This is a genomic window from Pseudomonas sp. QS1027 (assembly GCF_002814235.1).
Taxonomy (GTDB): Bacteria; Pseudomonadota; Gammaproteobacteria; order Pseudomonadales; family Pseudomonadaceae; genus Aquipseudomonas.
The window spans coordinates 56866-98626 of sequence record NZ_PHSU01000040.1 but is presented as its reverse complement, the minus strand read 5'-3'; the positions used below and the strand labels follow the sequence as shown (position 1 = coordinate 98626).

The following is a 41761-nucleotide window of genomic DNA, read 5'->3' as shown; positions in this document are numbered from 1 at the left end:
CGGGGCCTGATGGGCGACCGCAGTTGATGACGACGATGAGTACTCATGCAAAATGGGGTGCTATCAAACCGAAACGCTAACCCACCATCACCTACTGATCAAAGGACGTCTTGGCATCATGTGCGGCACCGATGCAATGAAAAAATTGACACCGGCACGGGCCCTCATCGCCGAGCTGGTTCGTCGCTACTGGGTTCTAGGGATGGAATGCAGCCTGCTTGAAATCCAAAAGCTGGTTTGGTTTCTCGAGCGCGCCATCGAAAAACTCCCAGGCACGGAGAATCCTTTAAATCTGCAGTTCGTCGCCCACAAATATGGACCTTATACCAACCGCTTGGATCACCTGCTCGACAATCTCGACGGTAGCTACCTGCACTGCGATAAACGCATCAGTGATGCGGGCATCAACGATGTGATCTGGTTCGATCAGGAACGAAAGTCCTTTTTGCAGGCCTACCTGAAGACTGAAGCCAAAGAGTTCACAGACGTCTTGGAAAGCACCACACAGCTGATTGATGGTTTCGAATCGCCATTTGGTATGGAACTGTTGGCCACGGTGGACTGGTTGTTGTATCGCGAAAACGTGGAGCCGACTATTCCTGCGGTGCGCAAGGCTTTACAAGATTGGGAAGGTGGAGCAAATGCGGCCGCTCGTAAAGACAAGCTGTTCGACGATCAATCGCTTGAAATTGCTTTGAAACGATTGGCCGCCAGTAACCTGCACTGAATCCAAGGCCTCTGTCAGGCGACCTTATCCACAAATGAATGATAGCGGTGAGTGCATAACCGGACAGAGCTGTTAGCTGAGTGGAAAAATGACATCCATGAAACGCCCTCGCCTGCAGGCTGTGCAGGCACACCCGGATTTCACGCTGAAGCTGACCTTTGTGAACGGGCAAGTTTTCGACCTGGATCTGAACGACGATATCAAGCACTACCCGGGCTTGAAGTCATTGCACGATTCCAAGGCATTCGCTGGCGCTGCCATTGGCGACGATGGCTGGACCGTTGAATGGACGGAACTGGATATTCAGATCGGGGCTGACACGCTGTACCTGGACGCCTTGGGGCGGCAAACCACCTAGCCACTTTGGTGGTGACTGACGCAGGCACGTATCAGAAAATCAGTCGTCCTCCCGCTCCTCCTTCACTCGAGTGGTCAGGAGTATGTCCAGCACCTTCATCACCGCCAGCACAGTGCTCAAATCCGGATCGCCCCTGTCGCCAAATGAACGAGCAAGATGCTCCACGGACAATCCCGATTCACGGGCCATCTTGTCCACACCATAAGCGCGAATCACGACACCGAAGGCTTCAGCCGCATCGTCAATGCTGCCACCCTCCAATGAACCCGATAGAAAAAGGGAAATATGCTCCTGATCTCGAAACTCTATCGGGGACGCATCACCATTCAACAAATCACACATTCTTCAGCCACCAAAACAGGTTTACCTTTTCAGCTCAACCGCCAGCCAGCGCCGGCCGGCGTCAGTCAGGCGATACCGTTGCAGGCGACTCTTCGGATGGTCGGCTAATGTCATTTCCAGATAGCCCGCAGTGAGAGCAGGCAAAACATAGGCTTTGCGGAAGTGATCGGCGTTCTTCAATCCCATTGAAGCCTGTAGTTCCTGACGGCTCATTTCGCCCGCAACAACCTTGAGCAGCTCTGCGACTTCCATGGTGACTTCCATGGTGACTTCCATGGTGACTTCCATGGTCGTCGCGTCAGGGGCCTTTGCACGTGGATGCACCGGCAACCGCACAAGATAGGAAAGCCGCTCGTCATCCGTTTCAAATAACGGAGCAGGCGAGCCATTGGCAGCCATCACCTTGAGTATTTTCGGGATGCCCGTCGAACGACCTTCAGTCAGGTCCAGCTCCTTAAGAAACTCGCCAATGCGTCGATTACGATAGCGGCGGCTCACCACCCGACCGGCCTGAAAGTCTTCCAGGCGGATGGAGCGATCAGGTCCCGGAAAGCTCAAAATCACTAATTCTTCGCGGCTGATACGAACCTCAATCGGTTCCCGCTCTTCATAAGATCGGTGATACACCGCATTGACCAGGGCTTCTTCAACCGCTGCGAAAGGAAAGTTCCAGAACCGCGTGGCCTCGGCACGATCCGGGTGCTTGATCACCGTCTCTTGCAAGTAATTACGCTGAATAAAGCCCAGCGCGTCGCGGATCATACTGGCCAACGGGCCTTTGAAGATTTTCTCGTCGAAGCGATCCCCGCCCGGCCCATCAGGAAACCACAGCACATCAATCTGAGTACCTGGGAAAAAGCGCTCGGGCGACTCATTGAAAAACAGCAAACCAATATTCTTCGGCCAAGGCGACTCCACTGGACCGCCGACCACATTCATCTGCCGCCCCAGCTCCTCGACAGACAAGCTTCCAGCTTCATCTGCCAACGCACTGCCCACTTCCTGCAAGAACTCCTGCATCAACGGCTTCGACAGTTCGGTGACACGCGCTCTCTGATGAAAGCGATCATCAAACGGCACCTTGGCAGTGAGGCTCAATAGTTCCTGCTCGACCTCACCCTTGGCCTCCACCGTGCTACTAAAACGGCGGATGTAGTAATGCCAGACTTTCTGCTTGGCGGTCACAGAGGCTGGTGCCTTGTAAGGCCGGTTCTGCCCGCCGGGTGCCCATAAAACGATCAGGTTACGACCTTCGACCCGTTCCACACTGAGCACCGGAAAGTACGCGGGTTGAATCAACTGGCAGGCCGCCAGTAATTCCTGCTGGATTTTATCCAGTTGATTATCGGCCAGGCCCATAGGAGGAAACAGCGGCTGACCGTCTGTATCACAATCCTGCCCGATGACCATATAGCCGCCACCCAGGTTTTCAAAGTCATTGGCGAAAGCGCAGAGCGTGCGCAGGATAGCGTCAGGATTCCAGCCCGTTTTGTACTCGATGCGCTCGCCTTCAACCGTGCGTTGGCGCAACAGGTCATCGAGATTAATGGGCAGTTTATTAGGCATGGTAGGCGCGGCTTCCAATAGATCGACCTGGGTCGGGACTTTACCGATTATGGGAGGAGCCGGCCCAGCGACGTATGCTGACTTGCCCCTCTTTACCTTAGCCGCGCATCGTTAACCATCACACCGAGACTGTCTGTCGCCCAACATCCTCGTCGAGCATCAGCATTTGGGACCAGATAAGAGCGAAATTTCCGACGTGTCGCTAAAACTCGATTTCAGCGACACGTTCCTCCCTCATGTCGCCGTCAGCGACATATCCTCATCACGTGTCGTCAAAACCGCAAAACAGCGACACGTTAGGCCAGGACCTGGGCATTCTCAGGGATAACTAAACCGCCTCGCCAACGTCAGTTCCCCCGGTGCCCGCATCGGCACAATGAACGACTCCATCTTCTCGTTCACCGTCCCCTCCTCCGTAATCACCGTGACCTTCGCCGTGGTCAGTGGCTGCACGGCATTTTCCTGTCCGCCGCTCTCATCATCGTCACTGCGATAACCGCCACCGAAGTAGTTCACATAGATCAGGTACTGACCCTTGATCGGTGCGGGCATGGAGAAAATCTCCGGGCCGTAACCCGTGGTCACATCCACATCCAACGCCGCGCCATTGGGAGCGACCCGATCGCCGTACCAGATATGCGCACCATCCGGCGTCACCACATGCAAATCCAGGTCGGTGCCGTCCGTATCCCACGACAACAGAATCCGCAACTTGGCCGGCGTAGCACCACCGCCCACATTCAGAAACTGCACGCGCTTGCGCTGCTGCCCATCCGGGCTGCGCACTTCAACGCTGTTACTCCCAGTGGGAAACGAAAACGGCCGGTCGAAATTCCCCGCCTCATCAATCTTCAACGGCATGCTCACACCATTGATGATCAGGTTCCCCGGCACTCTGGCGGTCTTCGGGGCGCCCTTGATCATACCCATGATCCGCGCCGTATCCGCCTGGCCCGCCGGGGTGTTGACCGACGAGGCCGGGTAGTTGACGGTCTGGCGGAAGTGTTCACCGTCCGGGGAGCCGGCGTGCCAGCCGCCCTTGGGGGTGTCGAGCTGGATGCCGCTGTCGGCATGGACCGCGTTCAGCACAACCAGGGCGCTGAGGAACAGGACTACGGTGGAGATGCGCAATTTCATGGCCTATTCCAGTAACAGGTGACGGGCAAGCCCTTCGACGTAATCTTCGTCCTGGCCATTCGGATGGGCCTCGAACGCCAGGTGCAGGTATTCATGGGTCAGGTCGAGGCGATCCTGTTGGGTCAGTACGCCGCGCACATAGATGCGCTGGCGTTCACGGTCGACATAAGGCCGGCCGTAGGACACCCGGCAGACCGCAAACTGGCTCAATTCGTTATAGCCGACTTCCTGATCCAGGCGCTGACGCCACACGCGACGCTGTTTGAGCAACCATTCCTGCGCTGCCGGCAAGGGCTCGCACGAAGCCACCGGGTTGTCCCAGCGGCTCAAACTCGCACGTGGGTAAGCGTGCTGGAGAATCTGGTCATAGCGCTCGCCGCCGTTGGCCTGTTCCACCGCCTGTTGCCAGGACAGCTTGTCCGGGCCGGCTTGATCCGAGTGGTAGGTCACAGGACTGCCCGCCAACACCAGGTCGCTGGTCCAGGCCGCGATATCTCGAGCTTCGGCAGTAGCCGGACGTGGAGCAACACGCTGACGACCACTGCTGTCGTCAATGCTCAGACAATCGCCACTACGGCCAGCGTTCTGCAACAGGTAGGTGCGGATCGCCACGGCCAGGGCCTTGGCGGCTTCGATGGGTTCGGTCCTGGCTTCGCGTTGCAGGACGCGGGCGACATATTCCTCGCGATCCAGCCGGGCTACCAATTGCGGCTGGCCGGCGTTCTGCAACAGGAAGAGTTCGCCCGCGCTTTCGATCTCCAACTGGTTGCCGTTGGCAAAATCGACCCGGTAGTGACCTTGCAAGACTCCATTGGGAGCGGCTTGGCCATCGGCGCGAGTGACACCCTTGAGTGGATAGCGGGAGAACAAGTCGACCTGCACGCAACGCCCCGCATCTTCCGCCGACTGCGATGGCAGGAAGCTACCCAACACATCCGAGTAATGCCGCAGCACCATCTGACTGGTGCCACGACCGCCCACCCAAAGCGGCGTACCGTCCTCCAACCAACCGGCAAAACCGCCTTGGCGTGACTGCGAGTCATGGTCGCCGAGCCAGCTCCAGGTCTTGACCCGCACGCGACCGCCCAACAGCCCGACCGCCTGACCATCGGCGGCATTGAGCACCACGTCCAGCAGCAGTTTGCGCGCAGTCCCCTGAGCCGGAAGCGTGCGTAGCGCTTCCAGCAATTGCACCACGGGTACACGGGTTTGCGGTTGCAGTTGGTTGAAGCTCAGCAGCCAGCTAGGCGCCTGGCGTACTTGCCAGTAGTCGCGCCATTGGCCGTCATCGATCTTCAAACGCTTGGGATCAAAGTACAAACCACAGGAGCGGACCAACGCAGCATCCCGGGCAATGCTGCCGCCCGGAGTACAACAATAGACTTCCTCGTGATCCTGACCGTGACAGTCGTAGGCCGGCTCTTGCTGGTTGGTGTCCACCAACCAAGCATAGACGAAGAGTTTCCACAGGCTGCCCAACGGCGTTTGCAGATCCGCCGGCAACGGCTCGCGGTTGAGCACCTGGGTGGTGTTCAACTGCACCAGCTCATAACCGTCGGCGGTTTTCCAGGCCAGGCGCAAGGGCGCTTCCTCTGCCGTCGCCAGCAGAGGAACGATGCACAACAGTAGCCAGGCCAGTGGGCGGGTCATGTCATTCGACCGTGATCTGCCCAAGGGCCGGCTTCTGTTCCTGGGCCTGATGCTCTGGCGCATAGATCTGGCTGAAACGCGCTGGCGGCAGCTTGAACTGGCCCTTCTGCGAGAAGCGGATCAGGTGGCGTAGACGCACTTCGCCGTTGAGGCTGTTGACCGGCACACCGTAGGCCATCTGCCCAGGTTCGAAGTGCGCCTTCTCCAGCGGCGTCGCTTCAGCACCGGCCAACCCGGCAAGGTTGACACCCCAGGTGGTGCGTTCAACGTCCGCACCCGGCGGCAACGGCACTTCCAGCATGCCGTAGCGCAGCGGTTTGGGGCTCTTGGTGGTGAGGATCACTTCGTCCAGATAGAGACTGTCGCTGGACAATGGTTTGTCGCCCACGGCCTTGAGGCTGAAGGTGTAGGCGTCATCGCCCGGCACCAGTTCCAGCAAGCGACGCTTGATCTGCACCGGCAGGTCGTCCGGGACTTTCTGCTGGCTGAGGTAGCTCAGTTTGGCCCGCAATGGACGTTCCTGTGCACCGCTCACGGTCAGCACGCTCGGTACGCCCGTGCCCTCCCACTGCCAGTAATTCTCACCGGTTCCGCCTTCGCGTGCTTTCCAGCCTTCGCCCGGGGTCAGGTTGACCATTTTCGGAGTCTGCTCGACGCTGCGCTGCAGCCAGGTCAGGGCCAGGGCGCGTTCCAGGGTGGATTGCTGCGGCAGCAGGCGCTGCAACAGATCCTGGGCCAGGTCGGCGTTGAACGGTTTGATCGACAGGTTCAAGGCACTGGCGAACGGTTGCGAGCTGGCACCGAGACGCTGTTCCGCCGCGGGCAGTTGTTTGCTGAAGGCATCCGGCAAGGCGACTTTGCTCTGGCGGGCCAGGGCGGCGGTCAGCACCCGCGCACTGGCCAGGCCCAGGGCCGAATCCGGTGCACTCATGATCAGGCTGTCCTGGCCATCGTCCATCAGGTTGGCGTCGGCGCCCTCGCCGGCTTTCGCCAGCTCTTCCATCAGGCCGCTCAGCAGGGTGTTCACCGGCAGTTGCATTTCCTTGGCGAACGACAGCACCAGCGCCCGTTGCAGCAACGGCGTGACCGAAGCCTGTTTGCCGTAGACATCCAGCACCCGCTGCCAGTGATCCGGCGGCAGGCTGATGCCCAGTGCCTTGCTGGCATGCCAGTCTGCGTAATAGGCGTAACCGGTGAGGAAAGCATCCGGAGTGACATCTTCGCCCCACCAGGTGAACCAGGCATCCGGCCCGGCCATCGAAACCAGGCGCAGGCGACTGTTCTGCATGATCAGGCGCAGACGGTCGCGAACCTGGGCGTTGGCCGACAGCGCCGGGTAGGCAATGCTCAACGGCAGCAGTTGGCTGGCGGTCTGCTCAACACCGCCGTAGGGGTAGCTGAGCAGATCATCGAGGTTGGCGCGGAACAGCGCTTGCGGGCTGTCGTCGAGGCGCAGGCGAATATCGCTGGCGTCTGCCGGCAGGCTCAGCGGTGTGTCGCCGCTGGCCACGCTGAGGCTCTGGCTTTGTGTCACTTGCCAGCCGTCACCCACTGCACTCAGGTGCACGGCCAGGGCGTCCTGGGGTTTGCCGTCCTGTTGCAGCTCGGCACTCCAGTCGCCACTGCTCAACGGGGTCGCCGGCAGCGGGATGTAGTTGATGCCTTTGTTCAAGGACAACGGCAGACGCTGTTCCTGGCCGGCATATCGAATCACCAGTTCGGTCTTGACCGGTTTGTCGGCCTGGCTGAAAGCGAACAGGCCAAGCTTCGGCTGGTCGCCGCTGCGGAAGTGGGTCGGGCCGCTCCATTTCAGGTACAGCGGTTTGTCGGAACGGATGAACTGGTTCTTCTGCCCCACTTGCCCGGCATCGGCGATGGCCCGGGCGGTGATGCGCCAGCGGGTCAGGGAATCCGGCATGCGGAAGGTGAAGCGCACCTTGCCGTTGGCGTCGGTCACCAGCTCCGGCTGCCAGGCGGCGGTATCGACATCTTCGCGACGCGGCCGCTCCAGCACTTTCACGCCGCGCTCGCTGCGGTTGGCCTTACCCGGCGCGCCAGGGCTGCCCGGCAATGCCACGTCGTAGCTGATAAACGACAGGCTGGCGCTGGTGCGCACGTTGTTGCGCCGTGGGTGGTAGAAGAACTGGTCGATGCTCGGCGCCACTTCCGGTTGCAGCGCGTAGATCATTTCATCCACCACGCTGACGGTCAGGTGCGCCGGGATCGGCTTGCCGGCGAACTGGGTGGTCAGGTCCACCGAGACGGTGTCGCCCGGCTGGTAGCTGTCCTTGTCCGTGGCGATGGCCACATCGATCTGCGGCGTGGTGACCTTGAGGCCGGCGTTCTGGAAGCTGTATTCGCCGCCCTTGGTGTAGAGCACCGAGAAGGTCAGATTGGGGGCGTAGTTGTCCTTCACCGGAATCCGCGCACGGTATTGGGTGTCGCTGATTTTTTCCAGGCGCAGCCAGTCGCCGCCCTTGGACAGCAACGCGGTGGCCTCGACCTTGTCGCGTTCCAGAGACAGCAGCGCGTCGGTGACGGGCTCCGGGAAGGTGATCAGCGCCAGGGCTTCGTCGCCGGTCTGGTACTCGGGTTTGTCGAGAAGGATTTCCACGGTGCCGGGCACGGCTTTCACGCCATCGCCGGTCACCGAATGGCCGGTGGCGCCGAGGATGCGTTCGTGGTCATCCTTGAGCGACAGGTTGTAGGTGCCGGGACGGTCGAAGGTGACGCTGAAGCCTTTGTCGCCGGCAGCGAGTTTGCCGTTACCGGTGGACTGGTCTTCCAGGCGGACCCAGTTGTAGGTGCTCGGCGTGCCAGCGTTTGGCTGAGCGACGGTGGATTCGCTGGCGTAGCTGAACGCGACCTTCTCGCCGGTCGCACTGAAACGCTGCGGCGCCGACAGGCGATAGCGAGCCGCACCGCGCTCGATGAGGATTTCCTTGGTGGTCTTGACCCGATACGCCGCGCCGTCGCTGGCGAACACAGTGAGCATGTAGCGGCTCGGTTTCTCCGCCGCCGGCAGGTCGAGTACGGCCTGGCCCTTGTCGTCGGTGGTCAGTTCGGTGCTGGTCAATTCCACCGGGAATTGCCCGAGGTATTGCAACTCGTTGTCGACCATCGACAGTTGCTGGGCACGCAGGCTCAGTTGCACACGGGCGTCGGCCACCGGTTTGCCGTCCGGGTAGAGCAGCAGCAATTTTCCCTTGATCGGCTCGCCGGTGCGGAAATCCTGCTTGGCCAGGTCCATGGAGATTTCAAAGTGCGGCTTGATGTGCTCGGCAACGCGGAAGGCGCTGCTGTAGGTCTGGTCGCGGTAGTTGAAACGCAACTCGTAACCACCGGCCACGGCGTTGTCCGGTAGCTGGAAACGGCCCTGGGTACCGGACTTGGCGTCCAGGTTCAAGTCCAGGGTCTGCAGTGTGGTGCCAGTGGCATCCAGCACGCTGACGCGTACCGGGGCGGTGGTCGGGTTGACCGAGTCGCGGGCGTTCTTGAATTCGCGACCGACGATCTTCATCGACACCCAATCCCCCGGCCGGTACAGCGGCCGGTCAGTGAAGGCGTAGAGTTTGGTGTCGTAGATTTCGCTGTCGTAGTAGAAGTTCTCGGAGACGAACACACCGCCCTCGTCGTCTTCGCCGATCATGAACGAGCGCTCCGGGCTGACGTGCTTGAGGCGCAACAGGCCATCGGCATCGGTCTCGCCACTGCTCATCACGCCCAGGCCGTCGGTCCACAGCACTTTGACCTTGGGCACCGAGCTGCCTTCATGTTTGCGTGCCGCCCACACCACCAACTCGTCGCCAGCGATCTTGCTCACGGCCACGGTGTTGGAGACGAACACCACGGTGGTCGCACGGTATTTGCCGATCAGCGCTTCCACCAGGTACAGCCCCGGCTTGAGTTTGCCCAGCGGGATATAGACGTTGCCGGGCGCGACGCTGATGAACTGGCTGGAAGAGCCGGCCAGGTCGACGCCCTTCGGTGGCTGGATCGGCTTGGCGTCCCACAGCGGGTAGCGGAACTGGCTGACCAGCGGCAGGCCGGGCAGCGGCGCGTATTGCGGGTGGTTGTCATACGGGGTCGGCGCGGCGATGGCCTGGCCCATTTTCAGTTCCGGCACTTCCTCGGTCACTTGTTTACGCGACTCGTAGGAGAACGCCCGCTGCATCACGCGGCGGGATTTGCGGTACCAGTTGTCCCACAGGTAGGCCAGGGTGTTGGACAGCCCCTCGCCCTTGAACTGGCCGTCGCTGACCACCCGGTGCAGGTTCTTCTGGCGCTTGAGGAATTCCAGCGGCTGGTCGATGCGGTACACGCGGATATCCGCGCCGCCGTAGGGCTCCATGCGGAAACGCCGATAGTCGCGGCCCGGTGCTTCGAGGCGGACCAAGGCCTGCTCGTCGCTGGCGAAGCTGCTGTCGGCCAACAGGAAGAAACTCTCGCCGGCCACCGGCGTGTAGTTGCTCGGCGGCACCGAGTCATCGGCGGCGCCGACGACAACCGGCAGCAGCACGGCCAGGGCGAAAACCATTCGGGAAAACAGACGCTTCATGGGAGACCCGTTCATCGAGAGAGGAAGTTCAGCCGGTAGACGCCGATGAAGTTGGGGTTCGTTGCATCGGGTATCCATCGGGTGTCCTTCCATGTCATGAGTTGCTGCACGCTGGCGGAGCGCATGCCGTTATCGGTGGGGGTGGTGGTGCCGGTGTGATAGGCGATGTTGCGGCCCATCCAGATCATCAGGTGCTGGTCGTCGCCCTGGTCGAAGAACAACAGGTCACCGGGCCGCGCCTGGTTGAGGTCGCGGCTGACCAGTTGGCTGTTGAACTGGATCAGCTTGATCGCATTGACGTAGGGCCCGACCTTGCCGCCGCCCTGCTGCCATTGCTGGGCCAGGTTGCGCTGGCCCTCGCTCAGGACCAGTTCGGGCGGCAGGTAGCGGTTGGACAGGCCATTGGCCCGCAACCATTTGTCGTCATGGGTTTTCAACGCTTCGTTGGCGGCGAAGCGCACCAGGCCGGCGCAGTCCTGCTGGTACCAGCGCGGGCTCGGGCCCTGGGTCAGTTGCTCCTGGGCGATGCGCACGAACCAGGCGCGGAACACCTGGGACTGCTCGACATCCAGGGGCGGTGTTTCGAGGGCGAACACGGGCGCACTGAACGCGGTGTTCAGTAGCAGCGCCAGCAAGCCCAACCTCTTGAACAGAGGAATCACATTGCACGCCATTGCAAAGGCAGCCACTGCCAGTGGCCGTCCGGCTCGCTGCCTTCCGGCAGGGTCAGGGCGTATTTGCCGAAACCGGCGAGCTTTTGCAGTTTGGGAATCAGGTGGGTCTGGGCGGCGTTGCGGAACACCGGCTCCATGTCCTGGGGCAGGCTGTCGAGGGTTTCCTGCTGCATCAGTTGCGCCAGGGAGTCCGGGCCGAGGTAGACCGGCATCAGCACGTCCTTGGGCAGCACGTCGGCCAGCGGCGGGAAGTGCTTGTCGAGTGTGCCGAGGGCCTTGTCCACCAGCTTGTCGTCCAGGGAGAACAACAGGGTCGAACCGTGTCGCGCCAGGCTTACGCGAAAGAAGCCCTTGCCGGTGATGGCGTCGGGGTTCTCGGCTTCCTTGGCGGCGTACTGGCCGAAGCTCGAGCTGACCTGGCGTTTCCACTCATGGACGCCGTCTTTCTGTTGCTCAGCAATAGGAAACAGGCCGCCGTCGACGGCGCTTTCCTTGCTCCCGACCATGGAGCCGAAGAGTTTGCCCAGGTCGGCGTCGAGGCTGTCGTTGTCCTTGGTCAGGTTGGCCACCAGCAACGGTGTATAAAGGCGCGAGTCGGCGTACCAGCAGAGTCCGGCGGCACCGCTCATGTGTTCGGTGAGTTTCTTCGCGGTGGCCTCGTCGGCGCCGAGTTTGACCAACAGTGGTTGTTGCTGCTCGGCGGCCAGTGGCAGGGCAACGCAGGCGCTGGCGCCTACCGGCATGGCTTGCCAGATCGGCTTGAAGTCGAAGTCGGCGGCTTTGTCCTGCTCATCCAGGGCGAGGAAGCTGTGCCAGCCCTTGTCGTCCATGTCCAGGCGCAGGCCGGCGAAATTGGGGATAAAACGCTGATAACCCATGGCCAGGACGCTGGACGCAATCGAGATGCGTTGCTTCACGACGGTTTCGCGGGGCTTGAGGCCGAAGGCTTCGGGGAACAGTTTGTCGCCATTGAGCAATGCTGCCAGGGCCTGGGTCGAAACCTCGCCCGGCGCCACTTCGCTGTCGTCGCTGGTTTGCTCGTAGAGCCTGTCCGGGTTGGACAGCACCACCAGCTTGTCGCCACGGGAGGCGAACAACAGGGCTTTGCTGGCGTTGTAGGCCAGGCGATAGAGCGGCACGCTGTCGCCGCCGACCTTCACTTCGCCGACCTTGGTCAACTGGGTGTCGTCCAGGGCGACATGGGCCAGGGGCTCGAGCAGTTTGGCCAGGCCACCGCGGTCCATCACCAGCAGGAAGTCCTTGAGCCGACCGTCGGCACCGCGCCACAGGGCGATATCCGCCGGCTGGTCGAAGAGTTGCTCGATCAGGTTGTCCTGCAGCTTGAGGTCATGCTCGTAGATGATCCGCCGCAAGCTGCCGATCAGGCCCAGGCGGTCGCCGTGGGTTTCGTAGTAGAAAACGAAATCTTCGGTCAGGGTGTCGCGCAGGAACGGCACGCTGAGCAGGTCCTTGGGCAACTGGCTCAGCGACGCGGTTTCCAGCAGCGCGTCCGGGCGACTGACGCCGAGCTTTTCCAGGGCCAGTTCCGGCGCCGGGGCGGCCGGCTTGTGGTGGAAAAACCAGCCCAGGCCGCCCGCCACCGTACCGGCCACGCAAAGCCCGAGCACAAGGCCCAGCCAACGGCGCGAGCCGGCAGGTTGAGGGGCAGCCGGTACAGCGGCGTCCGGGGAAGCTGTGTTATCGCTCATGTTCGCAAAGCCCATTCATCCGTGGAGCGGGATGTTCAATAGTTGAAGGTCTTGACCAGCAGCAGGTCGCCGATGGCTCGCAGGGGCACAGTGAAGCTCTCGCGCTTTTCATCGACGGTGTTTTCGTTGAGCACCAGGTTGATCTGCGAGGTGATGACCTCGTTCTGATTGGCGCGCTCGGTAAAGTTATAGCCGTCGCTGGCGCTGTAGTTGCCCCAGTAGTTCACATAAATCAGGTAGGTGCCGTGCAGCGGCGCGGTCATGGTGAACATTTCCGGGCCGGGACCGTCGACACCGTCCGGGTCGAGGCCGCCGCCGTTGGTCAACGCGGGATGCGCGTAGAAGGCGTGCTGGCCGTCGGGGGTGATGATGTGCAGGTCGAGTTCGGCCTTGGGGTCGTCCCAGCCGAGGACCACGCGGATACGCGCCGGGGTGATCTGCTTGTTGGCTTCGTAGAACTGCACGCGCTTGAGGGACTTGCCCGTCGAGCTGCGCACTTCGACGCTGTTGGAGCCGGCGCCGAAGGCATAGGGGCGCACGAAGCGACCGGCGTCGTCGGTGTAGAGATTCAGGGGGTTGCCGTTGACCGACAGGATATGGGGCTCACGCGGACCGGAGGGCGGATTGATCCGGCCTTCGATGGGCGTGCGGCTGCGCTGGATACCGCGGTCGATGGGCGGCGTGGGATAGGCCACCTGCGGCGCATCTTTGCGGTCGAGGAGACCTGCGTAACGCCAGCCGCCGGTCGGCTCCTGAAGCTCGGCCGAGGGCTCGGCCCAGGCGGTCGTGGCCCAAAGGGCGATCAGGATGGGAAAAAACCGGCGCATCAACAGCCTCCTTGCCATGCTTTATAAAACCCTGCGCAAGATCCACAGCGCACTCCCGACACGGTATCGGTCAGAGAAGACCTGTCGATGACAGGTAGGGGAAGCCGCAGAGGTTAGCGATTCGAATGTTGTTAGACAATGGAGACAAAGCGGTATTTGTGAGGTGGCTCATCAAATGAGCCTGGATCGTCGTTCTGGAGCCGAAAAGAGCCGAAAAACAAGGCAAAAGGCCACTATTCAGGCAAGATTCTCTGATCGCTTCACAGCTTTTATAGCGACAAGAAACAGGTAGGCGATGCCTCCGATAACTCTGTCAGGGTGGACGGTCTATAGCGGATACCCAGCAGCGTTTTCAGAGTCATGCCGTTTGAAGATCACGCAACGCTTCCGGGTGCTGGCTCGCAACGCGCAGCAGCGTTTGCGCCGCACCCGTGGGCTGTCGGCGCCCCTGCTCCCAGTCCTGCAAAGTCCGCAGGCTGACGCCCAGAAGCTTGGCGAAATCACTCTGGGACAAACCGACCTTTGTCCGAGCCTCGGCAGCTGCGGTCAATGTCACCCGGGTGACCCGCGCCGCTTTACCCGCCTTCATTTGCCGGACTGAGGCCAGCAAGTCCTTCTGGAATTGTTCCAGTTCATCACTCATCGCTGAGTTCCTCCTTCAATTGCTTCAGAAACGCGGCAGGCAAGTTGTCAAATTTGGCCTTCGTATAGGCAATCAACAGCCAGATACAACCGTCGGCAAGCCTGTTGTAGTAGATAACCCGCGTACCGCCTTGCTTGCCCGTGCCCGTACGAGACCAGCGAATCTTGCGCAATCCTCCACTGCCGGGAACAACATCACCTGCCAGCGGGTTGCCCGCGATCCAGGTAATGAACTCATGGCGTTCGCCGTCATTCCAGATGGCCTCTGCGCAACGTTTGAATACTTCAGTTTCAATGATCGTATGCATGGGCGAAAAAATACGGCAATGCCGTACCTTCAGACAATCATACACCTGTGTCGTGTTATTACAATCGCGACTGCATCAGCCCATGTCGGCACTCAAATTGGACGCGGGCGCCGAACGACTTCAGGACGCCGCGTCAGCCGCCTGAAGGCGCTCCCGTCGACGGGCATGGCGCGAGGTGAAGAACACCACCAGCAGCGCCAGCCCGAAAAACGTCGCCGAACTGGTGGCACCCACGGACAGCGCATGGCTCAGGGCAAACCGCGCCTGGGCGTCAGCATCCAGCCCCGCCGGAGCCGGCGACAAGCGCGCAGCCATACCGACAATCGCCACGATCACCGCCGTACCCAGGGAACCACCGACCTGGTGCGCGACATTGACCAAGCCCGACGCGGCCCCGGCATTCTGTGGTTCCACCCCGGCGATCCCGGCGCTGGTCAGCGGCACGAACGCCGCGCCGCAACCGATCCCGAGAATGATCAGCGGCAGCATCAGATGCGGAAAGTACGCCACGTCCGAGCCCAACCCGGTCAGCAATGCCATCCCCACCAACGCCGTCGCCAGCCCGCAGAACAGCATCACCGCTGAACTCATGTGGCGCGCCAGCCACTTCACGCCGTACACCGACATGGCGAACTGGGTCAGGGTCAGCGCCAGAAACGCCTCACCGGCCTTGAGCGCGGTGTAGCCCAGCACTTCCTGCACATACTGGATCAGGAAGAAGTAGGTGCCGACCATCCCGCCCACCAACAGCATGCGGCTGACATAGGCGCCGGAGCGCTCGGCACTCGCGAACAGGTGCAGCGGCATGATCGGCTGCTCCGCGCGCCGCTCGATCCAGACGAACAGGCTCAGCAACACCAGGGCGCAGGCCAGTGCGCCGAGGGTCAGGGCGTCATCCCACCCCTGGGCACCGGCCCGGACGAAGCAATAGACCAGCGCGCTCATGCCGAAGGTGACGGTCAAGGCTCCCGCCAGGTCGAAGTGGCCGGTATGTCGCTCGGTCTCCTTCAGGTAACGCCAGGCCAGGGCCAGCAGGGCAATGCCCACCGGCAGGTTGATAAACATCACCCAGCGCCAGGACAACAGATCGGTCAACACCCCACCGAGCACCAGCCCCAGCGCACCGCCACCACCGGACACGGCGGTGTAGAAGCTGATGGCCCGCAGCCGCTGCGGGCCCGGAGGGAAGTGGGTCATCATCAGCGCCAGGGTCGAAGGCGCGAGGAATGCCGCGGCAATGCCCTGCACGCCCCGGGCGATCAACAGTTCATGGGCTGATTGGGCCAAGCCACCCAGCAACGAAGCCAGGGTGAACACCGTTACCGCCACCAGGAACACCCGGCGCCGGCCCAGCAGGTCACCGGCCCGGGCGCCGAGCAGCATCATGCCGCCGAAGGCCAGGGTGTAGGCGTTCTGCACCCAGGTGAGGTCGGGAAGCGACAGGTCCAGGGCCTTTTGAATATGCGGCAAGGCGGTATAGAGCACGGTGACGTCGAGCACGATCATCAACTGGCAAGCCAGGATGATCAGCAGCAGTACGCCGGAACCGGGAATACGAGCGGAAGAAGACGCCATGGATGACAGCCTTATGGGTAGAAGCGCAGGGGAATATCGGGGGCGACGAGAGGGAGGTCCATGTCGATCATTCATCCTTGATCGATGGGCTACTATAAAGAGACGACTTTGTGCCGACTAGCGGGATAAACCGGGATGCCCCTCGCCATAAACCGGGACAATCGCCCAGGCGATAGCGATTCAGAACACGCTGCAAAACCTGTAGGAGCCGGCTTGCTGGCGATGAGGCCCTTGAGTCATGCGGCGTCCGTACGGACGTCATCGCCAGCAAGCCGGCTCCTACAGTGGACGCGTGCCCCCGGGATGACGGGTTCTACACCCGGATGTTTTGTTGACGGCGTCCTACATCAGCCCCTTGACTGCCAATCCCTCGCATTTGCCCCTAAACCCGCTGTCTGCTAGTGTCGCGCCCGTTCAACGCCTACCGAGATCGCCGCCATGGCCCGCAAAAAAGCTTCCCTGGACTTCGAGCAATCCCTTGCCGACCTGCAAACCCTGGTCGAACGCCTGGAGAACGGCGAATTGTCGTTGGAAGACTCGCTGACCGCCTTCGAACAAGGCATCCGCCTGACCCGTGACTGCCAGGGCGCCCTGGCCCAGGCCGAGCAGAAAGTACAGATCCTCCTGGAGCGCGACGGCGAACTGGCCGAAGAGCCCTTCGACGCGGAACAAGCAGAATGATCAAAGCCTATCAGGCCAGCAGCCAGGCCCGGGTCAACGCCGCACTCGACACCCTGTTCAACGCCCCCGGCCCCGAACTCGCCCGCCTCTATGAGGCCATGCGCTACAGCGTGATGAACGGCGGCAAACGCGTGCGCCCGCTGCTCGCCTACGCCGCCTGCGAAGCCCTCGGCGGCAAGCCGGAACAGGCCAACGGCGCGGCCTGCGCAGTGGAGCTGATCCACGCCTACTCGCTGGTCCACGACGATTTGCCGGCCATGGACGACGACGACCTGCGTCGCGGCCAGCCGACCACCCACAAGGCATTCGACGAAGCCTGTGCGATCCTCGCCGGCGACGGCCTGCAGAGCCTGGCCTTCAGCGCCCTGCTCGATCCGGGCCTGAGCGACCTGAGCGCCGATATCCGCCTGACCATGGTCACCACCCTGGCCCAGGCCGCCGGCCCGGCCGGCATGGTCGGCGGCCAGGCCATCGACCTCGGTTCGGTGGGCCTCAAGCTCGACCAGAAAGCCCTGGAAACCATGCACCGGCACAAGACCGGCGCGCTGATCGAAGCCAGCGTCAAGCTCGGCGCCCTGGCCAGCGGCCAGGCGCAGAAAGACGAATTGCGCTCGCTGCAGACCTACGCCCAGGCCATCGGCCTGGCTTTCCAGGTGCAGGACGATATTCTCGACGTGGAAAGCGACACCGCCACCCTCGGCAAACGCCAGGGCGCCGATATCGCCCGCGACAAACCGACCTACCCGGCCCTGCTCGGCCTGGACGCGGCCAAGGCCTACGCCCTGGAACTGCGCGACCAGGCGCTGCATGCCCTGCGACCGTTTGACGCGTGCGCCGAACCGTTGCGCGAGCTGGCCCGTTATATCGTCGAACGTCGCAGCTGATCCAAACGCCGCGCTCAAGACCGCATATCGGCCAACTTCGACGCTCTGCGTGGGCAGCGTGCGATGCATCAGGTAAACTGCCGCCTCTTCTATACCTATAACGATTCGCCTGATGCCCACGACGTTCCATGAGATTCCCCGCAAGCGCCCGACCACGCCCCTGCTGGACCGTGCTGAAACGCCGGCCGGCCTGCGCCGGTTAGGTGAAGCCGAGCTGGAAACCCTGGCCGATGAACTGCGCCTGGAATTGCTCTATTCGGTCGGCCAGACCGGCGGGCACTTTGGTGCCGGCCTCGGCGTGATCGAACTGACCATCGCGTTGCACTACGTCTTCGACACCCCGGACGACCGGCTGGTGTGGGACGTGGGTCATCAGGCGTATCCGCACAAGATCCTCACCGGTCGGCGCGAGCGCATGCACACCCTGCGTCAGAAAGACGGCCTGGCCGCTTTCCCACGGCGTTCGGAGAGCGAGTACGACACCTTTGGCGTCGGTCACTCCAGCACCTCCATCAGCGCCGCCCTGGGCATGGCCATCGCCGCTCGCCTGCAGAACAGCGATCGCAAGGCCATCGCCGTGATCGGTGATGGCGCGCTGACCGCCGGCATGGCCTTCGAGGCGCTGAACCACGCGCCGGAAGTCGACGCCAACATGCTGGTGATCCTCAACGACAACGACATGTCGATTTCGCGCAATGTCGGCGGTCTGTCGAACTACCTGGCGAAGATTCTCTCCAGTCGCACCTACGCGAGCATGCGCGAAGGCAGCAAGAAAGTGCTGTCGCGCCTGCCCGGGGCCTGGGAAATCGCCCGTCGTACCGAAGAATACGCCAAGGGCATGCTGGTTCCCGGCACCCTGTTCGAAGAACTGGGCTGGAACTACATCGGCCCGATCGACGGCCATGACCTGCCGACGCTGATCGCCACCCTGCGCAATATGCGCGACCTCAAGGGCCCGCAGTTCCTGCATGTGGTGACCAAGAAGGGCAAGGGTTTCGCCCCGGCGGAAGTCGACCCGATCGGTTACCACGCGATCACCAAGCTCGAACCCCTGGACGCCCCGGCCGCCGCGCCGAAGAAAGCCAGCGGACCGAAATACTCCGGCGTGTTCGGCGAATGGCTGTGCGACATGGCCGCCGCCGACCCGCGCCTGGTGGGCATTACCCCCGCGATGAAGGAAGGCTCCGATCTGGTGGCCTTCAGCGAGCGTTTCCCGCTGCGCTACTTCGACGTGGCGATTGCCGAGCAGCACGCGGTGACCTTTGCTGCTGGCATGGCCTGCGAAGGCGCCAAGCCGGTGGTGGCGATCTACTCCACCTTCCTGCAACGCGGTTACGACCAGTTGGTGCATGACGTCGCGGTGCAGAACCTCGACGTGCTGTTCGCCATCGACCGCGCCGGCCTGGTGGGCGAAGACGGCCCGACCCACGCCGGCAGTTTCGACCTGTCGTACCTGCGCTGCATCCCCGGCATGCTGGTGATGACGCCGAGCGACGAGAACGAACTGCGCAAGATGCTGACCACCGGCCACCTGTACCCAGGCCCGGCGGCGGTACGTTACCCACGCGGTACCGGGCCGAATGCGACCATCGAGAAGGATCTGGAACCGATCGAGATCGGCAAGGGTGTGGTTCGCCGTCGGGGCAGCAAGGTTGCCCTGCTGGTGTTTGGCGTGCAATTGACCGAAGCGCTGATCGTCGCCGAGAAGCTCGACGCGACCGTGGTCGACATGCGTTTCGTCAAACCGCTGGATGAAGCCCTGGTACGCGAGATCGCCGGCAGCCATGAGTTGCTGGTGACCATCGAAGAAAACGCCATCATGGGTGGTGCCGGTGCGGCAGTCAGCGAGTTCCTGGCGCGTGACAACCTGCTCAAGTCGGTGCTGCACCTGGGCTTGCCGGATGTGTACGTCGAACACGCGAAGCCCGCGCAGATGCTGGCGGAATGCGGGTTGGATGTAGCGGGGATCGAAGCATCGGTCACCGAGCGGATGAAACTGCTGGGGCTGTAAGCCTTCCGTTCAGGCAGGGAATGCGGCATTGAAAACGCCGCATTCCCTGTCTGAAAGCAACTCATCGTCCCCATGAGCCTTTTCGCATCAGCCGTGATCACGACGCTAAGCGTCAGGCCTCAAGCCGTCTCAGTCATTGCGTTTCATCACTGCGTCCGAGTCGAGATAGCCTGCGCGAACGGCATCCGCGCAGCTGGAAAACCCATAGGCGTTGACGAAGCCCGCTGACGTGAAGCCGACATAGAGCGCCGCACGCTTACCGCTTTCATTTTGCAGATCGTAGTCAAAGCATTGCGCGGTGCCCCCGCGAATCGCCGTGATCTGGGAAGGCTTCTGTATGGCGAGCATGTCCTGCCTGCTGACGGTACTCCCCTGGGCCGCCTTGCTCACAACGGGATGACTGCCGAAATCGAGCAACGTCGATATCCCACCCAGACAACCACTGAGTGCAACCGCCACTGCCGCCCCTGCCATAATGAGTCGCATGGTCTTTCCTCTTGATCAAAGCGAAGACTGCCTGCATGAACAGGGAGCGTTCGCACAGACAGCGCTCAAGACTTGAGCAAGAGGACTTTAAGGAAACCGCATCGAGGTGTATCGGCAGAACCGTCTTACTAGCAGGTAGGATTTGCGCTAAAAACTGGAAAGATTCATCGTCATCCAGCGATGCATCAGCCCAGTTGACGCGGAATGCGATAGAGGTAGAACAGCACCACGCTGGACAACACCAGCAGCATCAACGGCACTGCTTCCAAGCCGACGAACACCGCCAGGGTGCCGATCCAGGTCGGCAACGCCGCCGCCACCAGGGCTTTGCGCCGCACGTTGGCCAGTTCGATCCAGGCCGCCGGTTCTTCCGGTGTATCCAGCGCCGCCTGTGTGGTGATCAACGAGCGCTTGTAAGCCCCGAAAAACCGCAGGCTGACAAACATCGACGCCACGCCGGCAATGAAAAACGGCATCGCCAGCACCGGCAGCAAGGCATCCGTCTGACCGAAAAGCCAGTTGGCAACAAACAACGGCAGCACACTCAGCACCAGCTGTTTCCACCAGCCCACCGACAGCCGACGCTTCACCTGACCACGGGTCACGCCGGGTCGGCCTCGCTCTGGTGCTCGTTGCCCATCATATGGCCGAGCTTGCCAGCCTTGGTCGCCAGGTAGAGTTTGTTGTGGGGGTTCTGTCCGGTTTGCAGCGGCACACGCTCGGCCACGGTGATGCCCATCTCGGTCAAGGCCTTGACCTTGCGCGGGTTGTTGGTCATCAGGCGCAGGGACTGGATGCCCAGGTGTTCGAGCATCGGCCGGCAGATGGAATAGTCACGCTGGTCGGCGGCAAAGCCCAGGCGCTCGTTGGCCTCGACCGTGTCGGCGCCACCGTCCTGCAACTCATAGGCACGGATCTTGTTCATCAGGCCGATGCCGCGCCCTTCCTGGCGCAGGTACAGCAAAATGCCACGACCTTCGAGGGCAATGGCCCGCAGGGCCGCCTCCAGCTGGGAGCCGCAATCGCAGCGCTGGCTGAACAAGGCATCGCCGGTCAGGCATTCGGAATGCACACGGCCAAGAACCGGTGCGCCATCCGCCACGTCCCCCAGGGTCAGCACGACGTGTTCACGACCGGTGGCTTCTTCGAGAAAGCCATTCATGGTGAAGGTCGCAAAGGGGGTTGGCAGTTTGGAAGCAGCGACGAAAACGACGGGCACCGTGTGCTCCTGATCAGTATGAGGACTGGAAATTCGCAGAGGTCGCATTGTAACAGTAGGTTCCTACAGACGCTTAGGCTGAATTATCCATGATAACTATCAATAAGTTTGATTCGTCGTCACCGGCAGCGGCATGGCGTCGAACGGATACGGCTGCTTCCAGTGCTCGAAAATGCTCCGCAACTCACCACTTTTGACCAGTTCTTCCATACGCTGGTCATACAGGGCCATCAGTGAGCGCCCTCGCGCATTGTCGGCGAACCCCAGGTACAGCGGCAGGTCGAGCAAATGGCTACGCAGGAACATTTCGGGGTGCGCGGCATGCCCCAGTACCTCGTTGACCTCGGACAACGCATCGATGTAATAGTCGGCACGACTGTGGGCCAGCATCGACAAGACACCGTCGCGCCGCACGATTTCGTTGTAGTGACGGACGTTGGGCAGGTAATCCTGGTATTTGTAGCCACGCATCCACGCCAGGCGATAAACACCCAGGGTTTCCAGGGTCGGCTGTGGATTGCTCGCCAGTCCCAGGGCATAGAGGTGATCGACGTCGAAATGCCAGCGCGGATAAAGAGCGCCCTTCACCTCGCGCCGATAAGCCGCGACCCAGGCGTCCGCCTCCCCACGCTGCACCAGTCCGATGGCCCGAACGTAGGGCTCGGTACTGATCAGCACCTTGACGCCCTTGGGCTCGAAGATCTCGCGCATAAGATCCCAGGCCAGGCCACGGCCGTCGGCACCGGTGTAGTCGACCCACTCCTCGCTGGCGAGGTGGATCAGCCCAGGCGAGGACGTTTCTTCCCGCGCCTGAACGACATTGCCTACAACGCCACCCGCCCACAGACAGAGCAACACGAGCCACAACCGACAGCCAGACATGCCTGAATCCTCAGGTAAAGAGGTGCACCAGCCCTTGCATGGCCAGCCAGGCGAAAACCCCGGCCAGTACGTCGTCGAGCATGATGCCGACGCCGCCATGGACATGCCGGTCGATCCAGCGGATCGGCCAGGGCTTGAGGATATCGAAGAAGCGGAACAGCAAGAAACCCGCCAGCAACCAGTACCAACCGTCCGGCACCAGCCAGAGGGTGATCCACATCCCGACCATCTCGTCCCAGACGATGCCTTCGTGGTCGTGTACCCGCAGATCGTTGGCGACCTTGCCGCACAGCCAGAAGCCGAACAGCATGGTGACGCCAAGCATCAGCCAGTAGCCCCAGTCGGGCAACATCTGCCATAACGGTATAAAGGGTAGCGCAACCAGCGAACCCCAGGTGCCCGGCGCCTTGGGCAAGGTGCCGGAACCGAAGCCGAAGGCCAGGAAATGCCAGGGATTGCGCCACACCGACGGCGGCACGAACTCGGCCGGGACCTGCTTGGGATGATCTGTCACGGTGTCTCCGGAAAATGTTGGTAACCACGGCGCACCGGCGTGATATCGCGGCCGGCGCTGTCCACCAGGACCACGCCCTGCCCGGCCAGCACCTGCCCGATCACCCGGACCGATGGGTGCGCCGCCAGCAACCCGGGCAACTCGGCGGGCGGCAGGGTGAAGGCCAGGACATAGTCATCACCACCGCTGAGGGCCGCCTCGCGGGCGCCGTCCTGGCCGAGAAAACCAAGCAGCGCCGAAGACAAGGGCAACGCGTCGCGCTTCACCTGCAATCTGACGGAGGATGCCGCCGCGATATGTCCGCAATCGGCCAATAACCCGTCGGAGATATCCAGTGCCGAGGTCGCCTTGTTGCGCAAGAACTGACCCAGGGCCAGTTGCGGCTTGGGCGACCAGTAGTGGTCCAACAGCGGCTCGGCAATTGCCGGCTCCGCCGTACGCTGCCCCAGCACCAGCGGCAAGGCTCCGGCTGCATTGCCCAACTCGCCGCCGACACACAGCAGGTCGCCGACTTGCGCGCCGCTGCGGGTCAGTGCCTGGCCCGTCGGCACACGGCCGAACACCGTCAGCGTCAGGCACAGCGGCCCACGGGTGGTGTCGCCGCCCACCAGGCGCAAGTCGCAGTGTTGCGCCATCAGGTTCAAACCACGGGCGAAAGCCTGCAACCAGCCGGCATCGTTATGCGGCAAGGTCAGGGCCAGGGTAAAGGCCAGGGGCGTGGCGCCCATGGCAGCCAGGTCACTGGCGGCAACAGCCAGCGCGCGCTGGCCGAGCAGGAAAGGATCGCAGGGGTCGGCGAAGTGCACACCGGCCACCAGGGTGTCGGTGGAAATCGCCAGTTGTTCCCCGGCGGGGACGCTCAGCAGGGCGCAGTCGTCGCCGATGCCCAGGGCAACGCCCTCGCCGGCCTGCGCACAGGGCGCGGCGGCGAAGAAATTGCGGATCAGCTCGAACTCGCCCATGCAAAGGTCAAGCGCGGATCAGCGCTTGAACGCCTTCACTTCAGCTTCACGCAGGCGCGGCGCCAGTTTGTCGAGCACGCCGTTGACGAACTTGTGACCGTCGGTGGAACCGTAGACCTTGGCCAGTTCGATCCCTTCGTTGATCACCACGCGGTACGGCACGTCGACGCGCTTGAGCAGTTCCCAGGTGGACAGGCGCAACACCGCCAGTTCAACCGGGTCCAGCTCTTCGATCTCGATGTCCAGGCACGGCTTGAGAACGGTGTCGATCTCGCTCTTGAACTGCGGAACGCCGTGGAGGATTTCACGGAAGTAGGCGCCATCGACATCGCTGAAATCGTTGTCGACCCGGAACTGCGCTTCGATCTCGTTCAGCGACTGCTTGGCCATGTGCCACTGGTACAGGGCCTGGGTCGCGAGCTGACGGGCTTCGCGACGCTTGACGCTTTTGGAGGGCTTGCCGGAGCCTTCAGGCTTCGGATCGCGCGGGTTGAAACGATCGCTTTCGTCGCTAATCACACAGCCTCCAATTGCGCCAGCAAGCTGACCATTTCCAGGGCGGAAAGGGCGGCTTCGGCGCCTTTGTTGCCGGCTTTGGTGCCGGAACGTTCGATGGCTTGTTCGATGGAATCAACGGTCAGCACGCCGAAGGCCACCGGTACGCCGAATTCCATGGAGACCTGGGCCAGGCCCTTGGTGCATTCGCCAGCCACGTATTCGAAGTGCGGAGTACCGCCACGAATGACCGCGCCAAGGGCGATGATCGCCGAGAAATCACCTTTCTGGGCGACTTTCTGCGCCACCAGCGGGATTTCGAAGGCACCCGGTGCGCGGATGATAGTGATGTCGCTTTCGCTGACACCGTGGCGAACCAGGGCGTCAACCGCGCCGCTCACCAGGCTTTCGACAACGAAGCTGTTGAAGCGGCCGACCACCAGGGCGTAGCGGCCTTTGGGGGCGATGAAGGTACCTTCGATGGTCTTCAGGGTCATTCGACAATTCTCTTAAAGAGCCGGGGCGCGCCTAGTACGCGCCCCTCAGGGATATTTGAACCGCGAATCAAGGGCCGCGAACAGCCAGTCTTTATTCGGAGGGCACGTATTCTACTACTTCCAGGTCGAAACCGGATATCGCATTGAACTTCATCGGCGCACTCATCAGGCGCATTTTTCGTACGCCCAGGTCCCGCAGGATCTGCGAACCGGCCCCGACGATGCTGTAGGTGGTCGGTTTTTTCGCCGGCACCTGCTCGGCGGTCTCGCGGATATGCGCCAGCAGGACGTCGCCGTCCAGCGGGTGACCGAGCAACAGCACCACGCCGCTGCCGGCCTCGGCCACCGCGGCCATGGCGGCGCGCAGGCTCCAGCGCCCGGGTTGCTTGACCATCAGCAGGTCGCGCAGCGGGTCCATGTTGTGCACCCGCACCAGGGTCGGCTCTTCGGCGCAGAAGCTGCCCAGGGTCAGGGCCATGTGCACATCGCCTTCCACCGAATCACGATAGGTCACCAGGTTGAAATGACCCAGTTCGCTGTCCAGTGGCTGCTCGGCAATCCGCTGAACGGTACGTTCGTGGATCATCCGGTAGTGAATCAGGTCGGCGATGGTGCCGATCTTGATATTGTGTTCGGCGGCGAAGGTTTCCAGTTCGGCGCGACGGGACATGGTGCCGTCGTCGTTCATCACTTCGCAGATCACGCCACTTGGCTCGAAACCGGCCATGCGCGCCAGGTCGCAGGCGGCTTCGGTGTGACCGGCGCGGGCCAGGGTGCCGCCGGGCTGAGCCATCAGCGGGAAGATATGACCGGGGCTGACGATGTCTTCAGCCTTGGCGTCCTTGGCCGCGGCCGCTTGCACGGTGCGGGCGCGGTCAGCGGCGGAGATGCCGGTGGTCACCCCTTCGCTGGCTTCGATCGACACGGTGAATTTGGTGCCGAAGCCGGAACCGTTGCGCGGCGCCATCAGCGGCAGCTTGAGCAGTTCGCAACGCTCGCGGCTCATCGGCATGCAGATCAGGCCACGGGCGTGCTTGGCCATGAAGTTGATGTGCTCGGCCTTGCAGCATTCGGCGGCCATGATCAGGTCGCCTTCGTTCTCGCGGTCTTCGTCATCCATGAGGATGACCATCTTGCCCTGGCGAATGTCTTCGACCAGTTCTTCAATCGTGTTGAGCGCCACGCGGCACCCTCCTTCTTTCAAAATTTGAGTGTCAGGATTTGAGGTAGCCGTTGGCGGCCAGGAAACTTTCGGTAATGCCGCCGCTCGACGGCTCCGCGGCCTTGTCGCCCAGCAGCAGGCGCTCCAGGTAACGGGCCAGCAGGTCGACTTCGAGGTTGACCTGACGGCCTGGACGGTAGTCGGCCATGATGGTTTCGGCCAGGGTGTGCGGGACGATGGTCAGGTCGAACTCGGCGCCGTTCACGGCGTTGACCGTCAGGCTGGTGCCGTCGACGGTGATCGAGCCCTTGTGGGCGATGTACTTGGCCAGGTCTTTCGGCGCGCGGATACGGAACTGGATGGCCCGGGCGTTTTCTTCACGGGCGACCACTTCGCCGACACCGTCGACATGGCCGCTGACCAGGTGCCCACCCAGACGCGTGGTCGGGGTCAGGGCTTTTTCCAGGTTGACCCGGCTGCCGGCTTTCAACTGGTTGAAGGCGGTGCAGTCCAGGGTTTCACGGCTGACGTCGGCCCAGAAGCCGTCGCCCGGCAGCTCGACGGCGGTCAGGCAGACGCCGTTGACCGCGATGCTGTCGCCGAGCTTGACGTCGGCCAGGTCCAGCTTGCCGGTTTCCACGTAGACGCGGACGTCGCCGCCCTTGGGGTTCAGGGCACGGATACTGCCGATGGATTCGATAATGCCGGTAAACATGAAGTCCTCCTCGAGAACAGGCCCGCGCGTGGCGCAAGCCAAAAATTATACGCCGGGTGCGGGATCAGGTATTGCGGTGACTCGCCAGTCACTGCCGACAGCGCGCATTTCGGTGATTTTCAGCCGCGGTGCCTGGTTCATCCGGTCCAACGGCCAGTCCAACAATGGGCGCGCCGTGGAGCCGAGGAACTGACCGGCGACAAACAATTGGTATTCGTCCACCAGACCCTGCCGGGCAAAGGCCCCCGCCAGACGCGGGCCGGCTTCCACCAGCACTTCGTTGATGCCACGGGCAGCCAGTTCGGTGAGCAGGCGGCGCAGGTCGACGTGACCTTCGGCGCCGGGGACTTCCAGCAATTCATGGCCCAGGGCCTGATAGCGTTCGGCGGCGCCTGGGGTGCAGGTCACCACCAGCGCCGGACCCGCCGTGAAGAACGCGGCGTCCAGCGGTACCCGCAGGCGACCGTCGATCAACACCCGCAGGGGTGGACGGCGTTCGGCCAGGGCGGTCAGTTCGGGATCGAGGCCCAGCTCGGCGGGGCGCACGGTCATCCGCGCATGGTCCGCCAGCACGCTGTCGGCGCCGGTCAGCACCACGCTGGCCTGGGCCCGCAAACGCTGCACCGCGGAACGGGCCTCAGGGCCGGTGATCCACTGGCTTTCGCCGCTGGCCATGGCGGTGCGCCCGTCCAGGCTCATCGCCAACTTGACCCGCACGAACGGCACACCGTGTTCCATGCGCTTGAGGAAGCCCTGGTTCAGCGCCCGCGCTTCACCCTCCAGCACACCGCTGTGTACGGCGATACCGGCATCGGCCAGGCGTTTGAGGCCGCGTCCGGCGACTTCCGGGTTGGGGTCCTGCATGGCCGCGACCACCCGCGCCACGCCGGCCTTGACCAGGGCGTCGGCACACGGCGGCGTACGGCCGAAGTGGCTGCACGGCTCCAGGGTCACGTAGGCCGTGGCACCACGAGCGTTTTCGCCCGCCTCGCGCAAGGCATGCACCTCGGCATGGGGCTCGCCGGCGCGCACGTGCCAGCCTTCGCCAACCACCACCCCCGCCTGCACGATCACACAACCGACCCGTGGGTTCGGGTGGGTCGAGTAACGGCCCTTGCGGGCCAGCTCCAGGGCACGGGCCATGTAGTGGGCATCGAGGACGGCCTGCTCGGTCGAAAGGCTCATTCTTTGGCGGGCTCGCGGGCAAGGCGGTCGATCTCTTCGCGGAACTCGTTGAGATCCTGGAAGCGGCGATAGACCGACGCGAAACGGATATAGGCGACTTCGTCGAGTTTCTGTAACTCGGCCATCACCAGTTCACCGACGACCAGCGACTTGACCTCGCGCTCGCCGGTGGCCCGCAGCTTGTGCTTGATATGCACCAGCGCGGCTTCCAGGCGTTCGACACTGACCGGGCGCTTTTCCAGCGCGCGCTGCATGCCGGCGCGGAGTTTTTCTTCGTCGAAGGGTTGGCGGCTGCCGTCCTGCTTGATCAGGCGCGGGAGGACCAGTTCGGCGGTCTCGAAGGTGGTAAAACGTTCACCGCAGGCCAGGCATTCGCGCCGGCGGCGCACCTGCTCGCCCTCGGCGACCAGACGCGAGTCGATGACTTTGGTGTCGTTGGCACCGCAGAAGGGACAGTGCATGGTGGCAGGCAACAAAAAATGGGAGGGCCATGGTAGCGCATCCCCGTGGCAAGACAAGCCATAGGGTTTGCGGTATACAGTCGCCCGACTACCTTTTATCCACATAGATACATCGGATTTCGTCTTCAGTTGGAGCCGTTCATGTCAGTACGACCGCTTGTTTTGCTCAGCCTCGCCGGCCTCCTGGCCGCCTGCGGCAGCCCGCCGCCCAAGCCCGTCCCGGCGGCACCGGCCCAACAGCAGACGAGCAAACCGGTCAGTCCCTATGAAGAGCTCGGCCCGCTGCCCGCTTTTCAGCGTGAATTGAGCGGTACCTTGCAGGGCGTGCCGAAGAACGCGGAAGTGGAACTGGCACTGTTGGTGATCGACGAGCGCGGCCGTCCGCAGCAATTGCTGGCCAGCAGCAAGATCAACGGCACCGGGCAGGTCCTGCCGTTCCGCCTGCGCTTCAACCCGGAAGTGTTCCCGGTGGGCAGCCGCGTGGAATTGCGCGGGCGGGCCAGCCAGTCCGGGCAATTGATCCTGCATCTGCCATCGCGAAGGATCACCGAGCCGACCACCCAGGCCCTGGGCCAGCTGCAATTTTTTACCGCGCCATGAGTGCACCGCCGGACCTGCAACGTTCCTTGAGCGAGTTGCTCGGCGATGCGCAACTGGTGGCCTGTGAATTACCGGGGACCGCGCTGCAGTTGTGGCTGATCGACGCGCACAACATGGATCGCGCCTTTACCCCGGAAGAAACCCGGCGAATCCTGCATGAACCGCCTTATTGGAGTTTCTGCTGGGCCAGCGGCCTGGCCATGGCCCGCTACCTGGCGGAAAACCCGCACTGGGTGGCAGGCAAGCGGGTGCTGGATTTCGGTGCTGGCTCCGGCGTGGCGGCGATTGCCGCGGCCCGGGCCGGGGCGCTGGAAGTGGTGGCCTGCGATCTCGACCCGCTGGCGCTGGCAGCCTGCCGGGCGAATGCCGCGCTCAATGGCGTGGAACTGAGCTACAGCGAGGACTTCTTTGCCGAGAGCGATCGTTTCGATCTGATCCTGGTGGCCGATGTGCTCTATGACCGGGAAAACCTGCCGCTGCTCGACCAGTTCCTCAGTCGCGGCCAGGAGGCCTTGGTGGCGGATTCGCGGGTTAGGGATTTCCGTCATCCGCTGTATCGCCGCCTGGAAATGCTCGAAGCCTTCACACTGCCGGACCTGGCGGAGCCAGAGGAGTTTCGCCATGTCAGCCTTTACCATGCTCAGCGTCAGGCTGCTTTCGGCCATCCCGCCCAAGCTTTATAGTGGTTCCATTCCCCGTTTTCCGAGATTCCGATGACTCAGCCCACCCCTTACATCTTCGACGCCACTACCGCTGATTTCGACCAATCGGTGATCGAGAATTCGTTCCACAAGCCGGTGCTGGTGGACTTCTGGGCCGAGTGGTGCGCGCCCTGCAAGGCGTTGATGCCGATGCTGCAACAGATCGCCGAGAGCTATCAGGGCGAACTGCTGCTGGCCAAGGTCGACTGCGATGCCGAGCAGGATATCGTCGCCCGCTTTGGCATCCGTAGCCTGCCGACCGTGGTGCTGTTCAAGGACGGCCAGCCAGTGGACGGTTTCGCCGGTGCCCAGCCGGAATCGGCGGTGCGCAAACTGCTCGAACCCCATGTGCAGATGCCACCGCCACCGGCCGCCGATCCTCTTGAGCAGGCCGAAGCGCTGTTTGCCGAAGGTCGGATCGGTGATGCCGAAGCGGTCCTGAAGGAACTGCTGGGCGAAGACAACAGCAACGCCAAGGCACTGATCCTTTATGGCCGTTGCCTGGCCGAGCGTGGCGAGTTGGACGAAGCCCAGGCGGTGCTGGACGCGGTGAAGAGCGACGAGCACAAGGCCGCGCTGGCCGGGGCCAAGGCGCAGCTGACGTTCTTGCGTCAGGCGGCCGACCTGCCGGAGGTCGCTGACTTGAAAGCGCGCCTGGCGCAAAACCCGCAGGATGACGAAGCAGCCTATCAGTTGGCGGTACAACAACTGTCGCGCCAGCAGTACGAAGCGGCACTGGAGGGTTTGCTCAAGCTGTTTACCCGCAATCGCGGCTACAGCGAAGGGCTGCCGCACAAGACCTTGTTGCAGGTGTTCGATCTGCTGGGCAATGACCATCCGCTGGTGACCACCTACCGTCGCCGGTTGTTTGCCGCGTTGTACTAAAGACCTTGCTGGCGATGAACGATGACGCGGTCTGTCTGATTTACCGCGGTGCCTGCATCGCCAGCAAGCCGGCTCCTACAGGATGGGTGTCGTATATGGGGTCAGGGTTCCGCCCTCAGGCCTCGGCCCAGCTGTAAAGCGGCGAATCCGTCCCGCTCACCACCTTGATCTCGCTGCAATGGCGCAAGCGCACCAACAAGCGCTTGGCCGCCGCCGTGCTCCCCGCCAACGCTTCCAACTGTCCCAGCAACTGCGGCCCGTCGATCTGTCCGGCCTGGCGCACCAGGTCCCTGGCCGTCTGCCACAACGCATCGTCCTGGCTCACCGGCCTTGCCACCACCGCAGCGCCCGCATCTGCCGGCACACTCACCTGAAACTGCGCGCCCAAACGCGCCCAGTCGCTATCATCCAGCTCAACCGTCAAATCCACCGGCCATTGGCCGATGGTGCCTCGAATTCGCACCATGATGTTCACCTCGCGATTGCAGGCGCCCATGCTCCCACGCGTCACTCGAGACGCCAAGCCAGTGGCCGAACAAGACATAAATTGTTATAAGATCACATAACAAAATACCCTTGTTGCCGTTCCTGGAGAAACGCCATGCGCCACCTGCTGCTCGCCCTGCCTTTTGCCCTGCTCCCGCTGGTTGCCGCCCAGGCCCATGAAGCCCACGAACATGGCAGCCTCGGCGCCCACGAGCATGGCGTTGGTCGGCTGAACGCCGCGCTGGACGGGCAGACCCTGGAACTGGAACTGCAAAGCCCGGCGATGAACCTGGTGGGCTTCGAACACCCGGCCACCACCGACGCCGACAAGGCCAAGGTCGCCGCCGTGCGCGCCTTGCTGGACAAGCCGCTGGAGCTGTTCAACCTGCCGAAAGCCGCTGGCTGCGTAGTGGCCAACCAGGAACTGGAAAGCCCGCTGTTCGGCGATCCGGCACCTGAAGATGCCGATGACGATGATGACGACGATCACGCCCCTGAAGCCGCCGCCGGCACCCAGCCCGCCGTGGCCGAGCATCATCACGATCACAGCGAGATCCACGCTCATTACCAATTCACCTGCGCCACTCCGGCCGCGCTGAAGACCCTGGACCTGGGCCAGGTGTTCAAGACTTTCCCGGCAACTCACAAGATCCAGGTGCAGTTGATTTCCGGCAGCGGCCAACAAGGGGTTGACGTCACGCCAGAGGCTGCCACCCTGAAGTTCTGATCCATCTCAATCCTTGCGGGAGCCGGCTTGCCAGCGATGAACGATAACGCGGTCGGCCTGAAATACCACGGCGTCTGAATCGCCAGCAAGCCGGCTCCTGCAAGAGCACACCACCTGTGAATCGGCCTTTATGACCCAAGCACTTATCGAACTGTCCGACCTGGGCTTCAACTGGCCCGGGCATCCGCAGTTGCTGGACATCCCGGCGTTCCGCCTGGAACCGGGCGAAACGCTGTTCCTCAAAGGCCCCAGCGGCAGCGGCAAGACCACCTTGCTCGGCCTGCTCGGCGGCGTGCAGAAACCCAGCCGCGGCAGCATCCGCCTGCTCGGCCAGGAGCTCACCGAACTGGGCGCCGGTGCCCGCGACCGTTTTCGTGTCGACCACACCGGTTATATTTTCCAGCAGTTCAACCTGTTGCCGTTCCTCTCGGTACGCGAGAACGTCGAGCTGCCTTGCCATTTTTCCAAACTGCGTGCCAGCCGCGCGATCCAGCGCCACGGCAGTGCCGACCAGGCCGCCGCGACCCTGCTCGCCCACCTCGGCCTGAGCGACCCGGCCCTGCTCGAACGCCGTGCCGACTCGCTGTCCATCGGCCAGCAACAACGGGTCGCCGCCGCCCGCGCGCTAATCGGCCAACCGGAGCTGGTGATCGCCGACGAGCCGACTTCGGCGCTCGACTACGATGCCCGCGAAGCCTTTATCCGACTGCTGTTCGCCGAATGCCGCGAAGCCGGTTCCAGCCTGCTGTTCGTCAGCCATGACCAGAGCCTGGCCCCGCTGTTCGACCGTCACCTGTCGCTGTCCGAATTGAATCGCGCGGCCACGCCCGCGGAGGTCTGAGATGTATCTGTTTCGTCTGGCCCTGGCCAGCCTGGCCAACCGCCGCTTCACCGCCCTGCTCACGGCCTTCGCCATCGCCCTGTCGGTCTGCCTGCTGCTGGCCGTGGAGCGCGTGCGCACCGAAGCCCGCGCCAGCTTCGCCAGCACCATCAGTGGCACCGACCTGATCGTCGGCGCCCGCTCGGGCTCGGTGAACCTGCTGCTGTACTCGGTGTTTCGCATCGGCAACGCCACCAACAACATCCGCTGGGACAGCTTCGAGCACTTCGCCAACAACCCGAAAGTGAAGTGGGCGATCCCCATGTCCCTCGGCGACTCCCATCGAGGCTATCGCGTACTGGGCACCAGCGAAGCCTATTTCGAGCATTACCAGTACGGCCACCAGCAGAACCTGCAACTGGCCGAGGGCCGCCCGTTCGCCACCGATCCGTTCGAAGTGGTACTCGGCGCCGAAGTGGCCGACGCGCTGCACTACAAGCTCGGCGACAAGCTGGTGCTGGCCCATGGCGTGGCCGCCATCAGCCTGGTCAAGCATGACGACAAGCCCTTCACCGTGGTCGGCATCCTCAAGCGCACCGGCACGCCGGTGGACCGCACGCTGCATATCAGCCTCGGCGGCATGGAGGCGATCCACATCGACTGGCACGACGGCGTACCGGCCCACGGCGCCGGGCGCATCAGCGCCGATCAGGCCCGCAACATGGACCTGACGCCGCAAGCCATCACCGCCTTTATGCTCGGCCTGAACAACAAGGTTTCGACCTTCGCCCTGCAACGGGAGATCAACGAGTTCCGTGGCGAGCCGATGCTGGCAATCCTCCCGGGCGTGGCCTTGCAGGAGCTGTGGAGCCTGATGGGCACGGCGGAAAAGGCGCTGTTCGTGGTGTCACTGTTCGTGGTGCTGACCGGTTTGATCGGCATGCTCACGGCGATCCTCACCAGCCTCAACGAGCGTCGCCGGGAGATGGCGATCCTGCGTTCGGTGGGCGCGCGGCCTTGGCATATCGCCAGCCTGCTGATACTGGAAGCCTTTGCCCTGGCGTTGTCCGGGGTGGTGGCCGGGGTCGGCTTGCTGTACCTGTGCATCGCCCTGGCCCAGGGTTATGTGCAGTCGAATTACGGGCTGTACCTGCCGCTGTCCTGGCCGAGCGAATATGAATGGACGCTGCTCGGCGGTATCCTCGTCGCCGCCCTGTTGATGGGCAGCGTGCCGGCATGGCGTGCCTATCGACAATCCCTGGCCGATGGCCTGTCCATCCGTTTGTGAGTGTTGCGATGAAGAAGAAAGTCCTGGTCGGTGTGTTGCTGGCGCTGTCGGTGGTGACGGCCATGCCGCTGTGGGCCGATGACAAGCCGAAGGAACTGGCCTGGCAGGACATGATTCCGCCCGACGCGCCGCCGGAAATCCCGCAGATGACGCCGCTGCATGACCTGTCGAAACTCGGCAGCATGGACATCGAGGCGGCGCCGGCGGCCAAGCAGTCACTGCCCGACGCGCCGGTGGTCAAGGCGCTGGACGGCCAGCATGTGCGCCTGCCGGGGTATATCGTGCCGCTGGAAGTCAGCGAGGAAGGACGGACCACGGAGTTTCTCCTGGTGCCGTATTTCGGCGCCTGCATCCATGTGCCACCACCACCGTCGAACCAGATCGTGCATGTCACCAGTGAGTTGGGGGTCAAGGTCGACGAGTTGTACCAGCCGTACTGGATCGAGGGTGACATGCAGGTCAAGCAGAGCAGCAGCGACCTGGCGGATGCGGGGTACAGCATGGAGGCACAGAAGATCTACGTGTACGAGTTGCCGGAGTAGGCACAGCACAAAAGTTCCCGCCTCGCGCCGAGCATTGGCCTTTCATTGAGCTGAGTCAACGACCGGCCCGGGGCGCTCATTACCATTGGACACAGTGAATTCAAAACGTCCTTTGGAGCCCCCCATGCACAAGTCCCTGCTCAGCGCCTCTCTCGTTGCGCTCGCCCTCGCCGCCCCCTTTGCCCAGGCCCACGAGGCGGGTGACTTCATCGTCCGCGCCGGTACCGCCACCGTTTCGCCCAACGACAGCAGCGGCGATCTGAAACTCGACGGCACACGCATCTCCGGCACCAAGGCCACGGTGGACAGCGATACCCAACTGGGCCTGGCCTTTGCCTACATGTTCACCGACCATATCGGCCTGGAATTGCTGGCCGCCACGCCGTTCCACCACGAAGTGTCGGTCAAGGGACTCGGCCCGGCGCTGGACGGCCAACTGGGGGATATCAAGCAACTGCCACCGACCCTGTCGTTGCAGTACTACCCGCTGGATGCCGCCTCGAAGTTCCAGCCTTATGGTGGTATCGGCATCAACTACACCATGTTCTTCGGTGAAGACCTGACCAGCCAGCGCAAGGACGAAGGCTTCAGCAACCTGAAGCTGCAGAACTCGGTGGGCCTGGCCGGGCAACTGGGCTTCGACTACATGCTCACCGACCGCATGTTGCTCAACGCCTCGGTCTGGTACGTGGACCTCGACACCAAGGCCACCGTCGACGGCCCGACCGCCCTGGGCGTCGGCCAGACCAAGGTGGATGTGAAGGTCGATCCGTGGGTCTATATGGTCGGTATCGGCTACAAGTTCTAAGCAAAACCGCAGGTTGTGGCGAACGGACTTGCCACAAGAGCGCGATACCAGCGTTCCATCACCCCATGAAAAAAGGCGCCTCGATCAGGCGCCTTTTTTCATTTCGGAAAATCGACCTCAGCGCCCCAGCAAACGCGCCAGCCCGAGACTCATCGGCGTCGGCTCGGCCAGGACGAAACGCTCGAGCATCCGCTGGTTGTTCGCCCGCGAATGGCGGATATCCCCAGAACGCGCCGGCGCGTAGGTCACCGGCGGCAGCGCACCGACCACCTCGCCCAGCGCCGTCAGCATCTGCTTGAGCGTCGTCGCCCGGTTCAGGCCGACGTTGATCGCGCCGTCCTGCACCTGCGGCGCCTTGAGCGCCTGCAGCAGGATCTGCACCAGATCGCCGACGTAGATAAAGTCCCGGGTCTGCTCACCATCGCCAAAGATGGTAATCGGCAAGCCCTTCAACGCCCGCTCGCAGAAAATACTGATCACCCCGGAATACGGCGAGGACGGATCCTGGCGCGGCCCGAAGACGTTGAAGAAGCGGAAGATCACCGGTTCCAGGCCATGCTGGCGGCGGTAGAAGTCCAGATACTGCTCGCTGGCCAGCTTGTCCGAGGCATAGGGCGTCAGCGGCGACTTGGCGGTGTCCTCGACGATGGACTCGCCCTCGCCGTTGTTGCCGTAGACCGCCGCGCTGGAGGCGAACAACACCCGCTTGACGCCCGTCTGGCGCATCGCCTCGCAGACATTCAGCGTGCCGATGAAATTGCTCTGGTGGGTCCGCACCGGGTCCTCCACCGAAGCCTGCACCGAGGCCACCGCCGCCAGGTGCACCACGGCCTGACAACCGCGCATCACCTGCGCCACCAGGGCGGCATCGGCGACATCGCCTTCAATCAGTTCGACCCGCGGATTGTCCAGGGCCAGGTTGCTGCGCTTGCCGGAGGACAGGTCATCGAGGATACGCAACGAGTAACCTTGTGCCAGCAGCGCTTCGGCCAGGTTCGAGCCGATGAAGCCGGCGCCACCGGTGATAAGAATGGGGGCATCAGCCATGACGATAGAACCTGTCGAGTAGCGCCGGCAATCCCGCACGCCAGGCACGCGGCTTGATGCCGAAGGTATGGAGAATTTTCTTGCAGGCCAGCACCGCGTGCTGCGGTTCTTCCGCCGCATCCGGACGCGCGGCGTGGGCCTGGGCGGTCGGCGCTTCGATGGCCAACGGGTGCAACTGCCGGGCCTCGGTGAGAATCGCCTGCCCGAGGGCCAGCGGCGTGGTCGCCTCGTGGCCGGCGTAGTGGTAGGTGCCCCACAGCGGCGCAGCGCAATCGAGTTGCTTGAGCACCGAGATGATTACCCGCGCCGCGTCGTCCACCGGCGTCGGGTTACCGCGCCGGTCATCGGCCATCAACAGTTCGTCGGGTTTCTCGGCCCGGGCCAGGAAACGTCCGAGGGTGCCGTCGGTGCTGTCGTCGAGCAACCAGCCAAAGCGCAGCAACACATGTTGCGGGCAGGTGGCACGCACACTCTGCTCGATCCGCCACAACGCCTGGCCACGCAGGCCCAGGGGCACGGGCTCGTCTTTTTCGCTGTAGGCGGTGGCCCGCGAGCCGTCGAACACCCGATAGCTGGAAGGCTGCACCAGGATGATGTTGTGGTGCTGGCAGAGCTCGGCCAGCCGCTCGACCGCGCGTTCCTGGTCGGCCAGGCGCGCCTCGCCGACCGTCTCCGCCTGGAACCAGTCGAAGTAGAAGGCAAGGTTGATCAACGCATCCGGACGGGTGTCGTCAAGCAGTTGCGTGAGGGTCGCGGCGTCCCAGCCGTCTTGTGGCGGACGGGGCGCGAGGAAACCGATGTCTTCCTCCGCACCCAGGCGAATCAGCGCCTGCCCAAGGGCATTTCCGCCGCCCAGTAACATAAGGCGCATTCGCATAGAGTCAGCAGGCCCAGGTCTGTTCAGAACGATGGTGATTGGCGGCCGGCTTGTGGCCGACCGCTGGCAATAGCCAGAATCCTTGCATTTTGCGGGTTTTGCGCGCAACCGTCACGGATAAAGTGCCAGAGAGCGCCCATCGGCTTGCAACTTGGGCCGTACGACCGCATAAATAAACCCATGAATCTTCCCGAATCGGCCCACGACGCCCTGGCAGGTTTCCACCCGGCCGTCAGCGCCTGGTTTCGCAACACCTTCCCGGACGTGACCGGCGCCCAGGCCCGTGCCTGGCCGTTGATCCGCCAGCGCCGCTCGACGCTGGTCGCCGCGCCCACCGGCTCCGGCAAGACGCTGACGGCCTTTCTCGCGGTCATCGACGATCTGGTTCAGCAAGGTCTGGCCCAGGGCGGCGAACTGCCGGACGAAACCCTGATCGTCTATGTCTCGCCGCTCAAGGCGCTGTCCAACGATATCCGCATCAACCTGCAGGACCCGCTGGCCGGCATCACCGCACAACTCGAACTGCTGGGCCTGCCGCCGCTCTCAATCACCACCGCGGTGCGCACCGGCGACACCCCGCAGAACGAACGCACACGCCTGCGCAAGACCGCGCCGCATATCCTGGTGACCACGCCGGAATCGCTTTATGTGCTGCTCGGCTCCGATTCCGGCCGACGCATGCTGGGCACTGTTCGTACGGTGATCGTCGACGAGATCCACGCCATCGCCGCCAGCAAGCGCGGCAGCCACCTGGCCCTGAGCCTGGAGCGTTTGCAGGCATTGTGTGGCGAATCGTTGCTGCGTATCGGCCTGTCGGCCACGCAAAAGCCCATCGACGCGGTGTCGCGCTTTCTGGTGGGCAGCGGGCGCCCCTGCGAAATCATCGATATCGGCCACGCCCGCCCCCGCGACCTGGGCATCGAGGTGCCACCGGTGCCGCTGACGGCAGTGATGGCCAACGATGTCTGGGAGCTGGTCTACGAACGCCTGGCCGAGCTCGCCCGGCAGCACCGCACCACGCTGATTTTCGTCAACACCCGACGCCTGGCCGAACGCCTGGCCCGGCACTTGAGCGAGCGCCTGGGCAAAGAGGCGGTGGCCGCCCACCATGGCAGCCTGGCCAAGGAACAACGCCTGGATGCCGAGCAACGACTCAAGCGCGGCGAGCTGCAAGTGCTGATCGCCACGGCTTCGCTGGAGCTGGGCATCGATATCGGCGAAGTGGAACTGGTCTGCCAGATCGGCTCGCCGCGCTCCATCGCCGCCTTTCTGCAACGGGTCGGACGCTCCGGCCACCAGGTCGGCGGCACGCCCAAGGGCCGGCTGTTCGCCACTTCGCGGGACGAGTTGATCGAATGCGCCGCCCTGCTCGACTGCGTGCGCCGGGGCGAACTGGATACCTTGCTGATTCCCCGCGCACCGCTGGACGTGCTGGCCCAGCAGATCGTCGCCGAAGTCAGTTGCCAGGAATGGCAGGAACAGCCGCTGCTGGAACTGATCCGCCGGGCCGCGCCCTATGCCGAGCTGGACGAGGCCCACTATCAGGCGTTGCTGCGCATGCTCGCCGAAGGCTTCAACAGTCGCCAGGGCCTGCGCAGCGCCTATATTCACCGCGATGCCCTGAACCACAGCCTGCGCGGCCGTCGTGGCAGCCAATTGACCGCCCTCACCAGCGGCGGGACCATCCCGGACAACGCCGACTACAGCGTGCTGCTCGAACCCCAGGCCCTGAATATCGGCACGGTGCATGAGGACTTCGCGGTGGAAAGCATCGCCGGCGATGTGTTCCAGCTGGGCAACAGTTCCTATCGCATCCTGCGGGTCGAAACCGGCAAGGTGCGGGTCGAGGATGCCCACGGCCAGCCGCCGAGCATTCCGTTCTGGCTCGGCGAGGCACCGGGGCGTAGCGCCGAGCTGTCCTTCGCAGTGGCGCGCCTGCATGCCCATCTGGATGAATTACTGGGCGCCACACCGGGGGACTTGCAGCCGAGCCTCGACTGGCTGCGCCAGCCCCTCGGCCTGGACCCGGCCAGCGCCGAACAGATCGTCGAGTACCTGGCCCGCGCCCGCCAGAGCCTCGGCGCCCTGCCCTCGCAGGACACCCTGATCATGGAGCGTTTCTTCGACGAGTCCGGCGGTACCCAACTGGTGATCCACACGCCGTTCGGCAGCCGGATCAACCGCGCCTGGGGCCTGGCCCTGCGCAAGCGTTTCTGCCGCACCTTCAACTTCGAATTGCAGGCCGCCGCCAGCGAAGACGCCATCGTGCTGTCGCTGTCCACCAGCCACAGCTTTGCCCTGGACGAAGTCTGGCGTTACCTCAACAGCCGCACGGCCGAGCACATCCTGATCCAGGCGGTACTCGACGCTCCGCTGTTCGGCGTGCGCTGGCGCTGGAATGCCGGGGTCGCGCTGGCGCTGCCGCGGTTTGTCGGCGGACGCAAGGTGGCGCCGCAGATCCAGCGGATGAAAAGCGAAGACCTGACCGCCTGCGTGTTCCCGGACCAGATCGCCTGCCTGGAAAACCTCGCCGGCGAGCGCGAGATTCCCGACCACCCACTGGTGGAGCAGACCCTCGACGACTGCCTGCACGAAGCCATGGACTGCGAGGGCTGGCTGGCCTTGTTGCGGCGCATGGAAGCTGGCGACGTGCGGTTGATCGCCCGCGACCTGCCGGCGCCCTCACCTCTCGCGGCGGAAATTCTCAGCGCCCGGCCGTACACCTTTCTCGACGATGCGCCGCTGGAAGAGCGTCGCACCCAGGCGGTGCTGAACCGTCGCTGGAGCGACCCCACCAGCACCGACGACCTCGGCGCGCTGGATGCCGACGCCATCCAGGCCGTGGCCGGGGAAGCCTGGCCCGCGCCCAACGGCGAGGATGAAATGCATGAGGCGTTGATGAGCCTGGCGGCGATCACCGAGGCCGAAGCCCAGGCCAATCCCTCGTGGTCAGCCTGGCTTGAGGCGCTCGCGGTACAAGGTCGTGCCACGCGCTTGCAAGTCGATGAATCCCACGCGCTGTGGACAGCCCTGGAACGCCTGACCTGCCTGCAAGCACTTTATCCACAGGCCGCGTTGCATCCGCCCTTGCAAGCGCCACCCGGTTTCGATCAACCCTGGGAAGCCGACGAAGCCGCCGTCGAAGTGGTTCGCGCCCGCCTCAGTGGTTTTACCCCGCTGACGCTGTCCGAGATCGCCGAGCCCCTGGCACTCTCCAGCGCCACCCTGGCCCAGGCCCTGGCGAAACTGGAAAGCGAAGGTTATGTGCTGCGCGGTCAGTTCAGCCCGGGGGCGCCTCGGGAGCAGTGGTGCGAACGTCACCTGCTGGCGCGCATCCACCGTTACACGGTCAAGCGTTTGCGTCGGGAGATCGAGCCGGTGGCGGTGCAGGACTTCATGCGTTTCCTGTTCGACTGGCAGCACCTTTCCCCCGCCTGCCAGGGTCAGGGCAGCGCGGCCCTGGCGATGATCGTCAGCCAGTTCGAAGGCTACCCGGTCGCCGCCGGAGCCTGGGACAGTGACGTACTGGCCGCGCGGCTCAAGGAGTATTCGCCGATCTGGCTGGATGAGTTGTGTCGCTCGGGCAAGCTGGCCTGGGCTCGCCTCAGTGCCCGCGGCAAAAGCGCCAGCGCGGCCTCGCGCAGTACGCCGGTGGTGTTGCTGCCCCGGGGCCAGGTCGCGTTGTGGAGCAGCCTGGCGGAACAGACGGCGGTGGAGGAGTTGTCGCCGCGCACGCAAAAGGTCCATGCCGCATTGACGCGACAGGGCGCGCTGTTTTTCGATGAGTTGCTGCATGAGGCGCACCTGCTGCCCACCGAGCTGGAAACCGCCTTGCAGGAGTTGGTCGGCGCCGGCTGGGTGAATGCCGACAGTTTTGCCGGCCTGCGGGCGCTGATCACTCCGGCCAGCAAACGCCAGGCCCGCAGTTCTCGGCGTGGGCGTGGGGCCTTTGTCGGCGGGATGGACGATGCCGGGCGCTGGGCGCTGCTGCGCCGCTCCGCCGTGGTCGTACCGGCGGGAGGTCAGGTGCCGGCCGAAACCCTGGAACATCTCGCCATGACCTTGTTGCGGCGGTACGGCGTGGTGTTCTGGCGCTTGCTGGAGCGTGAGGCGGACTGGTTGCCGAGCTGGCGGGAATTGCTGCGCACCTTTCATCGGCTGGAAGCTCGCGGCGAGATTCGCGGAGGGCGTTTTATCAGCGGCCTGGCGGGTGAGCAGTTTGCCTTGCCAGAGGCGATTCCGTTGTTGCGCGAAGTGCGTCGGCGCCCGGCGGATGGCAGCTTGATCGCGGTGTGCGGGGCCGATCCGTTGAACCTGGCGGGGACCTTGTTGCCCGGCGGCAAGGTGCCGGCCCTGGCGGGGAATCGCCTGGTGTATCGCGATGGCGTCCCGGCGGCGGCGGAGATCGCCGGGCAGCAATTGTATTGGCTTGAACTCGATCAGGCGGCCGCCGCCGAAGTCCGTAAAAAACTGACCCAATCCCGTCTCTGAAACCACCTACACAGTCCGCGTTGCGGCAGGCTCCTGCTCCACTGTCGGCACCCTCGGCGCCAGCATCACCGGCTGTGGATAAGTCTGCGCGAAATGCACCCACGGACTCTGGTCCACCAGTTTCTTCAACCGCTCGTTGAACGCCCGGTTCACGCTGTACTGGCCGCCCGAGATGGTGCGGAACTGCGCCGTCAGCACCACGCCGTTGAGGTCCATGCGATCGACCCCGAACACCTCCAGCGAACCTTGCAGGTTGAACTTG

Annotated in this window: 40 protein-coding genes and 1 pseudogene (1 of these 41 cut by a window edge); 14 read left to right on the top strand and 27 right to left on the bottom strand. The window is 63.2% G+C overall.

The window, feature by feature from the left end:
* Positions 1-136 precede the first annotated feature (136 nt).
* Positions 137-727, top strand: a pseudogene (locus tag CWE01_RS31245) (Appr-1-p processing protein); the annotation flags it as partial.
* Between the two features lie 97 nt (positions 728-824).
* Positions 825-1085 (top strand): DUF2442 domain-containing protein, encoded by a 261-nt coding sequence (locus tag CWE01_RS31240; protein ID WP_371917167.1) that lies wholly within the window; start codon positions 825-827, stop codon positions 1083-1085.
* Between the two features lie 39 nt (positions 1086-1124).
* On the opposite strand, the gene CWE01_RS31235 is transcribed toward CWE01_RS31240, so the two are convergent.
* The 11 genes from CWE01_RS31235 to CWE01_RS31185 form a co-directional block, all read right to left on the bottom strand.
* Entirely contained in the window at positions 1125-1427 is a 303-nt protein-coding gene (locus tag CWE01_RS31235) for a DNA-binding protein (RefSeq protein WP_100944410.1), read from the bottom strand.
* Positions 1428-1448: 21 nt separating this feature from the next.
* A complete protein-coding gene (locus tag CWE01_RS31230) occupies positions 1449-2993 on the bottom strand; it encodes a Fic family protein (protein WP_100944409.1) in 1545 nt (514 codons plus the stop codon).
* A gap of 318 nt (positions 2994-3311) precedes the next feature.
* Positions 3312-4130, bottom strand: coding sequence for a YfaP family protein (locus CWE01_RS31225; protein ID WP_100944408.1), 819 nt, complete (start codon positions 4128-4130; stop codon positions 3312-3314).
* Positions 4131-4133: 3 nt separating this feature from the next.
* Positions 4134-5780: a DUF2300 domain-containing protein gene (locus tag CWE01_RS31220; protein WP_100944407.1), complete on the bottom strand. Its 1647-nt coding sequence runs from the start codon at positions 5778-5780 to the stop codon at positions 4134-4136.
* 1 nt (position 5781) lies between these two features.
* The gene (locus CWE01_RS31215; RefSeq protein WP_100944406.1) at positions 5782-10353 is read right to left on the bottom strand and encodes an alpha-2-macroglobulin; all 4572 of its coding nucleotides are present in this window, start codon (positions 10351-10353) and stop codon (positions 5782-5784) included.
* Entirely contained in the window at positions 10350-11012 is a 663-nt protein-coding gene (locus CWE01_RS31210) for a DUF1175 domain-containing protein (protein WP_100944405.1), read from the bottom strand. The genes CWE01_RS31215 and CWE01_RS31210 overlap by 4 nt, the downstream gene beginning before the upstream one ends.
* A complete protein-coding gene (locus tag CWE01_RS31205; RefSeq protein WP_100944415.1) occupies positions 10997-12721 on the bottom strand; it encodes a DUF2138 domain-containing protein in 1725 nt (574 codons plus the stop codon). The genes CWE01_RS31210 and CWE01_RS31205 overlap by 16 nt, the downstream gene beginning before the upstream one ends.
* Positions 12722-12756: 35 nt before the next feature.
* A complete protein-coding gene (locus tag CWE01_RS31200) occupies positions 12757-13548 on the bottom strand; it encodes a YfaP family protein (protein ID WP_100944404.1) in 792 nt (263 codons plus the stop codon).
* 358 nt (positions 13549-13906) lie between these two features.
* Positions 13907-14191 (bottom strand): DNA-binding transcriptional regulator, encoded by a 285-nt coding sequence (locus tag CWE01_RS31195; protein ID WP_100944403.1) that lies wholly within the window; start codon positions 14189-14191, stop codon positions 13907-13909.
* Complete coding sequence (locus CWE01_RS31190) at positions 14184-14498, bottom strand: transcriptional regulator (RefSeq protein WP_100944402.1); 315 nt, start codon at positions 14496-14498, stop codon at positions 14184-14186. The genes CWE01_RS31195 and CWE01_RS31190 overlap by 8 nt, the downstream gene beginning before the upstream one ends.
* Before the next feature lie 120 nt (positions 14499-14618).
* The gene (locus CWE01_RS31185) at positions 14619-16073 is read right to left on the bottom strand and encodes an MFS transporter (protein ID WP_157815310.1); all 1455 of its coding nucleotides are present in this window, start codon (positions 16071-16073) and stop codon (positions 14619-14621) included.
* Between the two features lie 438 nt (positions 16074-16511).
* On the opposite strand from CWE01_RS31185, the gene CWE01_RS31180 reads away from it, so the two are divergent.
* From CWE01_RS31180 to dxs, 3 genes are all read left to right on the top strand, one after another.
* The gene (locus tag CWE01_RS31180; RefSeq protein WP_100944400.1) at positions 16512-16754 is read left to right on the top strand and encodes an exodeoxyribonuclease VII small subunit; all 243 of its coding nucleotides are present in this window, start codon (positions 16512-16514) and stop codon (positions 16752-16754) included.
* Positions 16751-17638, top strand: coding sequence for a (2E,6E)-farnesyl diphosphate synthase (ispA, locus tag CWE01_RS31175; RefSeq protein ID WP_100944399.1), 888 nt, complete (start codon positions 16751-16753; stop codon positions 17636-17638). The genes CWE01_RS31180 and ispA overlap by 4 nt, the downstream gene beginning before the upstream one ends.
* 112 nt (positions 17639-17750) lie before the next feature.
* Positions 17751-19649, top strand: a complete 1899-nt coding sequence (gene dxs, locus CWE01_RS31170) for a 1-deoxy-D-xylulose-5-phosphate synthase (RefSeq protein ID WP_100944398.1) — start codon at positions 17751-17753, stop codon at positions 19647-19649.
* Positions 19650-19778: 129 nt separating this feature from the next.
* On the opposite strand, the gene CWE01_RS31165 is transcribed toward dxs, so the two are convergent.
* The 12 genes from CWE01_RS31165 to nrdR form a co-directional block, all read right to left on the bottom strand.
* The gene (locus CWE01_RS31165; protein WP_100944397.1) at positions 19779-20135 is read right to left on the bottom strand and encodes a transcriptional regulator; all 357 of its coding nucleotides are present in this window, start codon (positions 20133-20135) and stop codon (positions 19779-19781) included.
* Positions 20136-20320: 185 nt separating this feature from the next.
* Positions 20321-20740: an MFS transporter gene (locus CWE01_RS31160; protein WP_100944396.1), complete on the bottom strand. Its 420-nt coding sequence runs from the start codon at positions 20738-20740 to the stop codon at positions 20321-20323.
* Positions 20737-21354: a GTP cyclohydrolase II gene (gene ribA / locus CWE01_RS31155; protein ID WP_177410530.1), complete on the bottom strand. Its 618-nt coding sequence runs from the start codon at positions 21352-21354 to the stop codon at positions 20737-20739. Before ribA ends, CWE01_RS31160 begins: the two co-directional genes overlap by 4 nt.
* Positions 21355-21453: 99 nt before the next feature.
* Positions 21454-22236, bottom strand: coding sequence for an ABC transporter substrate-binding protein (locus CWE01_RS31150; protein ID WP_100944394.1), 783 nt, complete (start codon positions 22234-22236; stop codon positions 21454-21456).
* Between the two features lie 10 nt (positions 22237-22246).
* Positions 22247-22750: a phosphatidylglycerophosphatase A gene (locus CWE01_RS31145; RefSeq protein WP_100944393.1), complete on the bottom strand. Its 504-nt coding sequence runs from the start codon at positions 22748-22750 to the stop codon at positions 22247-22249.
* Positions 22747-23712 carry a thiamine-phosphate kinase gene (thiL, locus tag CWE01_RS31140; protein ID WP_100944392.1) on the bottom strand — a complete coding sequence of 322 codons (966 nt, stop codon included), beginning with the start codon at positions 23710-23712 and terminating at the stop codon, positions 22747-22749. Before thiL ends, CWE01_RS31145 begins: the two co-directional genes overlap by 4 nt.
* Positions 23713-23730: 18 nt before the next feature.
* Complete coding sequence (nusB, locus tag CWE01_RS31135) at positions 23731-24231, bottom strand: transcription antitermination factor NusB (RefSeq protein WP_100944391.1); 501 nt, start codon at positions 24229-24231, stop codon at positions 23731-23733.
* Complete coding sequence (gene ribE, locus CWE01_RS31130; RefSeq protein ID WP_040071241.1) at positions 24228-24704, bottom strand: 6,7-dimethyl-8-ribityllumazine synthase; 477 nt, start codon at positions 24702-24704, stop codon at positions 24228-24230. Before ribE ends, nusB begins: the two co-directional genes overlap by 4 nt.
* Before the next feature lie 91 nt (positions 24705-24795).
* Complete coding sequence (ribBA, locus tag CWE01_RS31125; RefSeq protein WP_100944390.1) at positions 24796-25887, bottom strand: bifunctional 3,4-dihydroxy-2-butanone-4-phosphate synthase/GTP cyclohydrolase II; 1092 nt, start codon at positions 25885-25887, stop codon at positions 24796-24798.
* A gap of 31 nt (positions 25888-25918) precedes the next feature.
* The gene (locus CWE01_RS31120) at positions 25919-26581 is read right to left on the bottom strand and encodes a riboflavin synthase (protein WP_100944389.1); all 663 of its coding nucleotides are present in this window, start codon (positions 26579-26581) and stop codon (positions 25919-25921) included.
* Between the two features lie 45 nt (positions 26582-26626).
* Complete coding sequence (gene ribD / locus CWE01_RS31115) at positions 26627-27766, bottom strand: bifunctional diaminohydroxyphosphoribosylaminopyrimidine deaminase/5-amino-6-(5-phosphoribosylamino)uracil reductase RibD (protein WP_100944388.1); 1140 nt, start codon at positions 27764-27766, stop codon at positions 26627-26629.
* Complete coding sequence (gene nrdR / locus CWE01_RS31110) at positions 27763-28227, bottom strand: transcriptional regulator NrdR (protein ID WP_177095659.1); 465 nt, start codon at positions 28225-28227, stop codon at positions 27763-27765. The genes ribD and nrdR overlap by 4 nt, the downstream gene beginning before the upstream one ends.
* 141 nt (positions 28228-28368) lie before the next feature.
* On the opposite strand from nrdR, the gene CWE01_RS31105 reads away from it, so the two are divergent.
* From CWE01_RS31105 to trxA, 3 genes are read left to right on the top strand one after another with little or no spacing between them, the layout of a single operon-like run.
* A complete protein-coding gene (locus CWE01_RS31105; protein WP_100944386.1) occupies positions 28369-28827 on the top strand; it encodes a YbaY family lipoprotein in 459 nt (152 codons plus the stop codon).
* Positions 28824-29510 (top strand): methyltransferase, encoded by a 687-nt coding sequence (locus CWE01_RS31100; protein WP_100944385.1) that lies wholly within the window; start codon positions 28824-28826, stop codon positions 29508-29510. The genes CWE01_RS31105 and CWE01_RS31100 overlap by 4 nt, the downstream gene beginning before the upstream one ends.
* Positions 29511-29540: 30 nt before the next feature.
* Entirely contained in the window at positions 29541-30413 is an 873-nt protein-coding gene (gene trxA, locus CWE01_RS31095; protein ID WP_100944384.1) for a thioredoxin, read from the top strand.
* 115 nt (positions 30414-30528) lie between these two features.
* Here trxA and CWE01_RS31090 read toward each other — a convergent pair whose 3' ends face one another.
* The gene (locus CWE01_RS31090) at positions 30529-30879 is read right to left on the bottom strand and encodes a hypothetical protein (RefSeq protein ID WP_100944414.1); all 351 of its coding nucleotides are present in this window, start codon (positions 30877-30879) and stop codon (positions 30529-30531) included.
* 135 nt (positions 30880-31014) lie between these two features.
* Here CWE01_RS31090 and CWE01_RS31085 point away from each other — a divergent pair, with 135 nt between their 5' ends.
* From CWE01_RS31085 to CWE01_RS31065, 5 genes are all read left to right on the top strand, one after another.
* Complete coding sequence (locus CWE01_RS31085) at positions 31015-31626, top strand: DUF2796 domain-containing protein (RefSeq protein ID WP_100944383.1); 612 nt, start codon at positions 31015-31017, stop codon at positions 31624-31626.
* A 130-nt stretch (positions 31627-31756) separates the two neighbouring features.
* The gene (locus CWE01_RS31080) at positions 31757-32467 is read left to right on the top strand and encodes an ABC transporter ATP-binding protein (protein WP_100944382.1); all 711 of its coding nucleotides are present in this window, start codon (positions 31757-31759) and stop codon (positions 32465-32467) included.
* 1 nt (position 32468) lies between these two features.
* On the top strand, positions 32469-33734 hold the full coding sequence (locus CWE01_RS31075) for an ABC transporter permease (protein ID WP_100944381.1): 1266 nt from the start codon (positions 32469-32471) through the stop codon (positions 33732-33734).
* Positions 33735-33742: 8 nt separating this feature from the next.
* Entirely contained in the window at positions 33743-34276 is a 534-nt protein-coding gene (locus tag CWE01_RS31070) for a DUF3299 domain-containing protein (RefSeq protein ID WP_100944380.1), read from the top strand.
* Between the two features lie 124 nt (positions 34277-34400).
* The gene (locus CWE01_RS31065) at positions 34401-35084 is read left to right on the top strand and encodes an OmpW family protein (RefSeq protein WP_100944379.1); all 684 of its coding nucleotides are present in this window, start codon (positions 34401-34403) and stop codon (positions 35082-35084) included.
* A gap of 117 nt (positions 35085-35201) precedes the next feature.
* On the opposite strand, the gene CWE01_RS31060 is transcribed toward CWE01_RS31065, so the two are convergent.
* Both CWE01_RS31060 and CWE01_RS31055 read right to left on the bottom strand, forming a co-directional pair.
* On the bottom strand, positions 35202-36131 hold the full coding sequence (locus CWE01_RS31060; protein ID WP_100944378.1) for an NAD-dependent epimerase/dehydratase family protein: 930 nt from the start codon (positions 36129-36131) through the stop codon (positions 35202-35204).
* Positions 36124-37008 carry a sugar nucleotide-binding protein gene (locus CWE01_RS31055; RefSeq protein ID WP_100944377.1) on the bottom strand — a complete coding sequence of 295 codons (885 nt, stop codon included), beginning with the start codon at positions 37006-37008 and terminating at the stop codon, positions 36124-36126. Before CWE01_RS31055 ends, CWE01_RS31060 begins: the two co-directional genes overlap by 8 nt.
* A 180-nt stretch (positions 37009-37188) precedes the next feature.
* Between CWE01_RS31055 and CWE01_RS31050 the strand changes: the two genes are divergently transcribed.
* Positions 37189-41499: a DEAD/DEAH box helicase gene (locus CWE01_RS31050; protein WP_100944376.1), complete on the top strand. Its 4311-nt coding sequence runs from the start codon at positions 37189-37191 to the stop codon at positions 41497-41499.
* A gap of 6 nt (positions 41500-41505) precedes the next feature.
* Here the strand turns inward: CWE01_RS31050 and CWE01_RS31045 are convergent, their stop codons facing one another.
* Positions 41506-41761, bottom strand: the end of a protein-coding gene (locus CWE01_RS31045; RefSeq protein ID WP_100944375.1) for a mechanosensitive ion channel domain-containing protein. 1850 nt of this gene lie beyond the right edge of the window; only the last 256 of its 2106 coding nucleotides appear in the window; the start codon falls outside the window, past its right edge; it ends in the stop codon at positions 41506-41508.

Coding starts and splice junctions, on each gene's coding strand:
- trxA (WP_100944384.1), top strand. CDS start 29,541: ATGACTCAGCCCACCCCTTACATCTTCGACGCCACTACCGCTGATTTC.
- CWE01_RS31150 (WP_100944394.1), bottom strand. CDS start 22,236: ATGTCTGGCTGTCGGTTGTGGCTCGTGTTGCTCTGTCTGTGGGCGGGT.
- nrdR (WP_177095659.1), bottom strand. CDS start 28,227: ATGCACTGTCCCTTCTGCGGTGCCAACGACACCAAAGTCATCGACTCG.
- CWE01_RS31085 (WP_100944383.1), top strand. CDS start 31,015: ATGCGCCACCTGCTGCTCGCCCTGCCTTTTGCCCTGCTCCCGCTGGTT.
- ribE (WP_040071241.1), bottom strand. CDS start 24,704: ATGACCCTGAAGACCATCGAAGGTACCTTCATCGCCCCCAAAGGCCGC.
- CWE01_RS31240 (WP_371917167.1), top strand. CDS start 825: ATGAAACGCCCTCGCCTGCAGGCTGTGCAGGCACACCCGGATTTCACG.
- CWE01_RS31080 (WP_100944382.1), top strand. CDS start 31,757: ATGACCCAAGCACTTATCGAACTGTCCGACCTGGGCTTCAACTGGCCC.
- CWE01_RS31215 (WP_100944406.1), bottom strand. CDS start 10,353: ATGAACGGGTCTCCCATGAAGCGTCTGTTTTCCCGAATGGTTTTCGCC.
- CWE01_RS31190 (WP_100944402.1), bottom strand. CDS start 14,498: ATGCATACGATCATTGAAACTGAAGTATTCAAACGTTGCGCAGAGGCC.
- CWE01_RS31070 (WP_100944380.1), top strand. CDS start 33,743: ATGAAGAAGAAAGTCCTGGTCGGTGTGTTGCTGGCGCTGTCGGTGGTG.
- CWE01_RS31050 (WP_100944376.1), top strand. CDS start 37,189: ATGAATCTTCCCGAATCGGCCCACGACGCCCTGGCAGGTTTCCACCCG.
- CWE01_RS31120 (WP_100944389.1), bottom strand. CDS start 26,581: ATGTTTACCGGCATTATCGAATCCATCGGCAGTATCCGTGCCCTGAAC.
- CWE01_RS31180 (WP_100944400.1), top strand. CDS start 16,512: ATGGCCCGCAAAAAAGCTTCCCTGGACTTCGAGCAATCCCTTGCCGAC.
- CWE01_RS31200 (WP_100944404.1), bottom strand. CDS start 13,548: ATGCGCCGGTTTTTTCCCATCCTGATCGCCCTTTGGGCCACGACCGCC.
- CWE01_RS31075 (WP_100944381.1), top strand. CDS start 32,469: ATGTATCTGTTTCGTCTGGCCCTGGCCAGCCTGGCCAACCGCCGCTTC.
- CWE01_RS31210 (WP_100944405.1), bottom strand. CDS start 11,012: ATGGCGTGCAATGTGATTCCTCTGTTCAAGAGGTTGGGCTTGCTGGCG.
- CWE01_RS31185 (WP_157815310.1), bottom strand. CDS start 16,073: ATGGCGTCTTCTTCCGCTCGTATTCCCGGTTCCGGCGTACTGCTGCTG.
- ispA (WP_100944399.1), top strand. CDS start 16,751: ATGATCAAAGCCTATCAGGCCAGCAGCCAGGCCCGGGTCAACGCCGCA.
- CWE01_RS31225 (WP_100944408.1), bottom strand. CDS start 4,130: ATGAAATTGCGCATCTCCACCGTAGTCCTGTTCCTCAGCGCCCTGGTT.
- CWE01_RS31060 (WP_100944378.1), bottom strand. CDS start 36,131: ATGGCTGATGCCCCCATTCTTATCACCGGTGGCGCCGGCTTCATCGGC.
- thiL (WP_100944392.1), bottom strand. CDS start 23,712: ATGGGCGAGTTCGAGCTGATCCGCAATTTCTTCGCCGCCGCGCCCTGT.
- CWE01_RS31220 (WP_100944407.1), bottom strand. CDS start 5,780: ATGACCCGCCCACTGGCCTGGCTACTGTTGTGCATCGTTCCTCTGCTG.
- ribD (WP_100944388.1), bottom strand. CDS start 27,766: ATGAGCCTTTCGACCGAGCAGGCCGTCCTCGATGCCCACTACATGGCC.
- CWE01_RS31090 (WP_100944414.1), bottom strand. CDS start 30,879: ATGGTGCGAATTCGAGGCACCATCGGCCAATGGCCGGTGGATTTGACG.
- dxs (WP_100944398.1), top strand. CDS start 17,751: ATGCCCACGACGTTCCATGAGATTCCCCGCAAGCGCCCGACCACGCCC.
- CWE01_RS31055 (WP_100944377.1), bottom strand. CDS start 37,008: ATGCGAATGCGCCTTATGTTACTGGGCGGCGGAAATGCCCTTGGGCAG.
- CWE01_RS31100 (WP_100944385.1), top strand. CDS start 28,824: ATGAGTGCACCGCCGGACCTGCAACGTTCCTTGAGCGAGTTGCTCGGC.
- CWE01_RS31205 (WP_100944415.1), bottom strand. CDS start 12,721: ATGAGCGATAACACAGCTTCCCCGGACGCCGCTGTACCGGCTGCCCCT.
- CWE01_RS31065 (WP_100944379.1), top strand. CDS start 34,401: ATGCACAAGTCCCTGCTCAGCGCCTCTCTCGTTGCGCTCGCCCTCGCC.
- CWE01_RS31105 (WP_100944386.1), top strand. CDS start 28,369: ATGTCAGTACGACCGCTTGTTTTGCTCAGCCTCGCCGGCCTCCTGGCC.
- CWE01_RS31165 (WP_100944397.1), bottom strand. CDS start 20,135: ATGCGACTCATTATGGCAGGGGCGGCAGTGGCGGTTGCACTCAGTGGT.
- CWE01_RS31230 (WP_100944409.1), bottom strand. CDS start 2,993: ATGCCTAATAAACTGCCCATTAATCTCGATGACCTGTTGCGCCAACGC.
- CWE01_RS31235 (WP_100944410.1), bottom strand. CDS start 1,427: ATGTGTGATTTGTTGAATGGTGATGCGTCCCCGATAGAGTTTCGAGAT.
- CWE01_RS31195 (WP_100944403.1), bottom strand. CDS start 14,191: ATGAGTGATGAACTGGAACAATTCCAGAAGGACTTGCTGGCCTCAGTC.